This is a genomic window from Arcticibacter sp. (genome assembly GCF_053551015.1).
The window spans coordinates 230,686-288,356 of the sequence record NZ_JBMQOB010000022.1 but is presented as its reverse complement, the minus strand read 5'-3'; the positions used below and the strand labels follow the sequence as shown (position 1 = coordinate 288,356).

48 protein-coding genes (2 of these 48 only partly in view) are annotated in these 57,671 nt (G+C 42.2%); 40 read left to right on the top strand and 8 right to left on the bottom strand.

What is annotated here, in order from left to right; all coding sequences use genetic code 11:
- The 28 genes from ACO1NU_RS16515 to ACO1NU_RS16380 form a co-directional block, all read left to right on the top strand.
- Nucleotides 1-291, top strand: the end of a protein-coding gene (locus ACO1NU_RS16515; protein WP_448819596.1) for an OmpA family protein. It extends 981 nt beyond the left edge of the window; 291 of the gene's 1,272 nt are visible here — the last part of the coding sequence; its start codon lies off the left edge, out of view; the stop codon is at nt 289-291.
- Between the two features lie 103 nt (nt 292-394).
- On the top strand, nt 395-532 hold the full coding sequence (locus ACO1NU_RS16510; RefSeq protein ID WP_448819595.1) for a DUF6728 family protein: 138 nt from the start codon (nt 395-397) through the stop codon (nt 530-532).
- 2 nt (nt 533-534) lie between these two features.
- Nucleotides 535-915, top strand: coding sequence for a RidA family protein (locus ACO1NU_RS16505; RefSeq protein ID WP_448819594.1), 381 nt, complete (start codon nt 535-537; stop codon nt 913-915).
- A gap of 11 nt (nt 916-926) precedes the next feature.
- Nucleotides 927-3,032: an ATP-dependent DNA helicase RecG gene (recG, locus tag ACO1NU_RS16500; protein WP_448819593.1), complete on the top strand. Its 2,106-nt coding sequence runs from the start codon at nt 927-929 to the stop codon at nt 3,030-3,032.
- Between the two features lie 105 nt (nt 3,033-3,137).
- The gene (gene rplM, locus ACO1NU_RS16495; protein ID WP_448819592.1) at nt 3,138-3,581 is read left to right on the top strand and encodes a 50S ribosomal protein L13; all 444 of its coding nucleotides are present in this window, start codon (nt 3,138-3,140) and stop codon (nt 3,579-3,581) included.
- A gap of 12 nt (nt 3,582-3,593) precedes the next feature.
- Complete coding sequence (rpsI, locus tag ACO1NU_RS16490; RefSeq protein ID WP_407429653.1) at nt 3,594-3,980, top strand: 30S ribosomal protein S9; 387 nt, start codon at nt 3,594-3,596, stop codon at nt 3,978-3,980.
- Between the two features lie 18 nt (nt 3,981-3,998).
- Entirely contained in the window at nt 3,999-4,787 is a 789-nt protein-coding gene (gene rpsB / locus ACO1NU_RS16485) for a 30S ribosomal protein S2 (protein WP_448819591.1), read from the top strand.
- A gap of 100 nt (nt 4,788-4,887) precedes the next feature.
- Nucleotides 4,888-5,727 carry a translation elongation factor Ts gene (tsf, locus tag ACO1NU_RS16480; protein WP_448819590.1) on the top strand — a complete coding sequence of 280 codons (840 nt, stop codon included), beginning with the start codon at nt 4,888-4,890 and terminating at the stop codon, nt 5,725-5,727.
- A 146-nt stretch (nt 5,728-5,873) separates the two neighbouring features.
- Nucleotides 5,874-6,581 carry a UMP kinase gene (pyrH, locus tag ACO1NU_RS16475; protein ID WP_448819589.1) on the top strand — a complete coding sequence of 236 codons (708 nt, stop codon included), beginning with the start codon at nt 5,874-5,876 and terminating at the stop codon, nt 6,579-6,581.
- A 20-nt stretch (nt 6,582-6,601) separates the two neighbouring features.
- Nucleotides 6,602-7,165 carry a ribosome recycling factor gene (gene frr / locus ACO1NU_RS16470; RefSeq protein WP_448819588.1) on the top strand — a complete coding sequence of 188 codons (564 nt, stop codon included), beginning with the start codon at nt 6,602-6,604 and terminating at the stop codon, nt 7,163-7,165.
- 99 nt (nt 7,166-7,264) lie between these two features.
- A complete protein-coding gene (locus tag ACO1NU_RS16465; protein WP_448819587.1) occupies nt 7,265-9,013 on the top strand; it encodes an ABC transporter ATP-binding protein in 1,749 nt (582 codons plus the stop codon).
- A 78-nt stretch (nt 9,014-9,091) separates the two neighbouring features.
- Nucleotides 9,092-10,168, top strand: a complete 1,077-nt coding sequence (locus tag ACO1NU_RS16460) for a lipopolysaccharide biosynthesis protein (RefSeq protein ID WP_448819586.1) — start codon at nt 9,092-9,094, stop codon at nt 10,166-10,168.
- A 10-nt stretch (nt 10,169-10,178) separates the two neighbouring features.
- Nucleotides 10,179-10,370 carry an NAD(P)-binding protein gene (locus ACO1NU_RS16455; protein WP_448819585.1) on the top strand — a complete coding sequence of 64 codons (192 nt, stop codon included), beginning with the start codon at nt 10,179-10,181 and terminating at the stop codon, nt 10,368-10,370.
- On the top strand, nt 10,330-11,415 hold the full coding sequence (locus tag ACO1NU_RS16450; protein ID WP_448819584.1) for a hypothetical protein: 1,086 nt from the start codon (nt 10,330-10,332) through the stop codon (nt 11,413-11,415). Before ACO1NU_RS16455 ends, ACO1NU_RS16450 begins: the two co-directional genes overlap by 41 nt.
- A gap of 106 nt (nt 11,416-11,521) precedes the next feature.
- On the top strand, nt 11,522-14,044 hold the full coding sequence (locus ACO1NU_RS16445) for an SLBB domain-containing protein (protein ID WP_448819706.1): 2,523 nt from the start codon (nt 11,522-11,524) through the stop codon (nt 14,042-14,044).
- 9 nt (nt 14,045-14,053) lie between these two features.
- Nucleotides 14,054-15,130, top strand: coding sequence for a Wzz/FepE/Etk N-terminal domain-containing protein (locus ACO1NU_RS16440; protein ID WP_448819583.1), 1,077 nt, complete (start codon nt 14,054-14,056; stop codon nt 15,128-15,130).
- A 223-nt stretch (nt 15,131-15,353) separates the two neighbouring features.
- The gene (locus ACO1NU_RS16435; protein WP_448819582.1) at nt 15,354-16,082 is read left to right on the top strand and encodes a glycosyltransferase family 2 protein; all 729 of its coding nucleotides are present in this window, start codon (nt 15,354-15,356) and stop codon (nt 16,080-16,082) included.
- Nucleotides 16,075-17,409 carry a hypothetical protein gene (locus ACO1NU_RS16430; protein WP_448819581.1) on the top strand — a complete coding sequence of 445 codons (1,335 nt, stop codon included), beginning with the start codon at nt 16,075-16,077 and terminating at the stop codon, nt 17,407-17,409. The genes ACO1NU_RS16435 and ACO1NU_RS16430 overlap by 8 nt, the downstream gene beginning before the upstream one ends.
- A complete protein-coding gene (locus ACO1NU_RS16425) occupies nt 17,382-18,293 on the top strand; it encodes a glycosyltransferase family 2 protein (protein ID WP_448819580.1) in 912 nt (303 codons plus the stop codon). Before ACO1NU_RS16430 ends, ACO1NU_RS16425 begins: the two co-directional genes overlap by 28 nt.
- A gap of 3 nt (nt 18,294-18,296) precedes the next feature.
- Nucleotides 18,297-19,391, top strand: coding sequence for a glycosyltransferase family 4 protein (locus tag ACO1NU_RS16420; protein WP_448819579.1), 1,095 nt, complete (start codon nt 18,297-18,299; stop codon nt 19,389-19,391).
- On the top strand, nt 19,388-20,137 hold the full coding sequence (locus tag ACO1NU_RS16415; RefSeq protein WP_448819578.1) for a glycosyltransferase family 2 protein: 750 nt from the start codon (nt 19,388-19,390) through the stop codon (nt 20,135-20,137). Before ACO1NU_RS16420 ends, ACO1NU_RS16415 begins: the two co-directional genes overlap by 4 nt.
- A gap of 86 nt (nt 20,138-20,223) precedes the next feature.
- On the top strand, nt 20,224-21,246 hold the full coding sequence (locus ACO1NU_RS16410; protein WP_448819577.1) for an NAD-dependent epimerase/dehydratase family protein: 1,023 nt from the start codon (nt 20,224-20,226) through the stop codon (nt 21,244-21,246).
- A gap of 193 nt (nt 21,247-21,439) precedes the next feature.
- Nucleotides 21,440-22,078, top strand: coding sequence for an acetyltransferase (locus ACO1NU_RS16405; protein WP_448819576.1), 639 nt, complete (start codon nt 21,440-21,442; stop codon nt 22,076-22,078).
- Nucleotides 22,079-22,104: 26 nt separating this feature from the next.
- On the top strand, nt 22,105-23,571 hold the full coding sequence (locus ACO1NU_RS16400; protein WP_448819575.1) for a lipopolysaccharide biosynthesis protein: 1,467 nt from the start codon (nt 22,105-22,107) through the stop codon (nt 23,569-23,571).
- A 70-nt stretch (nt 23,572-23,641) separates the two neighbouring features.
- Entirely contained in the window at nt 23,642-24,736 is a 1,095-nt protein-coding gene (locus tag ACO1NU_RS16395) for a DegT/DnrJ/EryC1/StrS family aminotransferase (RefSeq protein WP_448819574.1), read from the top strand.
- A gap of 3 nt (nt 24,737-24,739) precedes the next feature.
- A complete protein-coding gene (locus ACO1NU_RS16390) occupies nt 24,740-25,939 on the top strand; it encodes a glycosyltransferase family 4 protein (protein WP_448819573.1) in 1,200 nt (399 codons plus the stop codon).
- 474 nt (nt 25,940-26,413) lie between these two features.
- Complete coding sequence (locus ACO1NU_RS16385) at nt 26,414-27,595, top strand: MraY family glycosyltransferase (RefSeq protein WP_448819572.1); 1,182 nt, start codon at nt 26,414-26,416, stop codon at nt 27,593-27,595.
- 11 nt (nt 27,596-27,606) lie between these two features.
- Nucleotides 27,607-29,166, top strand: coding sequence for a hypothetical protein (locus ACO1NU_RS16380; protein WP_448819571.1), 1,560 nt, complete (start codon nt 27,607-27,609; stop codon nt 29,164-29,166).
- A gap of 20 nt (nt 29,167-29,186) precedes the next feature.
- Here the strand turns inward: ACO1NU_RS16380 and ACO1NU_RS16375 are convergent, their stop codons facing one another.
- The 5 genes from ACO1NU_RS16375 to ACO1NU_RS16355 all read right to left on the bottom strand — a co-directional run bounded on the left by ACO1NU_RS16375 (nt 29,187) and on the right by ACO1NU_RS16355 (nt 36,004).
- Nucleotides 29,187-30,041, bottom strand: coding sequence for an N-acetylglucosamine kinase (locus tag ACO1NU_RS16375; RefSeq protein WP_448819570.1), 855 nt, complete (start codon nt 30,039-30,041; stop codon nt 29,187-29,189).
- A gap of 3 nt (nt 30,042-30,044) precedes the next feature.
- Nucleotides 30,045-30,434 (bottom strand): response regulator, encoded by a 390-nt coding sequence (locus tag ACO1NU_RS16370; protein WP_448819569.1) that lies wholly within the window; start codon nt 30,432-30,434, stop codon nt 30,045-30,047.
- Between the two features lie 65 nt (nt 30,435-30,499).
- Nucleotides 30,500-31,804, bottom strand: a complete 1,305-nt coding sequence (locus ACO1NU_RS16365) for a TolC family protein (RefSeq protein ID WP_448819568.1) — start codon at nt 31,802-31,804, stop codon at nt 30,500-30,502.
- Nucleotides 31,805-31,812: 8 nt separating this feature from the next.
- Complete coding sequence (locus ACO1NU_RS16360; RefSeq protein ID WP_448819567.1) at nt 31,813-34,920, bottom strand: efflux RND transporter permease subunit; 3,108 nt, start codon at nt 34,918-34,920, stop codon at nt 31,813-31,815.
- 13 nt (nt 34,921-34,933) lie between these two features.
- Nucleotides 34,934-36,004, bottom strand: coding sequence for an efflux RND transporter periplasmic adaptor subunit (locus ACO1NU_RS16355; protein ID WP_448819566.1), 1,071 nt, complete (start codon nt 36,002-36,004; stop codon nt 34,934-34,936).
- Nucleotides 36,005-36,218: 214 nt separating this feature from the next.
- Between ACO1NU_RS16355 and ACO1NU_RS16350 the strand changes: the two genes are divergently transcribed.
- The 10 genes from ACO1NU_RS16350 (at nt 36,219) to ACO1NU_RS16305 (ending at nt 53,324) form a co-directional block, all read left to right on the top strand.
- Nucleotides 36,219-37,979, top strand: coding sequence for a M61 family metallopeptidase (locus tag ACO1NU_RS16350; protein ID WP_448819565.1), 1,761 nt, complete (start codon nt 36,219-36,221; stop codon nt 37,977-37,979).
- 14 nt (nt 37,980-37,993) lie between these two features.
- A complete protein-coding gene (locus ACO1NU_RS16345) occupies nt 37,994-39,379 on the top strand; it encodes a LutB/LldF family L-lactate oxidation iron-sulfur protein (RefSeq protein WP_448819564.1) in 1,386 nt (461 codons plus the stop codon).
- A 68-nt stretch (nt 39,380-39,447) separates the two neighbouring features.
- Nucleotides 39,448-41,730: an NADP-dependent malic enzyme gene (locus ACO1NU_RS16340; protein ID WP_448819563.1), complete on the top strand. Its 2,283-nt coding sequence runs from the start codon at nt 39,448-39,450 to the stop codon at nt 41,728-41,730.
- An 8-nt stretch (nt 41,731-41,738) separates the two neighbouring features.
- Nucleotides 41,739-42,323, top strand: coding sequence for a Holliday junction branch migration protein RuvA (gene ruvA / locus ACO1NU_RS16335; protein WP_448819562.1), 585 nt, complete (start codon nt 41,739-41,741; stop codon nt 42,321-42,323).
- 22 nt (nt 42,324-42,345) lie between these two features.
- The gene (sov, locus tag ACO1NU_RS16330) at nt 42,346-49,365 is read left to right on the top strand and encodes a T9SS outer membrane translocon Sov/SprA (RefSeq protein ID WP_448819561.1); all 7,020 of its coding nucleotides are present in this window, start codon (nt 42,346-42,348) and stop codon (nt 49,363-49,365) included.
- 46 nt (nt 49,366-49,411) lie between these two features.
- A complete protein-coding gene (gcvH, locus tag ACO1NU_RS16325) occupies nt 49,412-49,792 on the top strand; it encodes a glycine cleavage system protein GcvH (protein WP_448819560.1) in 381 nt (126 codons plus the stop codon).
- A gap of 74 nt (nt 49,793-49,866) precedes the next feature.
- Nucleotides 49,867-50,190, top strand: coding sequence for a VanZ family protein (locus ACO1NU_RS16320; protein WP_448819559.1), 324 nt, complete (start codon nt 49,867-49,869; stop codon nt 50,188-50,190).
- A 175-nt stretch (nt 50,191-50,365) separates the two neighbouring features.
- Nucleotides 50,366-50,587, top strand: coding sequence for a FeoA family protein (locus tag ACO1NU_RS16315; RefSeq protein WP_448819558.1), 222 nt, complete (start codon nt 50,366-50,368; stop codon nt 50,585-50,587).
- A 12-nt stretch (nt 50,588-50,599) separates the two neighbouring features.
- Nucleotides 50,600-52,702 (top strand): ferrous iron transport protein B, encoded by a 2,103-nt coding sequence (gene feoB / locus ACO1NU_RS16310; RefSeq protein WP_448819557.1) that lies wholly within the window; start codon nt 50,600-50,602, stop codon nt 52,700-52,702.
- 4 nt (nt 52,703-52,706) lie between these two features.
- Entirely contained in the window at nt 52,707-53,324 is a 618-nt protein-coding gene (locus ACO1NU_RS16305) for a SprT-like domain-containing protein (RefSeq protein ID WP_448819556.1), read from the top strand.
- On the opposite strand, the gene ACO1NU_RS16300 is transcribed toward ACO1NU_RS16305, so the two are convergent.
- Nucleotides 53,325-54,074 carry a hypothetical protein gene (locus tag ACO1NU_RS16300; protein ID WP_448819555.1) on the bottom strand — a complete coding sequence of 250 codons (750 nt, stop codon included), beginning with the start codon at nt 54,072-54,074 and terminating at the stop codon, nt 53,325-53,327. It abuts the gene before it with no gap.
- A gap of 198 nt (nt 54,075-54,272) precedes the next feature.
- Here ACO1NU_RS16300 and ACO1NU_RS16295 point away from each other — a divergent pair, with 198 nt between their 5' ends.
- Together ACO1NU_RS16295 and ACO1NU_RS16290 are read left to right on the top strand one after the other, a co-directional pair.
- Complete coding sequence (locus tag ACO1NU_RS16295) at nt 54,273-55,067, top strand: DUF4198 domain-containing protein (RefSeq protein WP_448819554.1); 795 nt, start codon at nt 54,273-54,275, stop codon at nt 55,065-55,067.
- A gap of 2 nt (nt 55,068-55,069) precedes the next feature.
- A complete protein-coding gene (locus ACO1NU_RS16290; RefSeq protein ID WP_448819553.1) occupies nt 55,070-55,600 on the top strand; it encodes an OmpA family protein in 531 nt (176 codons plus the stop codon).
- Between the two features lie 7 nt (nt 55,601-55,607).
- On the opposite strand, the gene ACO1NU_RS16285 is transcribed toward ACO1NU_RS16290, so the two are convergent.
- Both ACO1NU_RS16285 and gatA read right to left on the bottom strand, forming a co-directional pair.
- Entirely contained in the window at nt 55,608-56,792 is a 1,185-nt protein-coding gene (locus ACO1NU_RS16285) for a transglycosylase SLT domain-containing protein (protein ID WP_448819552.1), read from the bottom strand.
- Between the two features lie 30 nt (nt 56,793-56,822).
- Nucleotides 56,823-57,671, bottom strand: the 3' portion of a protein-coding gene (gene gatA, locus ACO1NU_RS16280; RefSeq protein ID WP_448819551.1) for an Asp-tRNA(Asn)/Glu-tRNA(Gln) amidotransferase subunit GatA. The gene runs 585 nt beyond the window's last position; the window shows 849 of its 1,434 coding nt (coding positions 586-1,434); its start codon lies beyond the right edge, outside the window — the gene reads right to left on this strand; its stop codon occupies nt 56,823-56,825.

Sequence of the window (57,671 nt, the reverse complement as noted above, 5' to 3'; positions counted from 1 at the left end):
AGCTCAGTATTGAAGACTTCTTCTTACCCTACTTTAGATAAAGTTTCTTCTGACCTGAGAGCTAACTCTTCTAGCGTATTAACTTTAGAAGGCCACGCTTCAGCTGAAGGTTCTGATTCTTACAACATGAGCTTATCAAGAGACAGAGCTAACTCAGTAAAAACTTACTTAGTAAACTCTGGAGTTGATGCGAACCGTTTAACTGTTAAGGCTTACGGTGAAAGCCGTCCAGTTGCTTCAAACACAACTGAAGAAGGTCGCATGCAGAACCGTCGTGTTGAGATTAAATAATCTTAGATAATATAGTAATAAGCATATTATCGAAAGAGGGTCCCCACAAGGACCCTCTTTTTTTATGCAGTCATTTCGCCCATAATTTTTGTAAATTCGCGATATGTATTTTTTCAGGAAAGACAACCCCGAGCGGCCCAAAAGCTTTAACTTGAAGGTCATGCATTTTATAAATGCCCTGGCAGTTCTACTGTTTGTCCTGGGAATCCTCTACAAAATTATTGACTGGTATTTTCTATAGATATGAAGCAGATTATCCATACAGACAAAGCGCCAGCTCCTATTGGTCCATATAATCAGGCGGTGCTGGCAAACGGAATGTTATATGTATCCGGTCAGATTGCTATAAATCCGGCTACGAACGAGCTCGTCTTGTCTTCTATTGAAGAAGAAACAACACAGGTAATGTCGAACCTGACGGCGGTGTTGGATGAAGCTGGCTTCCAGTTTGGGGATATTGTTAAAACGACTATTTTTCTTTCCGATATGTCTTTGTTTCCCCTTGTTAATGATATATATGGATCTTATTTCACAGATAATTTCCCTGCTAGAGAAACTGTAGCTGTTGCAGGCCTGCCAAAAGGTGTCAATGTTGAGATCTCCATCATCGCTACTAAAGCCTAATTGAATGCCCTGTGGCAGAAATTAGTTTAATTACTCCGATTGAATATCTGAAAGGTGTAGGTCAGCATAAAGCTGAGTTGCTAAAGAAGGAGCTATCGGTTTTCAGCTTTCAGGATCTTCTTCTGTATTATCCATTTCGTTACATCGACCGAACGCGGTTTTACAAGATCCGTGAGCTTAATGGAAGTCTGCCCCTTATTCAAATTATTGGCCGGGTTGTATCCAAAGAGATTGTTGGAGAAAAGCAAGCGCGACGTCTGGTTATACAGGTAAAGGACGATACTGGTATAATGGAGCTGGTCTGGTTTCGCGGACTCAAGTGGATCGACCGAACCTTGCATCCGGGTCTTGCTGTTATTGTGTTTGGTAAACCTACTGAGTTTAACGGCAGGATATCGATTTCACATCCTGAAGTCGAGATTTATAATCCAGCTGCGAAAAAGATCGGGAATCTCAGCTTGCAGCCGGTCTATAATTCTACCGAGAAACTCAAGCAAAATCAGCTGGACAGTAAAGGGATTCAGCGCCTTCTGGAAAATTTAACAGAGCTATCTTCTTCATTGATCAGGGAAACAATGCCTGGCTATATTCTGGAGAAGTATCATTTGGTAACCCGCTTGGAGGCTCTGCAGGCCGTACATTTTCCCGCGGATCAGGCGGCTCTTGATGCAGCCATCAGGCGACTTAAGTTTGAGGAGTTGTTCTTTATACAGCTGAAACTGCTTAGGAATAAGCTGCTACGAACGGAGAAGTTTAAAGGCTGCGTTTTTGAAAGGGTGGGCGAGAAGTTTAATGAGTTCTATTCTTCAAAATTGCCTTTCGATCTCACTAATGCCCAAAAGCGTGTGCTGAAAGAAATCCGTATGGATACGCAGCGTGGGGTGCAAATGAATCGTTTGCTACAGGGGGATGTAGGAAGTGGCAAGACCGTAGTGGCATTGATGACGATGTTGCTTGCTGTGGATAATGGCTATCAGGCCTGTATTATGGCACCTACAGAAATCCTGGCACGTCAACATTACCTGTCGATTCAGCAGTTGGTAGGTCCCGCTTTTATTCAGGTGGAGATTCTGACCGGCTCGACTAAAAAGAAGGACCGGAAGCGGATCCATGAAGCCTTGTTGGACGGCAGTTTGCATATTCTGATCGGCACACACGCGCTGCTTGAAGATCCCGTTCAATTTCAAAACCTCGGTCTGGCGATCATTGATGAACAGCATCGTTTTGGGGTTGAGCAAAGAGCGAAGCTTTGGCGGAAGAATAGTATTCCACCGCATATGCTCGTCATGACGGCTACTCCTATTCCGAGAACACTGGCCATGACTTTATACGGGGATCTGGATGTTTCGGTAATTGATGAGCTACCGGCGGGAAGAAAGCCGATTAAGACCATTCACCTGTATGAGAATCAGCGCTTGCGGATGTTTGGATTTATGCGTCAGGAGATTGCCAAAGGGCGGCAGGTGTATGTGGTTTATCCTTTGATCAAAGAGAGTGAGAAGCTGGATCTGCTGCATTTAGAAGCAGGTATTGAGGCTATTTCGCGTGCATTCCCCTTACCTGAATTCAGGATCAGTATTGTGCATGGTCAAATGAGTGCAGCCGATAAGGAGTTCGAAATGCAGCGGTTTGTAAAACATGAGACACAAATTATGGTGGCGACCACCGTGATAGAGGTAGGAGTGAATGTTCCCAACGCGAGTGTGATGATAATTGAGAATTCCGAACGTTTCGGCTTGTCGCAGTTGCATCAGCTTAGGGGACGCGTTGGTCGGGGGGCAGAGCAGTCGTACTGCATCCTGATGAGTACGAACAAGCTGAGTGCAGATGGAAAGATCAGGCTGGAAACGATGGTGCGAACCAATGACGGCTTTGAGATTTCAGAAACTGACCTAAAGCTACGAGGCCCCGGCAATATAGAAGGAACGCAGCAGAGCGGTGTTTTGGATCTGAAGCTCGCAGACCTGGCGCAGGATCAGCATATTTTACAGGTGGCGAGAAACGAAGTCATTGCGGTATTTGAAGCAGATCCGGCACTTGAGAAGGATGAAAATCAACTTTTGCGGGAGTATTTCAACGTGAGGCAACCTGGCATTCACTGGAATAAAATTTCATAGCGGGAATAAATATTACCAACCCTTTGATAATTAAACATTTTACTCTATCTTTGCAGACCCTTTTCAAGGGTATAGTAATTGTTTAATTAATTTAAAATCAAGCAAGTGAATACGTTAAGTTACAAAACTGTCTCTGCCAACAAAAAAACCGTTAACAAAGAATGGGTAGTTGTTGACGCACAAGGCGAGATTTTGGGGCGCTTGTCTACTAAGATCGCGATGATGATCCGTGGTAAGCACAAGCCTACTTTTACCCCAAACGTAGACTGCGGTGATAATGTAATCGTTATCAATGCAGACAAGGTGAAATTGACTGGAAACAAACTAAGTGACAAGACTTATGTTCGTTACACTGGTTATCCAGGTGGTCAGCGTTTTATTTCTCCTAAGGAGTTATTAGCCAAGCATCCAAATCGCATCATTGAGAAAGCGGTTCGTGGTATGTTGCCTAAGAATCGTTTGGGTCGTGCATTATTCGGCAATCTGTATGTTTACGCAGGTGGAGAGCATCCTCATGCTGCACAGAATCCAAAAGAAATCAAACTTTAATCAGAGAAAGAAATGTCGACTACAAACACTTCAGGAAGAAGAAAAACTGCAGTTGCCCGCATTTATTTAAACGATGGCAGTGGCAATATCACCGTTAACAGCAAAGATTACAAAGAGTACTTCCCTACTTTACCATTACAATACATCGTTAATCAGTCTTTAGAAGTTTCTGGTTCTGCCGGAAAGTTCGATATCACTGTAAACGTAGCAGGTGGTGGTGTTAAAGGACAAGCGGAAGCCGTTCGTTTAGCAATCGCTAAAGCTATTGTTGAGTTAGATCCGGAAGCTAAATCAGGATTGAGAGCAAAAGGTCTTATGACCCGTGATGACAGAATGGTTGAACGTAAAAAACCAGGACGTAAGAAAGCTCGTAAAAAATTCCAATTCAGTAAACGTTAATTTCAGGAGGATCAAACAATGGCAAGAACAACATATCAGGACTTACTGGATGCAGGTGTACACTTTGGCCACCTTACCCGCAAATGGGATCCGAAAATGGCTCAGTACATTTTCATGGAGCGCAATGGCATCCACATTATCGACTTAAACAAGACTTTAATAAAAGTTGAGGAAGCAGCATCGGCAATCAAACAGATCGTTAAATCTGGCCGTAAGGTGCTTTTCGTAGCAACTAAAAAACAAGCGAAGGATATCGTAGCTGAGCAGGCAAAATCAGTTAACATGCCTTATATCACTGAACGTTGGTTAGGTGGTATGTTAACCAACTTCGCTACAGTACGTAAGTCGATCAAGAAGATGTCTAACATCGACAAGATGACTAAGGATGGTACTTATGATGTATTATCTAAGAAAGAGAAATTAATGATCCAGCGTGAGCGTATCAAGTTAGAGACCCTTTTAGGAGGTATCGCTGACCTGAACCGTCTTCCTGCAGCATTGTTCTTAATCGACGTAAAGAAAGAGCACATCGCGGTAACAGAAGCGTTGAAGTTAAACATCCCGACTTTCGCGATGGTGGATACTAACTCTGATCCTTCTAACATCGACTTCCCTATTCCTGCGAATGATGATGCAACTAAATCTATCACCCTGATCACTGATATCATTATCAAAGCGATCCAGGAAGGTTTAGATGAGCGCAAGCGTGAGAAAGAAGACGAAGCTGAGAAAGAAGCAGCATCTGCAAAAGCAAAGATCGACAACGGTCAGGCTGAAGTAGCTGCGGACGAAGCAAAAGGAGAGTAATCTTCGCTCAGTATAGAGCAAATAAAACTATATAAAGGTCGGAATTCGGTTATGAAGCCGGCCTTTGTTCATTTAACTTAGTATTTAAAAAAGAATAAAAATGTCAACTGTGCAAATATCCGCTTCAGACGTAAACAAACTGCGCCAGCAAACAGGTGCAGGTATGATGGATTGTAAGAAAGCATTAACAGAATCTAACGGTGATTTTGAGGCTGCAATCGACTACCTTCGTAAAAAAGGTGCTAAAGTTGCTGCTAGCCGTCAGGACCGTGAGTCTAACGAAGGCGTAGTAATTGCTAAAACAACTGCTGACGGAAAACGCGGTATTATTGTTGAGGTAAACTGCGAAACTGACTTCGTAGCGAAGAATGCTGATTTTATCGCATTTGCTAATGGTGTCGCTGATGTAGCTATCGCTAATAACGTTACTTCTCTTGAAGAACTAGTTGCTTTAGACCTTAACGGTACTAAGATCTCTGACCAGGTAATTGACCAGACAGGTAAAATCGGTGAGAAGATCGGTGTGAACAAATTCGAAACTGTTACTGGTGAGAAAGTTGTTGCCTACATCCACGGAAACTATCGCTTAGGTGTATTGGTTGCTTTGAGCGCTGATGCTGAAGGTGTTGATGAGGCTGGTAAAGACGTTTCTATGCAGATTGCTGCGATGAACCCTGTTGCTATCGATAAGGATGATGTTGATTCACGTACTATTGAGCGTGAGCTTGAGATCGCTAAGGAGCAGATCCGTGCAGAAGGAAAGCCAGAAGCAATGGTTGAAAAGATCGCTGCTGGTAAACTGAACAAGTTCTACAAAGATTCTACTTTATTGAACCAGGAGTTTGTAAAGGATTCTTCAAAATCTGTAGCTCAGTTCCTTGATACAGTTTCTAAAGGATTAACTGTAAACGCATTCAAACGTGTTCAATTAGGAGCATAATTGATGCTGATAATATTTCAGGGCTAAGGTCCTGACGGAAAGGGGTTCTCTTACATCTGTAGGAGAACCCCTTTTTTATTTCTGACATAAATTGTTACCTTTGCCCGGCTTCATTTGGCTGTAATTCTATAAACACCTTCTAAAACATGAAATATAAGCGTATCCTCCTGAAACTTAGTGGAGAGTCTCTAATGGGCGATAAACAGTACGGAATTGACAGCGATCGGGTACTTCAGTATGCAAAAGACATTAAAGCAGTATTTGATACAGGCGTTGAAGTCGCCATCGTAATTGGTGGAGGAAACATCTTCCGTGGTCTGAGTGCTGAGCAATCAGGCATGGATCGTGTACAGGCTGATTATATGGGAATGCTTGCTACTGTGATCAACAGCATGGCGCTGCAGGATGCTCTTGAGAAGCTGAGCGTGAAAACCAGGCTGATGACTGCCATTAAAATGGAGCAGATCTGTGAGCCTTTCATCCGTCGCCGCGCGGTGAGGCACCTTGAAAAAAGACGTATCGTAATTTTTGGTGCGGGTACAGGTAATCCCTATTTCACTACCGATACATGCGCTTCTCTCCGGGCGATTGAGGTTCAGGCAGATGTGGTATTGAAAGGAACCCGGGTTGATGGTATTTATACCGCGGATCCGGAGAAGGACGCTAATGCAACCCGTTACGATGAGATCACATTCCAGGAGGTATATGATAAAGGGCTTAATGTTATGGATATGACAGCTTTTACGCTTTGTCAGGAAAATAAACTGCCGATCATCGTGTTTGATATGAACAAGCCGGGTAACTTTATGCGTCTTGCGCAGGGTGAAAACATTGGTACATTGGTTAAAGGATAATAGATTTTAATAAAGTTTTTATGAACGATCTTATAAAACAGCAGTTAGCTGATGCTAAATCAACAATGGATAAGTCTGTTGAGCATGCTGATGCGGAATTATTGAAGATTCGCGCAGGAAAGGCTATGCCCTCCATGCTTGACTCGGTAATGGTTGAATATTATGGAACACCTACTCCATTGAGTCAGGTGGCCAGTATCAATACACCTGATGCGCGTACGCTAGTTGTGCAGCCGTGGGAGAAGCCTTTGTTAGTGAAGATTGAAAAGGCCATTATTGATTCTAACGTTGGTTTAAACCCGCAGAATGATGGTATGGTGATCCGGATGAACGTTCCTCCATTGACCGAAGAGCGTCGTAAGGACCTCGTGAAAAAGGTTAAGGAAGAAGCTGAACGTGGCCGTATCGCGATCCGTAACATCCGTAAGGATATCAACGGAAAGATCCAACGTCTGAAGTCTGACGGTGTTTCTGAAGATGAGATCAAAACAGGTGAAGGAGAAGTACAGAAGCTGACAGATGCTTACATTGTGAAGATTGACAAGATGGCTGAAGTCAAAGAAAAAGATATCATGACGGTATAATAAGTCCGTCTAAAGTAAATTAAAAAGGGAATGGTGGCGATCACTATTCCCTTTCTTATTTTTGTGCGTTGCCACATCTATCTTTTATCCATATCCTTCATGAGAATTCTGTTTCAGTACCTAAAGAACTATAAAAGCCTTATCGCATTGGCCTTGCTGCTGGCTGCTATTAATCAGATATTTTCATTTTTAGATCCCTGGATCTTCAGGAAGATCATTGATAAATATGTGACCCACTACGCGGATTATACGACTGAGGAGTTCTTTAAAGGAGCCGGAATGCTGGTTCTTGCTGCGATGGGTGTGGCCATGGTATCGCGCATAGCCAAGAATTTTCAGGATTATTACGTGAATGTAATTACGCAGCGGTTGGGGGCCCGGATTTATTCAGACGGGCTGGCTCATTCTTTAGAATTACCTTATCAGGTCTTCGAGGATCAGCGGAGTGGAGAGACTTTAGGGATACTTCAGAAGGTTCGATTAGATACGGAGAAGCTTATTGTTGCGACGATCAATATTGTATTTACGAGTATCATCGGGATCACTTTCGTGTTCTTCTACGCGATCAATATTCACTGGCTAATCGCTGTTTTTTATATTTCAGTTATTCCGGTATTAGGCACGGTGAGTTCTATACTGAGTAAGCGAATTAAAGTAGTGCAGAAGAGTATTGTTGCAGAAACGACTGCTCTGGCGGGATCTACTACTGAATCCTTAAGAAATATTGAGCTGGTAAAGAGTCTCGGATTGTCTTCCCAGGAGATCAAGCGACTTAATATGACTACGGAGAAGATCCTGGTGCTGGAGCTAAAGAAGGTGAAGTACGTGCGGAGCCTGAGCTTTATTCAGGGAACATTGGTGAATTTGCTTAGAAACGGTGTGCTTTTCCTGATGATGTACCTGATCTATGATAACCAGATATCGGTTGGGGAATTTTTCTCTTTGTTCTTGTATTCGTTCTTCATTTTTGGCCCCTTGCAGGAACTCGGAAATATCATCAATACGTACAGGGAGACGGAGGTGTCGCTTGCCAACTTTAAGGCGATTATGAGTACTCCGAAGGAAGTGAAGCCGGTGAATCCAGTCAGACTACACAGATTAGAGTCGCTGCAGTTTCAAAATGTCACATTTAAGCACCAATCTGCGAGCACAAGTGCTTTGAATAATATCAATTTTAGTACTTTCAAGGGGCAGACGATTGCCTTTGTGGGACCATCCGGATCTGGGAAGACTACCTTGGTCAAGTTGCTGGTCGGTTTGTATACACCTAAAGAAGGACAGGTACTGTATAATAACGTCCCTTCTTCAGATATCGATCTGGATCAGCTTCGTGAGCGGATAGGCTTCGTGACGCAGGATACGCAGCTGTTTTCGGGCACTATCCGGGAGAACCTGCAGTTCGTGCGGCCCGGAGCGACCGACGAGGAATGTTTGGAAGTGATGCGAAAGGCCTCTTGTATGACCTTGCTGGCCCGTGCCGACAAAGGTTTGGATTCGGTGATTGGTGAAGGTGGAGTGAAAGTTTCCGGAGGTGAAAAACAAAGGTTATCGATCGCACGTTCTTTATTGCGTCAGCCTGATATTCTGGTATTTGACGAAGCTACATCTGCCCTGGATTCGATTACTGAAGAAGAGATCACGAAGACGATACGCGACGTTTCGGTAATGGATGACCGGATTACCATCTTAATTGCGCACCGCCTTTCAACCATTATGCATGCAGACCGCATCTTTGTCCTTGAGAAGGGACATATTATCGAGTCTGGTAAGCATGATGAACTATTGGCTGAGAAAGGACTCTACTATGCGATGTGGAGACAGCAGATAGGGGAGAGAGTTGGTGTCTAGTAAAGTTTATTGCTGGCTCAAACCGAGCCATTTCATCTTGTACGTTGCACTTGTGTTGGATATACTAACTATTCACGTTTGGAGACACTGCCAGATAAACCCGGAAGGGAAGTCCGCACTAATGAGATTTCCCTCAAAGAGTTTATACTCAAGCTACAAGAGTGGCTTAGGTATATTGCTTCCAAATGGAGGCTTATCTTGCTCGCCGGTATTATCGGCGGCTTAGCTGGCTATTGTTATGCAGTCATCCGGAAAACCAATTATATAGCCACATCTACCTTTGTATTAGACGAACAAGGTAGCCGAGGCGGACTGAGTCAATATGCCGGCCTTGCTTCTATGATGGGCGTGGACCTTGGTGGAGGAGGTGGTGGAATATTTCAGGGCGATAACATCATTGAACTGTATAGGTCGGGGAGCATACTGAAAGCGACTTTGCTCAGTTCTGATGAATTCGATGGTAAGAAGCAGTTGCTGCTGGAACGGTATATCGAATTCAATAAGTTGAAAGAGCGCTGGGCCAAAAAACCGGAGCTACAGAATCTATCCTTTCGATCGGAGCCTTTTAACCGCCTTCAGGATAGTGTTCTGAACGATATTATAGAGGATATTAACGAAAACTATCTTTTTGTAGGTAAGCCCGACAAAAAGCTCAGCGTTTTGAAAGTTGAGGTGAAAGCGAGAGACGAGCTCTTCGCCAAGTCGTTCAACGATCTTATTGTCAAAAATGTCAGCGACTACTATATACAGACGAGAACGAAGCGGTCGCTCGAAAACGTATCGATACTGCAGCACCAGGCCGATTCCATCCGGGCAGCGCTCAGCAGAGACATCAGCAGCGTTGCGCTATCCATAGATGCTAACCCCAATATCAATCCTGCAAGACAGGTCTTAAGAGTTCCTTCGCAACGCCGTCAGGTGGATGCGGAAGCGAACAAGGCTATACTGGCTGAACTTGTGAAGAACCTGGAGATCTCCAAGGTAAATCTTAGAAAGGAAACCCCCTTGATACAGGTGATTGACAGTCCCGTATTGCCCCTGAAAAAAGACAAGCCAGGAAAGGCGAAATCCATAGTTGGCGGAGCTATTTTGTTCATGTTTCTCTTGAGTGTGACACTCATTTTGCGCAGAGTTTACTTTTTTATTATGAAATAAAGCAATAGATATGAAGATCGCTGTTCTGGGTGCAGGCATTTCAGGGTTGAGCATTTCGAGATTGCTCAACGACCAGCATGAGGTGCATGTTTTAGAGAAAAAGGCACATGCAGGAGGCATCGCGCGAACGAGGACGGTTGATCTGGTATCCTATCATTTGGATGTTAGCTGGGTATCTTGTGGATTGCGGACTGGTGATTAATATTATCACTGTTGATGGAGAATATCAGGGAGGTGGCGGCGATGTTCGTCCTGCAGGAAACGTCTATCGCATAAAGACCTTTTACAACGGAAAAAGTAAAGCGCTAAGACTCTTGTCAAATCTATATGAAGGCCTCCGTATGGTTTGGAAGTCCAATGGCCTGTCACCAGACGTTACGATTTGCATGACGGACCCGCCGCTGCTGAATATGTGGGCGGCGCTATTTTTTCGGAAGCGGAAATGGGTCTTGTGGGCAATGGATCTTTATCCGGAAGCGTTTGTTGCCGCCAGGCTTGTAAGCAAGAAGAATGTACTCTACAAACTAATCGACAGGATCGTGCTATCCAATAAACCGTCGCATCTTATCGCTCTGGGCCCTCATCAGAAGGATTATTTGGCGAAGAAATTTGGAAGAGGGCTTTCGTCATCGATCCTGCCCTGCGGTGTATATGATGCCGGAGGACAGAATCATGTAGATGTGCCTTTCTGGGCTCAAGAGAGAGATAAGATATACTTAGGTTACTGTGGTAATTTAGGAGAAGCGCATTCTCCTGAATTTTTAGAGGCAGTGATTGATTGTCTGGATGCGGAGAAGTTTAAGTTGATCCTTGCTCTTTATGGTGCCGGAGGAGCTAAGCTAGCTACTTACGCCAAGGGGAAGCCTGGAGTTGAAATTGTTAATTCGGTAAGACGAGGGGAATTAAAGTATATTGATGTTCATCTTGCTTCTTTAAAAGATGAATGGGTGAGTGTATGTGTGCCATCGAAGACGGTTAGTTCAGTGTGTTCACATGCGACCTTTGTCTATTGTGGGTCGGCAGAGTCAGATAATTGGGAATTGCTGAAGAGAGCAGGATGGCTGGTACCGGCGGCTGAGGACGTGGGCAGCCTTGTTAGAAAGCTGCTTGCCTCGATTTCCAGGCAAGAAATTGAGATGAAGAGAGGCACCGCAGCAGTTCTGGCCGCAAAGTTGCTTCACGAAAAACATGCCTCGTTCGGGGCCTTGTACGATAGGATTGTAGAAATGGTTCCGCAAAAAGTATGAAATCTTTCGTTCGGAAATTATTTTTTAGTTCACATTGATAAGGAAATATTACCTTTACGCAATTTTCCAACAAGTTGTTGTAGGACTATCTATTAAAGAAACAGTGTTGAACGTGAAACCTATTTACCTATTTCTACTTATCCTGATCATAAGCTTCGCCGTTCCGGCAGTAGCTCAAAATAATCAAAATTTTAGTGATATCCGGGTTGATGAGTTGACTGATGCTCAGATTCAGCAATTTGTTAACCAGGTGGAATCAAGTGGGCTTTCTGAGGCTCAGCTAGAGCAGGTAGCTCAGGCGAGGGGGATGAGTGCTTCAGAAATTCAGAAGTTGAGGCAAAGGGTTGATAAATTGAGGGCATCGTCACAACAGAAAGGGCTGAATGTGCCCTCAAAAAAGGACTCGGGCAGAGATTCGCAAAAAAGTAAGTCGCTTCAGTCGGGTAGAAATTACGGTTACGATGTAGAAGACTATGATGAGTCTAATAGCAAGGTAATAGACTCACTCTCATATGCCGAAAAGGCACTCACGGAGTTAAAGTCGAAGATATTTGGTTCGGATCTTTTTAGTAATAAAAACCTGACTTTTGAACCAAATCTCCGGTTAGCTACTCCGAGAAACTACCAGATTGGTCCAGATGACGAGCTATTAATTGACATCTACGGATATTCAGAGGCAAGTTATCAGTTGAAGGTTTCTCCTGAAGGTACGATCAATGTCCCTTATGTTGGAGTTGTTTCCGTAGGAGGAATGAGTATCGAGCAGGCAACAGCTAGACTTAAATCCAGAATGTCCACTATCTATTCAGGACTAAGAACTGGCAATACCTCCTTAAGTATTGCCATTGGGAATATACGTAGTATAAAGGTAATTCTTACCGGAGAAGTAGTAAAGCCAGGAACCTACACTTTGCCCTCTCTCGCAACGGTTTTCAATGCCCTATATTCATCTGGAGGGCCTACGGAAAACGGCTCACTCAGAAAAATTGAGCTTATCAGAGGCGGACGAAAACTCGCCACACTTGACATCTATGATTTTCTTTTAAACGGGCAGTTCAAAAGTAACATCCGGCTGCAAGATCAGGATGTGATACGTGTTCCTACATATCAGACCAGAGTAGAAGTTGTTGGAGAGGTGAAGCGCCCAGGAATCTTCGAAATGTTACCTGGAGAGGATTTGGCTGATCTGATTAGATTTACTGGTGATTTCACTGAAAGAGCTTATAGAGCACGAGTTAAGGTGCTTAAGAACACAGAGAAGGAAAGGCGCATTGCAGATATAACATCCGATCGATTTGCATCATATGAACCATCAAGTGGAGATAAATATTTTGTGGATAAGATTCTCGATCGATTTGAAAATAGGGTAACCATTGAGGGAGCCGTATTTAGACCAGGGCAGTTTGAACTTGAAAGTGGATTGACGGTTGGTCAGCTTATACGGCGGGCTGAAGGTTTACGAGAGGACGCATTCAGGAGTCGTGCGTATATTACACGATTAAAAAGCGATCTTCAAACTGAGCTAGTATCATTTGACGTTTCGCGGGTGCTTTCAGGAGAAGCTCCAGATATCCCAATGAAACGGGAAGATGTGGTTGTGATTAGTTCCATTTTCGACTTGAAGGAAGAGTATAACGTACGTGTAGATGGAGAAGTGCAGCGCCCTGGCCAATTTAATTTCGCTGAAGGAATGACTTTGGAGGATGCGATTTTGCAAGCGGGTGGATTAAAGGAAGGAGCAACCTCAAAGCGGATTGAGATATCAAGAAGGATAAAGAACAGTGACGTGTTATCAGAATCGGCAACTACCGCTCAGGTATTTCAGGTGGATGTAAACCAAGATCTTAAGTCGGCAACTGCAAGCTTCGTGCTACAACCGTTTGATATTGTAATTGTGAGGCCCTCGGCTGGATATACCATACAACAACAAGTCAAAGTACAGGGAGAAGTTTTATATCCAGGAATTTATACTTTGGTTAGGAAGAATGAACGGATCTCCGATTTGTTGAAACGAACAGGTGGTTTTACTGCTTATGCATATACAGAAGGCGCTTCTTTACAGAGGACTGGCGCAGTAGCAAAGGATACCAGTGACTTCGAAAAGAGAGTTGAGCTAGAAAGGCTTAAGCAGTTTCAAAGGCTTCAGAAAAAGACGAGTGATACCCTTTCTGCAGACATAAACAATGAAGAAACATTAAGGAACGACTACGTTGGAATAGATCTGACACGGATTCTGAAGAAGCCAGGTGGTAAAGAGGATCTTTTTCTTCAAGAAGGGGATATATTAAGTATACCAAGAGAGTTGCAGACTGTGAGGGTGAGCGGAGAAGTCCTATCGCCTGTTACTGTTGTGTACTCAAAAGGAAAGAGCTTCAAAAATTACATATCAAATGCTGGTGGCTTTGCAGAGAGGGCCAAAAGAAAGCGAGCATATATAATATATGCAAACGGCGCTGTAGAAAGTACTGGAAACTTTTTGTTCTTCAGAAACTATCCGAATGTAAAGCCTGGTGCCGAGATATTTGTTCCTAAGAAACCTGAAGGAAGAAAGATGTCTGCTGGAGAAGTTGTAGGAATAACAAGTGGCTTAGCGTCATTGGCGGCGATAATTGTAGCATTGTTTAGATAATAGAATAGTTTGAAAAATATAACGTCGGAAACAAAACCCAACATCCCCGAGGTCGAAATAACTTTAAGAGATCTTTTTAAAAAAGCGAGAGATATTTGCAAATATTTGTTCTCACGATGGAAAGTTATAATACTGGTAGGCTCTGTCGGAATGCTTATCGGTATAGGTTACTCTTACTTTGATAAGGCTATGTATTCTGCTGAATCAACCTTTGTTCTGGAAGATCAGGGGGGCTCAAGTTTGGGCCAATACGCTGGAATTGCGTCAATGGTAGGGTTAAATATTGGGTCGGGTGGTGGAGATGGAATCTTTAAAGGTGATAATATTATTCAGCTTTATAAATCTCGGCGAATGATAGAAAAAACACTACTAACACCTGCAGATTTTGGCTCACAAAGCGAACTGTTAATAAATCGATATATTGACATTAAGCAGATTAAAAAAAAGCTCAAAGACCAATCGTTGAAGATTCTTGATTTTCGAAAAGGGGTACAGCTTACCACAGCGCATGATAGCTTAATAACTGTCATAATTAAAGATATAAGTGAAAATAGTCTAACTGTGTCAAAGCCAGATAAAAAGCTGAGCATCATTAGGGTAGCAGTAACATTCGAAGATGAGTTGTTTGCTAAGGAGTTTGCTAATTGTCTTATAAAGAATGTAAATGACTTTTATGTACAAACAAAAATCCGGAAATCTTCTGAGAATGTATCTGTACTTCAAAGGCAAGCTGATAGCATGAAGAATGTACTAAATCGGTCGATCTATGGGGCAGCGTCTTCGGTCGATGCAAATCCAAATGCAAATTTGGCATTGCAAGTATTAAAAGCCCCCTCCCAAAGGGGGCAAATTGACATTCAAGCCAATACTGCTATATACTCTGAGATTATAAAAAATCTCGAGCTCGCTAAAATATCGTTAAGGATGGAGACGCCTTTAATTCAGATGATTGATGAGCCAGTTCTACCTTTAGCCAGAAATAAGGTAGGTTTTGTGAAAGGCGCAGTATTCGGCACTGTAATATCTACTTTGTTGGCTTTTGCATATCTATTGCTAGCTCGCGTTATAAAGTCACTCGAAGGCTAAATTTATCGGATGAGGACGGCAGCCTCTGAGTAAGTACATAGAAATACGAAGACTGATTCGTGTTGAACCCTAAGTGTCATGCAACAATCAGAACAAAGTGTAATAGGTGAGTTAAAAAAGGTGTGAAAGTTGGAATTTAATATATGCGATACTTTATGAACTCCTGGATTTTTGAAATGAAGGAGCAGCACTTCATAGTGCCATAATGTGGCTGTAAAAAGATATGAGAAATAAACCCCTAATCAGCGTTATAACTGTCGTTTTCAATGGCGCCTGTACACTTGAAGCAACAATTCAGAGCGTTTTAAGACAAACATACAAAAACTTCGAGTACATTATCATTGATGGAGGTAGTGACGATGGTACATTGGACGTCATAAAGCGGTATGAGATGCAAATCAGCTACTTTGAAAGTGAAAAAGACCAGGGAATATATGACGCCATGAATAAAGGGGCGAGACATGCGACGGGAGATTACGTTTATTTCATAGGTTGTGATGATGTTCTTGCTGACTCAAACGTGCTGAGGAACTTCGTGGACACAGTGGGTTTAGCAACCAAGAAACACGTGATTTACTATGGAAATGTACTATACAAGAAGGAAAAAAAAGTTTACGATGGGTATTTTTCGGACGTAAAGTTCAGCTTGAGGAATATTTGTCACCAAGCAGTCTTTTATCCTAAGGAGATTTTTTATATATATAAATATGAGTTGAAGTATAAGTATTTATCTGACTATGTTTTGAATTTAAATATCAAAGCGGATAATGTATTTACCTTCCACTATATTCCTTTATTAGTCTGTATTTATAATGACGACGGTCAGTCGGCAAATTCACAAGATCTTAACTTTGAGATGGATAAGCTTAGAATCATCAAAAGAACTTTTCCGTGGCCTATTTATTTCTATGTTTCAATAAGAAGATTTTTAAAGAGGCTTGTAAATGGATAATTATGAATTCGGCGCACTTGTTGAAGGGAATTTTCTCCTATATCTTGCTTTAATAGGTATTGTTGGAATAGTTTATTTTCTGCTTTATCGGAAAGTCATTGTAGGTATTCTAGATCCATACTTCATCTATGTCGTCTCTACCGTGTTTGCAGTCGCTGATGTTTTCTTGCTTTATTTTGTGAATGGCATAACGTTGTATTATTTTACACATTTTCTCTTAACGCAAGCTGCATTTTTGGTAGGCTTTTTTATGCTCAAAGTGTTCAGAAATAAAGTTATTACATCTGCTTCAGAAAATGCTCATAAATATGATGATCGTACTATAAGAAACATACTTATTTTGGTTCAAACGATTGTTTTTCTTTTATTCTTCATTATTCAAGTATATGTTTATTTGGTTAATGGAATACCGTTGTTTTACGAGTCGAGGCTAGATTTTTATTCAGGTGGTGGAGGCTTCGGCTTCATGGCGAGGGTTTTGATGGTTTTATCTCTATTCTTCTGCTACTTGTTTTTACTAAACACGTTTCGTTATGCCAAGACGTTGACATTTCTCTGGCGGTTATTCTTTGGAGGCATGTTTCTCTTTTATTTAAGTACATTGATTCTTTCAGGGGGAAAAAGTTCTATACTCGTTCCTTTAAGTGTATTTTTTGCTTTCTTGTATACTTCAGGAAGAAGGAGCTTAATAACGAACATAACTAATCGATATTTCTGGTGGTTTGTTTTAGGGCTACTTGCACTCGTGAGTATCATTATTTTGGTTCAGTCTACGGAAGAGGAAGCAGTCTTTCCTATATTGGCAATATTCTACCGTTTTATTGTCTCGGGAGATGTTTATTGGTACACCTACCCGAACGACGTAATTAGAACTTATAACATAACAGCCAATGGATTTGCGTGGTTATTCAACGATATTCTCGGTTTATTCCGGTTTATGTCATGGAAGGACTTTGGTGAGCATCCAGGTGTGTATTTTTATAGTTATCACCATTTTACAGAAGTGACAAAAGGTCCAAATATGAGACACAATGTTTTTGGTCTTCTTTTCTTTGGATACTTCGGTGGAATTGTATACTCTTTTATTTTGGGTTTGTTACAATCTTTCGTCAGGTTTTTTCTGAGTAGCGTGAGAAGTAACAATGTAATTCTCAATTTCATCATTGTGTATTTATTTGTTCAATCACCTGCGATCGAACCCGATGTTACGTTGTTTTTGTTTTCTGTAAATAACCTCTTGCTTATACTTCCGGTACTTATAGTATTCTTGTTTTTGTCTGTAGCTATATATAACTTAAAATGGTCGGTGAAGTCAATCTTTCAATAATTATTCCTTTTTTTAATGGTGAGGCTTTTGTTGGTAGATTATTGCTGTCAATCTTAGATAGCTATGTGTCAAATCACTCGAAGTTATCTGTGGAAGTCATAGTAATCATAGATTCAATGGAAACAGAATTAGATGTATTAGAGGGTAATTTGCCGAGTCTGGCTCCTTTTATATCTATGAAATTGATAAAAAATGCAGGAAACATGGGTGTCGCTGAGACTAGAAATAATGGTCTTGAGTTAAGTGCGGGAGGTTCTGTGTTGTTTATCGATCAGGATGATAGTTTACATCCTGATTTTTTTTCCAACATAGACTTCGATTTATTGCATTCGTACGATTTCATTCTGTTAAATGGCTTTTATTGTTATCAAGGAGGATACAGAGTTCGCATGTACTATCTACCGCCAGCAATAAATATAAAGAATTTGATCTTAGATGATTTTATTCGATCGCCTGGTCAGGTTATATTGAGGAGGAGCTTTGTGTCTCGCACAAGATTCCCTTCGCCCAAACAATATTTCGGATCTGACGATAAGTACTTTTATATTCTTCTATTTCTCTCTAGTAAGCCGCGGATTAAATATGTGAGTTCTCCGCTTTATCTTGCATCTATGCATTCCGAAAATTTCAGTCATGACGAGACCCAGTCTGTTTGTAGCAGTTTGGAACTGCTGAAAGTAGTTAGAAAAGAGCCGTTGCCATCAATTATCGAGGGATATATGGAACGAAGTGAGCTATTGCTAAGATATCGTTTAAGAAGTCTAAAAGGAATTGATTGTTTAAGAGGCGCTAAAGAATATATTTTGTATAAAGGGAAGATAAATAAGGTGATTAGGTATGTAGACAGATTAGCTGGTCATATATCTAAAAGATTTAAACAGTAATGTATGAATACAGAATCAAATCTGAAGAGGAAATATGTTTTTTTAATCTACTCACTTGAAAAGGCTGGTGGGAGCGAACGCGTGTTATCTGTTTTAATTAACCAATTTTCTAAAACGGATACAATGGACATAACTGTTATCACACTTTTTGGCCGCAAAACGTTTTTTGCTTTTCCCTCTGGAATACAGGTAATTGATATTGAGAGTACTACTAGTAGTCGTTTGATTGCTGTTAGACTTTTTCACACTATCAAAATTATCAACAATTTGAGACCAGATATTATAACTGGAATCTCCATTAACAGATTAAATATTTTTCTCGCCTTGGGATCTTTTTTTTTCCAGGGATCTCCAAAGCTAGTCGCAAGTGAGCATATTGCTTTCGAAAATTCGACGGTCTTTATAAAATGTTTAAAAAAGGTTTTGTACAGTAAATTTTCTCGAATAGTAGTTCTTACAGATGAGGATAGAAGATTGCTCATTAAAAAGGGCTTTCGAAATGTTGTAACTGTAGTTAATCCCTGTAGCTTTGATATTGTTAGCACGAAGCCTGTACTCGGAAGAAATAAAAAAGTAATAGCTCTTGGAAGATTAAGCTACCAAAAAGGTTTTGATATCTTGCTTAAGATATGGAGCAAGGTTCACGCAAAGTATCCTGATTGGAAAATGGAGATATATGGAGAGGGGGGTGAGTATCAAAATCTGATGTTTTTAATAAGTGAATTAGGCATAAGTTCGGAGAGCTTGAGAATCCAACCTTTCTCCCCAAATGTAAAACAGTTACTTGAAGAATCTCAAATTTACGCAATGACGTCAAGATTTGAGGGATTGCCGATGGTTCTAATAGAGGCATTAACTGCTGGTTGTTGTATTGTGAGCTTTGACTGCAAGACTGGGCCGAGGGAAATACTCGATGAAAAAAGCACGGGTGTTTTGGTGGAAGATGGGAATGTTGAAGAATTTATACGAGCTCTAGAAGGCTTAATGTCCGATCCGGACAGGCGAGAACTTATATCAAATAGTGCGTTGCTTGCGAGCACAAAGTACAACAGGAGAAAGGTAGCCGGCAGTTGGTTATCTCTGTATGATGAATTATGATGAAGGTTTCTATTATAATGCCTTGCTACAATGGGGAGAAGTATATTGTAGACTCAATTAAGTCGGTTATCAGCCAAACCTATCAGAAGTGGGAGTTAATCATAGTGGATGATTGTAGCACTGATAATACTCTAGCAGTTATACAGCCATTCCTTTCTGATGAACGAGTAGTGCTTCTTAAGCAGCTTGAGAATTGTGGCCCTGTGAAAGCTCGAAATAAGGCAATTGGCTATGCCTCCGGGAATATAATCAGCTTTTTAGATAGCGATGATCTTTGGCTCAGTGGAAAACTGGAGCATCAGGTATCATATTTTCAGGCGAATAGGTCCCAGGCAATAGTATTTACTGATTACATAATAATAGATTCAGAGGGAAACAAAAAGCAGATAGTAACTGCACCCAAGATCGTCTGTTATGACAAGCTACTGAGAAGTAATTATATCGGTTGTCTTACCTGTAGCTACAGTGCTGACTTGTTGGGTAAACGATACTTCTCAGAAGTTGGACATGAAGACTATGTTTTGTGGCTCTCGATTTTAAAGGAGGGGTATTCTGCAATTAACATTGGTTTGCCTCTGGCTTTATATAGGAGGCATGAAGGCTCACTCTCATCGAACAAGTTTATAGCAGCTAGCTGGCAGTGGAAAATTTATAGAGATATTTTACAGTTGGGGTATAGTAGAAGTATGTTCTATTTTTTGAACTACCTTTACAGAGCTTTGAAAAAGCACTTATATAACTTATAAACATTTAAATACATTCGCTAGCTAACTAATTTAGTCAGTTTACAATTGAATCAAAACTGAGTATCTAATAATAACTATTCAAGTGATTGGCATTTAATACAATTAACATACTAATGAATATATGTTTGATCGGAGGTTCCGGCTTCGTTGGAACCCGTTTAATAGAACTTCTCAGGCTGAGGCACAATGTGCTTAACATTGACAAGAAGCAAAGCAGTTTTTTCCCTGAAGTCACCAAGATACTGGATATGCGCAATACTGAAGAGCTCGTACGAATGTTGAAGGGGCAGGACTTGGTAATTCTCTTGGCGGCTGAGCATCGAGATGATGTTTCGCCTGTTTCTTTGTATTATGACGTAAATGTGGAAGGAACTAAGTCGGTTCTATTGGCTATGGATCTAAATGGTGTCAAGAGTATAATCTTCACAAGTTCTGTTGCTGTTTATGGTCTAAACAAGGATAATCCCACCGAAGATTTTCCGGTCGATCCATTTAACCATTATGGTAAAAGTAAATGGCTCGCGGAAGAGACATTACGGGAATGGTATAAGAAGGATGCCGATAACAAGTCGTTAACAATAATCCGGCCCACCGTAATCTTTGGAGAACGAAATCGAGGGAATGTTTATAATCTTTTAAGACAAATTTCCAGCGGCAGATTCTTAATGGTTGGAAAAGGAAACAATAAAAAGTCAATGGCTTATGTAGGTAATGTTGTATCATTCATAGAATATTGTACAGAGAATAGTAGGAGTGGATACGATGTATTCAACTATATAGATAAGCCTGACTTCAGTATGAATCAGCTGGTCTCTCATGTTGGCAAAGTGCTTGATAAACATATTCCCTCGGTCCACGTTCCGTACGTCGCCGGATTGCTGGCAGGATATGGATTTGACGTACTTTCTAAGATAACAAAGAAGAAGCTTCCGGTGAGTTCTGTTCGAATAAGGAAATTCTGTGCTACTACGCAGTTTGCCTCCGATAAAATCCTCGCAAGCGGTTTTGAAGCACCGTTTTCTCTGGCAGAGGGATTAGAAAATACATTGTTATTTGAGTTTGTAAAGCCCCGATCTCAAAAAGACGATATCCTTTTTTATAGTGAATAACTTTGATTGAGCATTGAATATTACTGCTAGGCGGTCTAGTTATTGAGACGGGGTTATCATAGCATTTCAACGACTAGAGGATTGGAGTATAAAATATATATTTGTTGAAATCTTATTAGATGAAGAATGAAAGATGAGTTTAGAAGTTGGATAATGCGATGTTTACCCATTAACTTTTAATAATATATCAAATATGGCGGATAGGAAACTTGTGTTAGTTGGCGGGGGAGGGCATTGTATCTCTTGCATAGACGTAATTGAACTTGAAAGCAGATACGAAATTATTGGAATTCTTGACCCAAGGCTGTCCATTCAAGATACAATTCTCGGGTATCCAGTTCTAGGAGATGATTCTCGGATTCGTTTTTTGGCAAAAGAGGATGTATATTTTTTAATTACAGTTGGGCAGATAGACAATCCACATTTGAAAAAGAAATTATTCCAGAGTCTTCTTGATAATAGAGTGAACATCGCGACGGTTATATCTCCTCGTGCTTACATCGGTAAAGACTGTAGAATCGGCAATGGTAGCATTATTATGCATGACGCGATAATAGGTAGTAAGTCCTCTATCGGTCAGAATTGCATAGTGAATACAAAAGCGATATTAGAACACGAGTCTTTTGTTGGGAACACGACGCATATTTCTACAGGTGCGATCATTAATGGTGCGACGCGGGTAGGAGACAATTGTTTCGTTGGGAGCAATGCAACTGTAGGGCATCATCTAACTATAACCGATAATGTCGTAATCGGCGCTAATTCACTCGTCATTAAGTCCATATATGAGCCTGGTGTCTACATATCAAATAATCTAAGGAAGCTGCGTTAGTTTAAAAGGTCGGCATATAGAACAAAGTGGCTAGGGAGAATTTAAAAAGTAGGACGATTAATGGCATGACTTGGAGCTTGCTAGATAGTTTCGCAGGTTCTGGAATATCGTTTTTAATCGGAATTTTATTAGCAAGACTGTTATCACCTAAGGAATATGGGATAATGGCAATGATTGCCGTCTTCATGGCAGTCTCAACTGCGGTGGTTGATAGTGGGTTTTCCAATGCTTTGATTCGTAAAACTGACGCTGATGATGTAGATTACTCAACCTCATTTTACTTCAATATCTGCGTATCGTTTAGTATTTATATAATTCTCTTTTTGGCTGCGCCTCACATAAGCTTGTTTTTTTCGCAACCTTTATTGACGTCTCTTGCTCGAATCCTTGGTTTAGGACTTATCATTGATTCTTTCTCATCGGTTCAGAAGACCCTCTTTGTAAAAAAAGTCGATTTCGAGAAGCAAACCAAAATCTCCTTGGTTACAGCCATCTTAAGTGGTTGTATCGGAGTAATACTTGCATTAAATGAATTTGGTATTTGGAGCTTAGTGTATATGCAAATAACACGACAGGCCCTTAGTCTCCTGCTTTATTGGGTAACGAGCGATTGGCGTCCTAGCTGGATATTTTCATTGGAAAGATTCAAGAACCTTTTTGGCTTCGGATCAAAAATACTCTTATCCAGCCTGATAGAAACTGTATACAAAAACATTTATTACATTATTATCGGTCGTTTTTACTCATCTTATGCTCTGGGTCAGTATACCCGCGCTGAGCAGTTTTCAACTATTTTCTCGAGCAATTTAACCAATGCTATTCAAAGAGTGAGCTATCCAGTCCTGAGCTCTATCCAAGATGATGCCGAAAGGTTAAAGGAGGCTTATCGGAAAATTATTAAATCTACTATGCTTGTTACTTTCGCTTGTATGATGACTCTTGCGGCTTTATCTAAGCCGTTGTTATTCATATTGATTGGAGAAAAATGGAGCGAGGCCGCCTCTTACTTGCAAATAATCTGTATTTCTGAAGCATTATACCCATTACACGCACTTAACCTCAATATGCTGCAAGTAAAAGGACGTTCATCGTTGATACTTAAACTTGAGATTATTAAAAAGATGGTTGCTGTCGTGCCAATAGCTTTAGGGATATTCGGTGGAATTAAAATGATGTTAGTTGGTTCTGTTTTTTTTTCCATCGCCGCATTTGTCATTAACAGCTATTACTCAAGAAAGCTATTAAACTATTCTACAAAAGATCAGGTAATCGATATATTGCCCTCACTACTGGTGTCTTGCACGGTTTCCATGATATTAGTCGGAGTAAGTTTTATGAAGATGAATTTATACGTAACTCTTTCATTTCAGGTGATTGTGGGGGCAATTTTATATATAATAATTTACGAGCAACTTAAGCTAGATGAGTATAGATACATAAAAGAGTTAGTATTAAAAAGCTATGGCAAGCGGAAATTTACTATTAATAGTTAATACCTTTACGCTTGTTTGAGAATTAGTCTCTTCGAAGAAGTTTTATAACCATAAAAATAAGCATATCCAAATGGACATAAAAATACCAGTTTATCAACCTAGTTTGGACGATTCTGAAAAGAAAAACGTCATTGAATGTTTAGATTCTACATGGATCTCCTCGAAAGGGAGATTTATCAACGAATTTGAGCAAGAGTTCTCGAAATATACGAGCGTTCGCCATTCAGTAACAGTAAGTAATGGTACGGTCGCCTTACACTTAGCGATGCTCGCTTTGGGAATTGGTGACGGCGATGAGGTTCTCGTTCCTACCTTGACCTACATAGCTTCTGTTAATGCGATAAAGTACACCAATGCAACACCTGTCTTTGTGGATTCTGAAAGAGAAACTTGGCAAATGTCTCCCGAAGACGTTGAGCGAAAAATCACATCCCGAACGAAGGCTATTATGGCAGTACATCTTTACGGGAACTCCTGTGATATGGAAAAAATCTGCTTAATTGCTAAAAAATATAATTTATTTTTGATTGAAGACTGTGCGGAAGCTTTGGGAACCAAATTCAAAGGCCACCATGTCGGGAGTTTTGGGGATATATCTACTTTTAGTTTTTTTGGAAATAAAACGATTACAACAGGAGAAGGAGGTATGGTGGTCACAAATGACGAAACACTTTACCAGCGGTGCTTACATTTTCGTGGTCAGGGATTGGCTGCTCATCGTCAATATTGGCATGATGTAGTAGGATACAATTACCGTATGACCAACATTTGTGCTGCAATAGGAGTTGCCCAACTCTCAAAGATTGAACGTTTTTTAAAGCTTAAACATCAAATAGCTTTATCTTACAAGAATGGATTGAATGGACTACCGGTCGAATTCCATGCACCGGCACCAGATGTCTACCATTCTTATTGGATGTGTTCGATTTTAGTTGAATATCCATCTCAGAGAGATGAACTTCGTGCTTTTCTAGCTGAAAAAGGAATCGAAACCCGACCGTTATTTTATCCAGTGCACACAATGCCGATGTATAGTGACAAATATCAGAAACATCCCGTCGCTGAGTATATAGGTTGGCGAGGCATTAATTTACCTAGCTATCCAGGTTTGACCGGTAGCGAACTTGAGTTCATTATTGAATCTATTAGGGGATATTACAAGTAAGATATGGACACTGTTGTAGCTATTTCAACCAAGGGCTTTGGGAATTGGAATGGTGGTTTTGAGTTTCTTAAATTCCATGTCGATAGCCTGATTAATTCAGATTCCCAGATTAAGGTCGCATTCGTCACACCCATAGAAAGATTCTATAGATTGAAAAGAATTCTAAAGATAATTTTACCTTACAAGTCGCAAGACCTAAAAGGTAAAATTTTGAAGTTAGCTCAATCAGAAAAAATTTTAACGTACTATTACCGGGATGATGACGAATCTCTTGACCGGGTGCTTCAGGAAATAAATGCCAGTGTTTTGTATTTGACCTCGTTCCCGTACAAAGTCTCTATACCTGTTATAGGGTATATTCCTGATCTTCAGCATGTTCATCTGCCTGAGTTCTTCGAAAGAAAGGAAATCGAATTTCGGAACAGTCTATTTAAGAGGTTGTTGGCAAATAGCGAGCTAGTTATTGTCAATTCAAAAGACACGAAACGTGATTTAATACAGTATTTTGGTGTCTCTCATGAAAAGGTCGAAGCGGTTCCTTTCCTTCCAACGCAGTACTCAGATACACCTGTACTGAAAGACCATATTGTTAATAAATATTCGATAGAGCAGTCACATTTCTTCCACATTCCGAACCAACTATGGGTTCATAAAGATCACATTACTGCCATCCGAGCGTTGTCGCTACTAAAAGCTACTCATCCCGACGTTGCAATTGTTTGTACCGGAAATACTTCAGATTTTAGAAGTCCGAACCACATTAACGTTGTAAAAGAGACTATTAGACAGTTAGCGCTTGATGATAGTATATATATACTAGGATTTATTGACAAGGAAGACATGTTTAGCATTATGTCAAGTTCTCTTGCTGTAATTCAGCCCACCCTTTTTGAAGGTGGTCCTGGCGGGGGAGCAGCCTATGAAGCAGTCGCTAATGGCATTCCTGTGATTCTGTCTAACATCCCTATCAATCGGGAGGTAATAGGCGAAAATGTTAAATATTTTATGGCTGGAGACTCATACGATCTAGCCAAGAAGATGATTGAAATCATTGAAGAATGCCCTGCGCGGCCCAATAGGCAAGTTTTAGAACGAAATGCAACTCACAATAAAACGCAAATTAGAGGAATTTTATTTAGTTATATAACACGGGTCCTGAGCCATTCTCAAGGTGCGTTCAAGACAAACTCTAATTCCGAGTGAAGTCAAGACTCTAGCTAGCTTTTTTGAAATGGAATAGATCATTTTGCCTTGCAGGACGCATCAGGAGATTTGCTCGGAATTAGTAGAAAACTTTAGTTTCTCGCACGTAAGTGTGATTTAATACTAAAGTCCATCCAAAATCAATATGACCAATACCATAGAATTATAAGCATTGAAGGCTAGGTATGATGAGGGTGATTGTCTGGATTTGTTTAGGGTGACTCATTGCAGAAGTTTGCCAGCTGGAAGAGGAGTTGTAATATTTGATAGAATAGATTTTTAAGGTGAGATTATCTATATTTTCAATCAAGTTCTGGCATTTTTAAATTACTATATTTGAACCGTACTATTCAATTAACCCTTATCAAGTGTATCACTAGTCTAAAAAATTACGTATCTCTTAAACAAATCTAATTTACCCGGGTTTACCTTGATGGGTACCTTCGTTTCAGCTCTTATATTCTTAGAATTCCTATGAAAACACATTTCCTACTCTATATCACAAGCCTATTAACTGTTTCCCTATCAATCTCACCGTTAATAACGATTGCGATACGCAAACGTCTTTTTGATGCTCCGTCTGAAGACAGGAAAATACACAAGAGGATTGTTCCGAACCTCGGAGGCTTGGCGATCTTTTCGGGATTTCTATTTTCATTGGCAATTTTCGTTGACTTATCTACTTTGAGAGTTGCTAACTATCTCTTGAGTGCAGGTATCGTTATTTTCATGATAGGCATTAAAGATGATATCATCGGAGTAGACCCTATGAAAAAATTCATCGCGCAGTTCATCGCCGCTTTTATAGTAACGATCATGGCAGATATTAGGATAATCGATTTAGGCGGCTTCATGGGCGTCTATGAACTAAGTTATCCACTCAGTATAGGCCTAAGCGTATTAACTATAGTGGGGGTGGTTAATGCGTATAATCTGATAGACGGGATTGATGCCCTGTCCGGCAGCTTGGGTTTAGTTTTCTCACTTGTGTATGCCTATCTTTTTTTTGCAGCAGGTGAGCCTGGATGGGCGTATGTTTGCTTGGCGTTAGCAGGTGCGCTGACTGGATTTCTTATTCATAATATTTCTCCGGCCAGGATTTTTATGGGAGATTGTGGTTCTCTCATGGTCGGATTTTTAGCTGCTGTGTTGAGCATTCAATTCATAAATACCTCATCGTCGAAGATCATCGATCTGGGTTTTACATCAGTAACGTCTGCTCCGGCATTGGCCATGGCTATCGTTATTCTACCACTATTCGATACGCTCAGAGTATTTACAATTCGCATCGTTAATAATCAATCACCGTTTAAAGCAGATAGAAATCATCTACATCATCGAATGCTTGCTTTGGGTTTGAATCACATGCAGGCTACAGGAGTCCTCGCCTTGGTTGCTGCCATCTTTATCGCTACTGCGCTTATATTCCAGAATGTCGGTAGCAATCAATTGGTGGGTATTCTCATTTGTATGATCATTCTTCTGAATACTGCCCTTTCTATTTATCTATTTAGCAGAAAAGTTAGCCTCAGGGAAGAGCTATCGGACGAGCAGCCACAGCTTGACGAGTCTGTTAAGATACCTATCATCGCTGAAATCAATGAAGGTAGCAAGACTTTTGCAGAAAAGATACTTGATAAAGTTTCAAAGAACTGATGCGTATACTGATGATCAGGTTCATTTCAGTTCTTGTACTTAGCTTGATTGTGCAAGCAGGCTTTGCACAATCTACACTCCTCCCTCTCTCAAACTCTAATCCTGAAGCGGATATTTACCGTTTGAACGATAAATCTGTTCATACTGCCATTCAGCCAACAGTTCTGCATGGATCGAGGGTTGATTCTCTTATACTCAAACAAGTTCCGACAAGTGCGTGGCAAGAGAAAAATTGGTTTTATCGGAAGATTTTCAGTGAGCATCTTGTTGAAGTGAAAACGGATGAGTTTGAGGTGAACTTTGACTTCTTACCGGATATGTGGGTCGGAAAGCAAGGCGGTCGTACTATCTGGAACAATACTCGTGAGCTTGAGGTAGGTGGTCGTGTGGGAACAAAGTTCTCCTTTAACGCGACGATCAGTGAGAATCAGGGGGTATATCCCGGGTACTATGATGCTTACGTGAGAAGAACCAAAGTTGTTCCTGGTCAAGGCCATGCGAAGTTATATGGAGACGATGGTTTCGACTACTCTAATTCCACCGCTAATCTTTCTTATACGCCTTCAAAGTATGTCAACATTCAGTTAGGTTATGGTAAGAATTTCGTCGGGAATGGCTATCGTTCCATGCTTTTATCTGACTATGCGTTCAACTACCCTTATCTGAAGTTAACCGGAACGCTGGGGCGGGTGCAGTATACAGCTATGTGGGCTCAGTTTGAAGATTTGTATGATATTCCTTTTGATGATGAAACTCCTTATGATAAGAAATATGGTGTGTTTCACTATCTTGACTGGAACGTCAATGACCGTTTGAGCCTGGGATTGTTTGAGAACGTGATGTGGGCGCCACGCGGTGCTGAGTTGAGCTATGCTGTCCCTTTGTTGTTCCTGATGCCTGCACAGTATAATAATGGCTCTCCAGATAAGCTTTTACTTGGTTTGAATGGTAGCTATAAGCTGAGCAAGAATTACGTTGCTTATGGCCAGATAGCAATAAATGAATTCACTTTAAAGGAAGTGTTCGCCGGCGACGGGTATTGGGCGAATAAGCATGGAGCGCAGCTAGGAGTGCGCGCATTTGACTTGTTTAAGGTTCCTAATCTAAATGCTACAGTCGAATACAACGCTGCCCGGCCCTATACTTATTCTGCCAGTCAACGGATAAAGAACTACGGTCACTTTAATGAGCCGTTGGCACATCCTTTTGGTGCAAACTTCAGAGAGTATCTTGCCATCTTCAATTATCGCTACAATCGCTGGCAGGCAAAGCTGCAGACGAATATTTCGACCTATGGGCTGGACCTTGACGGATTGAATTACGGAAAGAATATTTATCTGGACTACACGACACGCATAGATGATTATGGCGTTGAGATAGGCCATGGATTGAAGACTGATTTCTTTTACGCTAATACACAACTGGCATACTTACTTAACCCGAAGAATAATCTTCGGTTGGAGCTTGGTTATAGTTACAGGAACGAAAGTAATGCTCTATTCAAGGATAAGCAGCAGTTTGTAACCTTTGGGTTGAAGGCATCATTCCGCAATAAGTATCAGGATTTTTAAGGCATGCATCTTTTGTGGCGCTAGGCTTTCACGCTTTCTGCCTGAATATATTTGAGAAGCTCTCCAATGGGTCTTTCCAGAATCTTTCCCATTTGTACATGATGCTTTTTGCATACTACTTCTAGTACATCTCTGAAATGCCAGGCAATCGAACCTACAAAGTGGCAGGGGTATTTCCGGTAATCAGGATAGGGAACAATGTGGGTAATGACAAACTTTTCCAATCCTTTTAAAAGAAGGTCCTCAACGAATTCATCGGAACGGTATTTATCCATGAAAGGTGTAAAAGAGGAGAGATATATATTGGGTAGGGGACGTTGATACACATTCTTGATTACAACCTCTTTGTCCACCTGGTATTGCTCCTTGAACGCTTTTCTAAGCCCTCTCGGCATGGTTTCATACAGGAAGGAGGTAATCAGTTCTTTTCCGAAGTAAGCCCCGGAACCTTCATTTCCTAAGACGAATCCAAGGCTGTGTACTCCGTAGTGAACGCTTTCTCCATCGAAGAAAGCAATGTTAGAACCTGAGCCTAACACGCAAGTAAAACCCTTGCTATTGCCACAGGTTGCATAAGCAGAGCCGATTGCGTCGTTCTCTACATTTATAAAAGCATTTTTGAAGACAGTGGACAAGCCGTTAGAAACCATCTCACGTTTGTCGGGATTTGAGCATCCTTCACCGAAAAAGTAGACTTCGGTGATCTGATCTGCATATTTCTTTACGACAGACTCATTGGCTATAAGTCTGCTAATCTCTTTATCGCTGTTGAAGTACGGGTTTATACCTTTGGTGCCGAACTCGATCGTGTTCTTGCCATCTATTGAGAGTATCCAATCGGTTTTTGAAGATCCGCTATCAGCAACTAATATCATGTCTTATATCTCTTCCAATGCCCGAGCTGTAAGTGGCTTACCTATAAAATTGGTTACAAGATTGTTTTCTTTTACTTTTTTTAGGTCGCTTGGGTCTAGAGACGAAGATAACATATATATCTTTAAGTTGGAAGGCAGCAAGTGCTTTATGGGCTCCAGCTTATTCATGAACTCGAAGCCGTTCATGGCCGGCATGCGGATGTCTAGAAATATAATGTCGGGTAATGTACCCTCTTTAGCGGCCTTTTCCAGGTATGTGATGGCTTCGAAAGGGCTATTGATAACCCTAACCTCATCGGCGAAATGAATGCTTTCTATGATCTTAGAATTGATGAGATTATCCACATAACTGTCATCAATGAGCAATACGGATTTGTACTTTGAGTTATCCATGGCGGTCTTCCTGAAATGGTCTAATCGTTTTACGGAATTTCTCTGCAAATGTTTCAAAAAAAATGTCAAAATGTAAGATTTCCAGCGAGTTCCTTCAACGCGATCTCTGCTTGCTTCGCCTGATACTCAGAATCTGTGTATCTTACTGAGGCTTCCAAATAGTTGCGTTGGGCTTCTCTGAACTCGACCGGTGTGACGCTTCCAAGTCGAAACTTGGCTAGCGTGATATCCATATTTTGCTTAGCGACGTTCTGATTGCTTTTTTCCAGTTCTATCAGCTTGAGATTTGTTAAATAGGTCTGGTAGGCAGAGGATAACTGGGCTGTAATGTTTTGTTTCAGTCGCTGGTAGTCCAGTTGCGCGTTGTCAATCTGGATCTCTGCATTTCTCTCGTTTCTTTTTTGCAGAAATCCGTTGAAAATGTTAACGGAGGCCGTTAATCCATATGTGAATCCCTGACCCCTTGCATCCCTGGCGAAGCCTAGCTCCGAGTGTGATCTGGTAAAGTTATAACCGGTATTGACACCTATTGAGGGATATCGGTTTGCTTTTACCTGCTTCAGATTAAGTCTCGCTATCCTTTCGTTAATAAAAGCCGTCTGAATAACCGGATTCTGCTGTGAGCTCAGGTTCAAGAGCTGATCAAATTGCAGCGAAGGATCTGTAGTAATGGAATCTTGTATCACGAACTCTGTATTGACATCACGAGCCAGCAGTTCGTTCAGCACAATCTTCCTGGAGCGTACCAGATCACGCTGACGAAGTAAGTAAGTAGTATCTGCATTCAGGTCGACGGTGGCGTTAAGAACTTCAAGTTTAGCAGCCTTTCCGATGTGATAGCGGTTCTGCGCAGTATTAAGCCTGAGCCTTGAAATAGCAACAGCGGTATCAGTGGCGTCGGCTTCCTTTTGAAGACGGATCAGGTAATAATAGTTGTTGATTACATCTGATACTGTGTTCAGGATGGTTGCCTTCATGTTCGTTTCTCCAAGTTTTTGAAGTTCCTTTAACCGATCATAATTTGCAAACATAGCGAAGCCATCAAAGATGGTCCAGTCAAGACCTATTCCGTAGTTCAGGTTCGAGTTCCTGGCATCTTTGACTTCCCGAACGGAACCGTCCGCTTGCGTTTGGCGGGTCTCTTGTATAGAACGGTTGTTTGTCAGGTTTGCACCGACAGCTGGTAATATACCGGCATTGGCGAGGCTCACATTATTTTTGTCAATAGCTGACTGGTTCCTGGAAATACGAATGTTATAGTTGTTCTCAAGCGATATGCGAATCGCGTCTTCGAGGGTTAATACTTCTTGTGCCCTGCTTATTCCGATTGTAGACAGCAGGCTTAAGATTAAAACAATTTTAATTTTCATTAGTGCTCTTAGTTAAGCTCAACGGCTTCTTTCTTTTCGAAGGCTTCGATTTCTTCCAGTTGTTTGTTGGATCTTCTGTCTCGTGACCACATCGCGTAAATGGCTGGAATGACAAAGAGTGTCAGGACCAATGAAAAGATGGTGCCTCCCACAATTACGATACCCATTCCCATTCGGCTTTGTGCTGCTGCTCCCAAAGCCATTGCGATAGGCAAGGCACCTAGTGCGATAGCGAGACTGGTCATCAGGATAGGGCGTAGCCTCGACTCGGATGCTTCGAGAATGGCATCAATTTTTGATCTTCCCTCCTGCCGGAGGTGATTGGCAAATTCGACGATCAGAATCCCATTCTTCGTGACAAGTCCTATCAACATGATCGTTCCGATCTGGCTGAAGATGTTCCAGGTCTGGCCACACAACCACAGGGATAAAAGGGCGCCTGCTACGGCCATCGGTACCGTTAATATGATAATGAGGGGATCGACGAAACTTTCAAACTGTGCAGCAAGGATGAGATAGATCAATAGCAGCGCCAGGCCAAAGGCAAAGACTGTATTTGATCCACTTTCTACAAAGTCGCGAGATTCGCCTCCAAGGTCAGTGGAGAAGCTGTCATCAAGGATCTTTTCCTTAATTCTATCCATTGCTTCAATACCATCTCCGATGCTCTTTCCGGGGGCAAGTCCCGCAGATATGGTTGCTGATAGGTATCTGTTGTGGTGGTACAATTGCGGGGGACTGCTTAGTTCTTTAAGGGTGACCAGGTTGTCCATCTGAATGAGCTGGCCGGTATTGCTTTTTACATAAATAGATGTAAGATCAATAGGAGCTTCGCGATCTGTCTTTTCAAACTGACCGATCACCTGGTACTGTCTTCCATTCATCAGGAAATAAGCGAAACGTTGCCCGCTGAGCGATAGTTGAAGGGTCTGAGCAACATCCAGTACAGAAACACCTAAGCTTTGCGCTTTCTCCCGGTCTATTGTAATGCTGATCTCGGGTTTGTTAAATTTCAAGTTCACATCACTGGTTGTGAATGTAGGGTCCTGAGACACCAGGTCCATAAACTGAGGGACTTTCTCTTCTAACTGCTCGAAGTTTGGAGCCTGTATGATATATTGGATGGGGAGCCCACCTCGTTTATTCACAGAAATAGTGGGTTGCTCGGTCACCATGGTTTTACCTTCACTGAAGCCTTTAGTCAGCTGAGTGAGTTTCTGTGCTATTTCGGCCTGACTGCGTTCTCTCTCGTCCGGCTGCACGAGGTTGATGATCATTCGTCCACTATTAATTGACGATGATCCGAATCCCGGAGAGGTCATCACGAGGTTGACCTTCTTTTCGGGAATAGAATCGTTCACTAGTTGGGTCAATTCTTTCATGTAGCGATCCATATAGTCGAACGATGCTCCTTCGGGAGCACTTACTACTGTTCTTAAATAACTCCTATCATCATAAGGTGCAGTTTCTTTTTGAATGATGGAATAAAACAAAGCGATCAGACCGATACATCCTAAAAGAATGGGATAGCTTAGCCACTTTTTCTTCATGAAGGATGTAAGGGCATTTGCATATCCGGTGTTCATCTTCACGAAGTAGGGTTCCGTCAATTCATAAAAGCGTGATTTTCTCTGCTTGCCGCCTTTCATGAGATAAGCGTTCAACATAGGGGTAAGCGTAAGGGACACAAATGCAGATATCAATACCGCGGCTCCGATGACTACACCGAATTCGCGGAACAGGCGTCCGACGAACCCCTCCATGAAAATCACGGGCAAGAATACTGCAGCCAAGGTTATGGAAATGGATACTACTGCCATGAAGATCTCATTCGAACCTTTGATAGCGGCTTCGATAGGCGACATGCCCTCCTCAACCTTTTTGAAGATATTTTCTGTTACTACAATCCCGTCGTCAACCACGAGCCCTGTAGCCAGAACGATGGCCAGCAAGGTGAGCACATTCACAGAGAAGCCCATGAGGTACATGATGAAGAAGGTAGCTATCAATGATACCGGGATATCTATAAGAGGGCGTATTGCGATACTCCAGTCCCTAAAGAAAAGATAGATGATCAGAATGACGAGAACAAGGGCGATAAGAATGGTTTCAGCGACCTCAACGACTGATTTTTTAATAAAGAGGGTATTATCTACCGCTATATCAAGCTTGATGTCTTCGGGTAATTCATTTTTCAGTTGCTCAAACCTGTCGTAAAATGCTTTGGCAATTTCCAGGTAGTTGGTTCCGGGTTGAGGTATTACGGCAAGTCCTACCATAGGTTCGCCCGATTGGGTCATCTCTGTTTCGGGGTTTTCGGGACCGAGAACAGCACTTCCAATATCGCTTAGTCGAATGATCTTATCGCCGTTCGTCTTGATAATAAGTCTGTTGAATTGCTCTTCGTTCGACAGGTTACCGAGGGTTTTTACCCCGATTTCTGTATTGTTGCCGGTAAGCTTACCTGATGGAAGTTCTACGTTTTCACGGGACAATGCTGTTCGTACATCTGCTACAGTCAGCCCAAATGAGGCAAGTTTCATGGGATCTATCCACAAACGCATCGCGTATCGCTTCTGTCCCCAAATCTGCACACTACTAACGCCGGGTATCGTTTGTATCCGCTGTGAGATGACGTTTTCTGCATAGTCACTCAAGGCCAGCTGATCTCGCTTATTACTTTGAGCAGTCATCGTAATGATCGGTTCTGAATCGGCATCAGCTTTTGACACTACAGGAGGTGCATCAATGTCTTGAGGCAAGCTTCGGGAGGCTTGAGAAACTTTATCTCTTACATCATTGGCTGCCTCTTCGAGGTTTTTGTCCAGGTTAAATTCAATGGAAATATTACTTGAGCCCTGATTGCTTGAGGAGGTAATGGTGCGGATACCGTCAATGGAGTTGATGGCCTTCTCAATTGGCTCGGTAATCTGGGATTCAATAATGTCCGGATTTGCTCCCGAATAGCTTGTTCTTACTGATATAATAGCCGGGTCAATGGAGGGAAATTCCCGGATTCCGAGGAAGGTGTATCCGATGACTCCGAATAGAATCAGCACCAGGTTGATTACTATTGTAAATACCGGTCGTTTAATGCTGGTTGTTGATAAACTCATCCTTCTATCCTAATTACTTCTTTGCTACTCTCACTTTTACAGGACTGCCTTCTTTTAAGGTCATAATGCCGGTAGTCAACACTGTGTCGCCTACCTTTAAACCGGAGGTGACGACAACCTCTTTCTCCGTTCTTGAAGATGTTTCGATCATAACCTCCTTCGCCTTTCCACCCGAGGAGACAAAAACTTTTTTTCCGTTTTGAACCGGGATAACCGCTTCGCTGGGAACAAGCATGGCATCATCAACGGTATTCATTGGCAGGGTGATATTTGCAAACGATCCGGGAATAAGTGATCCATCTTCATTCGCAGCCTTGGCTCTTAGTTGCAATGTCCGGGTTGCAGCCTCCACCTGAGGTTCAATAGCATAAACTGTCGCCGAGTACTTTTTATTGCTGCCAGAAAGGGTGAATGTGATCCGGGAGTTGTTTCGTACCTGATTGGAATACTTCTCTGGTATTGAAAATGTGATCTTTACCGGATTGGTGTTCACCAATGTTGCCACAACTGTTGTTGGGGTGACATACTCTCCTTCTGAGATAGATCTCAGACCTATCGTGCCGCTAAAAGGTGCGCTGACTGTTGTCTTTCTCAGCTGTGCCCTGATTAACTGCGTTTGAGCTTTCAAGGACCGGAGATCGGCTAATGCGATGTCAAACTCCTCCTGACTGATTGCCTCTTTTGCGAGAAGCTGCCGTGCCCGGTTTTCTGTTCCTGAAGCCAGGTTTTCACGGGTAAGTGCCTGGGATAGTTGAGCGCGAAGTTCAGAATCATCAATTTTTAATAGTGCCTGTCCTTTTTTTACCGTACCTCCTTCACGGAAGGAAATGGACCTTACAACACCCGATACTTCACTTCTTATGTCGACTTTCTCATTGGCATCAATAGAGCCTGTAACGGAGAGGGAGCTTGAAAACCCCTGTGGGTTTATCACAATTCCGTTAACAGTTGCTGGTTTTTGCATGCCACCCGCCCCCTTCCCGGGCGCTTGGGCTTTGCTTTCTTTATTTGTGGATATCCGGTATATGACCAGCGCGACAAGCCCTCCGATCAGCAGAGCATAGAAAAGGTATTTTAGTTTCATATATTAATTTACACAGTAGGAGAGGGGAGAGCAATAATACTGCCTTCGTTTAGTAAAAACCAAATTACATTAAAATACGTGAAAAAGTGGCTCTTTTTAGGGTGTATCAAGTATTTTACTCTTTGTTAGGCTGATAATGATATGGTCTAAATCACTACTTTTGTGTCTGAATATGAATAAGCTGTTCTTTTACCCCGTCATTGTACTTTTTTGTATGGTATTTTCTGTTGATAGTGCTGATGCTCAGACGGAAATCTCGTTTGAAGTGTCGTTTTCGGAGCCTCAGGCTCATTACGCTGATGTAAAGATGAATATCTCAGGCATTAAGACTGATTCCATCGATATAAAAATGCCTGTTTGGGCTCCTGGCTCCTACCTGGTGAGAGAGTTTTCAAAAAATGTTGAGCAGTTTTCAGTATCAGCAGGTCAGCAAACTGTTCCCTTCAGAAAAGTAAATAAAAATACATGGCGGATCTCTACTGCCAGTAGCAAGAAGATTGAAGTTTCTTACAAAGTCTACGCGTTTGAAGTGTCGGTTCGTACGAGCTTTGTAGATGATTCGCACGCATTTCTTTCTCCCACCGGGACATTTATGTATGTTGAAGGACTATTGCAACGGCCTGCAACGGTAGTGATCCGGCCGTACGAAGGATGGAAAAAGGTTTCGACAGGACTAGAATTGGTAAAAGGTAAGCCGTTCACCTATTATGCGTCTGACTTTGATGTGCTGTTTGACTCCCCGATAGAGGTCGGTAATCAGGATATCTTTGAGTTTACGGCTGCAGGTGTGAAGCATGAAGTGGCGATGTATGGGGGCGGAAATTATGATAAAGCGAAGTTGTCTGCCGATATGACTAAGATCATCGAAGCGGAGACAGCTATTTTTAAGCATATGCCAAACAAGAGATATGTTTTTATTGTACATAACTTTCAGTCGGGCGGCGGCGGTCTCGAACATCTTAATTCCACAGTTTTGGGCGCATCGCGGGATGCATATGCTACAGATAAAGGCTATAAGGATTTCATGAGCCTCGTTGCACATGAGTATTTCCATTTGTGGAATGTGAAGAGACTACGCCCGCAGGCCTTAGGACCGTTTGATTACAGCAATGAGAATTACACAACTGATCTCTGGATATCCGAGGGGTTTACGGCATATTACGATAATTTGATGTTGAGACGTACGCAACTGTACACTCCGGAGAACTACCTGAACGTGCTGTGCGCCGATATTGAAACTGTGACAAATCAACCTGGTGCGGGGGTGCAACCTGTAGCTGAATCCAGCTTTGATGCCTGGATCAAGTACTACCGCCCTAACGAGAATTCAAAGAACACGGGGATTTCTTACTATAACAAAGGTGCGGTCTTAGGAATGGTTCTGGATTTGGAGATTATTAACGCAACGAAGGGTGCAAAAGGCTTGGACGATGTGTTGAAGGCCATGTATGACGAGTACTACCTGAAACAGAAGCGTGGGTTCAGCAGTGAAGAATTCAAAGCTATGGCTGAAAAGATCGGCGGAATATCTTTGGACAACTTTTACCGCGATTATGTTCATAAAGCATTACCTATCAACTTCAATCTTCACCTGGACCATGCAGGTTTAGCCCTTATAGATGATAACGCGGGATCAGTTAAGCCATCATTAGGATTAGTAGCCGCTATTAAGGAAGGGCGACTTACAGTAAGTAGCGTTGTTAGGGGAGGTACTGCCTGGAATGATGGAATTAGTGTGAACGATGAAATTATAGCAGTGAACGGAAACCGGATCGTAGATGCTGTTGCTCTTGATAAGTTAATCAGCAGTAAGCAGGTCGGCGAAAAGGTTACGATTCTATTATCCCGGGACGGCCTTGTGCGCACGCTTGCGGTAGCATTGAAAAAAGAAAATAAGGCAAAGTTCCGTATCGAAGCTTCAAAAGACGCATCTGCACAACAATTTGCAGTCCGGAAAAAATGGCTTAATTTGTAATACAAATATCACTTATGACAAAACTTGCGGAGCAATTTCAAATTACCTCAGAAGAGAAAGCATTTGATTTGGACCACCGAAGGGTTATTAATTTTAACATCGGGAGGTACACAACAGCTGTTAACCGGGGTTTGTCACGGCTCGCAAATTTAGAGCAGTCTAAGAAGAAGGCCCATGTGATTAAGTGGAAGGTGATGGAGAACCTGGATAAGTTTCTTCCTGAATTTGAAGCGAATTTCCTGAAGCGCGGAGGAAAAGTCATTTGGGCAAACGATGCAGAAGAAGCTCAGGCAGAGATTTTGCAGATTATCAAAAAGGCGAATGCCCGCACGGTGATCAAATCAAAATCGATGACCACGGAGGAAATCCACCTGAATGAATTTCTGGAGCGGAACAATATTGAGTCTGTTGAAAGCGATCTGGGTGAATATATTGTCCAGCTCCTAGGTCAAAAACCTTACCATATTGTTACTCCCGCGATGCATCTGAGCAAGGAAGACATTGCAAAGCTTTTTCATGAGCGTTTTGGAACTCCTGTAGATGCTACTCCGGAACAGCTGACCGCCAAAGCGAGAGAACTTCTTCGTGAAAAGTACACTACAGCCGACGTCGGTATAACAGGTGCAAATTTCCTCATCGCTGACACCGGGAGTGTGGCTGTTACAGAGAATGAAGGTAATGCCCGGCTCACCACTACTTTTCCGCGTATTCATATCGCGATAGTCGGAATAGAAAAAATGATTCCGTCAATAAGTGACCTTGATCTGTACTGGCCATTGCTATCAACCCACGGGACGGGTCAAAACCTTACTGTTTATAACAGCATTTTCAGCGGTCCGAGGCAGGAAGGTGAAACCGATGGTCCCGAGGAGATGTATGTGGTTCTGCTGGATAACGGACGTACAAATCTTTTAGCTCAGAAGGACCAACGCCAGGGCCTATATTGCATCCGTTGTGGCGCTTGTCTGAATGCCTGTCCGATTTATAAAAACGTTGGAGGACACACTTACGAAACCACCTATAGTGGTCCTATAGGTTCGGTTATTACTCCGCATCTGGATGGAATGGAAGACTTTAAACACCTGAGCTATGCATCTAGCCTATGCGGAAAGTGTACAGAAGTTTGTCCGGTCAAAATAGATATACATAAGATGTTGTTGCTTAATCGCAGGGACTCAGTGGTGCAGGGCATGGCCCCGAAAGTCGAGGAAATGGGATGGAAGGGATGGCGTGCATCTATGCTGAAGCGGGGTTGGGTCGATCTGTTGGGCGGCAAATTCAAGAATTATATACTGAAAACTTTCTTCAAGAAAAGCTGGGGAGAGCACCGGGAGTTACCCCGTGTTGCGCAGAAATCTTTTAGCAAGCAATGGAAAGAAGGTAAACGAAGTGCTGATTAATATAAAAAATCACATTTTCACTTTCTTGTCTACAAAGAGTTGTAGTTTTGCCGCACTAAATGGGCCAAATGGATAAATTAAATAGACAAAAGGACGCGTTAGATTATCACTCACAAGGCCGTCCTGGTAAGATTCAGGTTGTACCAACAAAACCTACCAATTCCCAAAGAGACTTAACTTTAGCTTACTCTCCCGGGGTTGCAGAACCTTGCTTGAAGATAGCCGAAAATACAGATGATGTTTATAAGTACACTGCAAAGGGAAATCTTGTCGCAGTTATAAGTAATGGAACAGCAGTTCTAGGGCTTGGGAACATCGGACCTGAAGCGGGAAAACCTGTAATGGAAGGTAAAGGTCTTCTTTTTAAGATATTTGCTGATATCGACGTATTCGATCTGGAATTGAATACGACCAATATAGATGAATTTGTTAATACTGTTAAGGCTTTAGAGCCAACGTTCGGAGGTATAAATCTCGAAGACATCAAAGCCCCCGAATGTTTCGAGATAGAACGCAGGCTGAAGGAAGAGATGAACATTCCTGTGATGCATGATGACCAGCATGGCACAGCTATTATTTCCGCTGCAGCTTTACTGAACGCCTGTGAGTTACAGGGTAAAGATATTGAAACTATCCGCATTGTTGTAAATGGTGCAGGAGCAGCCGCAATATCATGTTCAAGGCTATATGTTAGTCTTGGTGCGAAAAAAGAGAATATTGTCATGGTTGACCGCTCTGGTGTGATACGTTCAGACAGGGCGAAACTTGATCCTCTAAAAGCAGAGTTTGCTACAGATCGGGATTTGCACTCACTTGAAGAGGCAATGGTGGACGCAGACGTCTTCATAGGGCTCTCTGCTGCTGATTCACTTTCTGCTGAGGCACTTTTAACGATGGCTGAAAATCCGATCGTTTTCGCAATGGCCAATCCCAATCCTGAGATATCTTATGAACTTGCAACGGAGACGAGAAAAGATATCATTATGGCTACCGGCAGATCCGATTATCCTAATCAGGTAAACAACGTTCTTGGATTTCCATATATTTTCAGAGGGGCAATGGATGTGCGGGCCACTACCATTAATGAGGCCATGAAGATTGCGGCTGTCAGAGCTATCGCAGATATGGCGAAGAAGCCTGTTCCGGAAGCAGTAACCCTGGCATATAACCTGCACAATATCCGGTACGGAAAAGACTATATCATTCCGAAACCTATGGATCCACGGTTGATCACGGTTGTTTCATCAGCAGTTGCGCAGGCGGCAATCGAATCAGGAGTGGCACGTACGGTGATTACCGACTGGGATGCATATAAAGAAGAGTTAAGTAGAAGATTAGGAGCAGAAGATGCGATTTTAAGAGCACTTAGCAGTCGGGCGAAGTCTGCTCCGAAGCGTGTCGTATTTGCAGAAGCCGATCACTATAAGATATTGAAAGCGGCACAGATTGTGAAGGAAGAAGGAATAGCGATTCCTATTTTGCTTGGCAATCGGGAATCAATTCTTGGAACCATAAAAGAGCATGATCTTGATCTAAACGGCGTATCTATTATCGACCCGTTTGAGGATGAAGAGCGGTTGGAACAGTATGCACAATATCTTTATTCGAAGAGACAGCGCAGAGGTATCAGCTTGTTTCAGGCAAGAAAGCTTATGCGCGATCGCAATTATTTTGGCGCAAGCATGGTTGAGTTCGGAGAAGCTGACGCACTGATCTCAGGGTTAACGAAAGACTACGGGTCTACGCTGAAGCCTGCTTTACAAGTGATCGGGCCAGATCCTAAGATCAACAGGGTTGCGGGTATGTATATGATGCTTACAAAAAAAGGTCCGATTTTCTTTGGTGATACAACGGTGAACAAAGATCCGTCGGCAGAGGAGCTGGTGAGTATAAGTCTCCTTCTGGACAAGTCGGTACGTAAGTTCAATGTTACTCCAAGAATCGCACTTTTGTCTTACTCCAATTTCGGATCGAACGAGGGAGAAATTCCCAACAAGACCCGTGAGGCAGCGCGAATCCTTCATGAAAGCTATCCGGAGATAATCGTAGACGGAGAAATGCAGGGAAATTTTGCTGTTAATAGTACATTATTAAAGGAGAATTTCCCCTTCAGTAAGCTGGTAGACTCACCAGCTAACACATTGGTGTTCCCGAACCTTGAATCGGGGAATATTGCCTATAAACTACTTCAGGAACTTGGTGAGGCAGAAGCAGTAGGGCCGATTTTACTTGGATTGAACAAGCCTGTTCATGTCTTGCAAATGGGTAGCTCGGTAAGAGAAATTGTCAACATGGCAACGATCGCAGTCGTAGATGTCCAGGAGAAGCTTGAAGAAGCGTCAAATAGCTAGTATCGAATATGTTCGCTTATATTGATGGTAAACTTGTTTTTAAATGTGCCACCTATGTGATTATTGAGGCGGGAGGGGTAGGCTACCACATCAATATATCGATCAATACATATTCAAAGCTGCCAGAGGGGGAGCGCTGTAAGCTTTTCGTCTGGCAGCATATTAAAGAGGATGCGCACACGCTTTATGGCTTTATTGATGAAAGCGAAAAACGTTTGTTTCTGCATTTGATATCTGTTTCCGGGATTGGACCGGGCACGGGGAGAATGATTCTGTCGTCTATTACCCCTGATGAGATCCAACAGGCAATTGTGAAAGGTGATGTGCCTCTAATTCAAAGAATCAAGGGCATTGGTCCAAAGTCGGCGCAAAGGATGATCCTCGAGCTTCAAGACAAGCTCAAAAAAGAAGGGGTCGACACTCTTACCTCCGTTCCACAATATAACACAACTAAAGATGAGGCTCTTTCAGCCTTAGTCATGCTTGGATTTGTTAAAAATGCTGCGGAGAAGGCGATCGATAATGTTATAAAGCGAGAGCCTGCTAACCTTTCTATAGAGCAGCTAATTAAGCTCGCACTAAAGAGCTTGTAATAACAAAATAAAAGCTAATGGTTTGAAACCGACCTCTGTTTTGTTTCTGTTGCGATGCCTATTCCTGTTATTGCTTGCTTTGCCGGTGTATGTTAGGGGACAGAGGCCTCAGCGCGATAGTCTTAAAATACCCTTTCCATTTAAAGATTCATTTTTTTCTGACCATAAAAAGTCACCTTCTTTATTCCTGCCGAATCCGAATAACATAGAACAATCAGTTGTCTTTGATCCTGCCACGCGTAGGTATGTTATTCAGGAAAGAATTGGAGAGCAGTTATACCGGGCTCCAAGATATCTGACCATTGAAGAATATCAGAAGTATGTCGACCAGCAGATCAGAAGTGATCTGAAGCGCACCATCTCTACTTCGAGGGATAGTGTCAGGCGGTCAAGCCCGCTCATTCCAGCTTTAAATATTCAGAATCCTGTATTTGAACGAATCTTTGGGGGATCAACAATAAGTATCAGACCTCAGGGTACGGCGGATGTTACTCTCGGAGGAAGGATTAATCGTAACGAGAACCCGATTTTAACAGAGAGGCAGAGGAAGCAATTTAGTCTTGACTTTGACCAACGCATTCAGATGAACGTAGTAGGTCAGGTGGGAAGCAGGTTACGTATAGCAACGAACTATAACTCAGAAGCACAATTCGATTTTGAGAACCAAATAAAAATTGACAAGGCGGGAAATGCTGACGATATTTTGCAGCGGCTCGAAATCGGGAATGTCAGCTTGCCTCTTAATTCAACTTTAATCACAGGAAGTCAGGCCCTGTTTGGTGTGAAAGCTCAACTTCAGTTCGGGCGATTAAATGTAACGAGTGTTATTTCGCAGCAAAAGTCACAGCAGCGGGAGATTACCGTAGCTAACGGGGCGCAACAGAACGAGTTTCGCATAAGCGCCGACAACTATGAGGCAAATAAACATTACTTTCTTGCCCATTATTTTCGAGAAGAATACAACAAGGCACTCGAAAGAATCCCGCTGATCAAGAGCAATATAAATATTACCAAAATTGAAGTTTGGATAACCAACCGCGCTAATAGTTCTGCAGATTCCCGGGATGTACTGGCATTAATGGATCTTGGGGAAAACACTCCTTACCAACGTCAACTTTTTCAGGGTGGCGCAGGCTATTCACGTTATCCTGCAGGTACGAATGACCCGGGGTTTCCTCAGCAATCCAATGATTTGCTGGAAAAATTGCCGGAAGGTGCCACATTAAGTAACTCTAATTTTGTCTATAACTATTTCCAGGGATATGGTGGCACGGATAATTATTCCAAACTTTCGTATGCACGTAAACTTACCGATCAGGAATATGTCCTAAATCCTCGCCTGGGATATATCTCGCTTAATTTTGCTCTTAATGCTGATGAAGTGTTAGCTGTAGCTTATCGTTATACTATTAACGGGACGGAATATCAGGTAGGACAATTTGCCACCGATGTGCCGGTGAACCCTGATGCCCCGCGGGCTTTACTCACCAAGTTACTGAAGAACGAGAATCTGAAGACGAGCCTCCCAACCTGGGACCTCATGATGAAGAATATATACGCTCTCGGCGCTTATCAGATTGGAAGAGAAAATTTCAAATTGAATATTTTCCGTCTCGATGAAAGTACTGGTGTGGAAAAGCCGCAAATTGCAGAAGGACAGAATACCACAGGTAAGTTGTGGCTCAATCTTACCAACCTGGATAATCTTGATCAAATTAACAATTCAGGACCTGATGGTGTATTTGATTTTGTAGAGGGTATAACCATCGATCCTCAGTACGGAAGAATAACCTTTCCGCTAATTGAACCCTTTGGGCGTGATTTGGCCGCTCGATTTACCTCATCTGAGCAGGGCTTGGTAAACAAGTATGTATTTCAGGCACTTTATGATTCTACCCGTACTAATGCACAACAACTCTTTCAAAAAAATAACCGCTACATCATTAAAGGAACTTACCAATCAGATGTCAGTGCTGAGTTCCAGTTGAACGCCACCAATGTTCCCGAAGGTTCTGTTCAGGTTATTTCAGGTACCTTACCGCTTGTAGAGGGAACGGATTATACAGTTGATTACACCATCGGTAGAGTTCGTATACTTAATGAGGCCATGTTGCGATCCGGACAGCCGATTCGTATTAAGCTGGAAAGCAATGAGCTTTTTGGACTTCAACAGCGATCCTTGTTCGGATCAAGGTTAGATTACGCACTTAATGACAAATTGCACCTGGGTGGTACATTTATGAGCCTTTCGGAAAAACCTTTGTCAGCAAAGGTCAATATCGGAGATGAACCTATCTCCAATTCTATCTGGGGAATTGATGCCAATTACAGCTCAGATTCTCGCTTCTTAACACATTTGATTAACAAGATCCCATTTATACGTACCAAAGAACCATCCCGGATTACTTTATCCGGCGAGTACGCCAACCTTATTCCCGGACATTCGAAGGCACTGGACTTTGCGGGAAGCAGAGGGGTCAGTTATCTGGATGATTTTGAGGGAACAAGATCAGTTATTGATTTAAAGAGTGCAGTTGGCTGGCAGATATCCAGTACACCTAAGTTCTTTCCTGAATCGGAGTTAAACGATGACCTGGCTTATGGATTTAACAGAGCCAGACTCGCATTTTATAACATTGACCCTGTTTTTTACAGGAGGGGAAGTTCACTTGCTTCTTCCGGGCTTCCAGGCGGGCTTGACGAGTTGTCTAATCACTATGTAAGACAGGTTTTTGAGCAGGAAGTTTTTCCTCTCAAGCAGTCCGTCACAGGCATACCATTAACGTTACCCACACTTGATCTTGCATTTTATCCGAAGCAACGGGGGCCTTATAACTTTACGATCAACGATGTGAACCCTGACGGTACCTTGTCAAATCCTGAAAAAAGATGGGGAGGGCTATTCAGGAAACTTGAATCGACAGACTTCGAGGCCCAGAACGTTGAGTACGTAGAGATCTGGATGATGGATCCGTTTATATATAAGCCAGGCTCCAAGGGTGGCGATATGTACATTAATTTGGGAAATATATCAGAGGATATCTTGAAAGACGGTAGAAAATCCCTGGAGAATGGCTTGCCTGCAGATGGATCTGATACCCAAACTGAGTTGACCAAATGGGGCAGGGTGCCAAAACTACAGCCCGTCAATCAAGCTTTTGAAAATAGTGCTGCAGCACGAAATGCACAGGACGTTGGTCTTGACGGCCTTAATGATGATGCAGAAAATCGGCACTTCTCTGATTTTATCAATCAAATCGTACCCCGCTTGCAAGGGAGTGCAGCAACAGAGCTTAAACAAGATCCGTCATCAGATAATTTCAGGTACTACAGAGACGCTGAGCTGGATAACGAGAATGCAGGGATATTGAAGCGCTACGAGCGATACAACAATACTCAGGGAAATTCCAGAACTGCCGATCAGTCTTTATCTGAAACCGGTTTGAACAATGCAGCGTCTACATCTTTGCCGGATGGTGAAGACATAAATCGGGACAATAATATGTCGCTTACTGATGAATACTTCCAATATAAGGTGTCTATAAGGCCCGAGGATATGGTTGTAGGCCAGAACTTCATTACTGATAAGGTGACGTCAAGCGTTAAAGCTGCTAATGGCAGTACGCAACAAGTATCCTGGTATCAGTTTAGAATCCCGATAAGTCAGTACCAACAGCGGGTTGGTGGAATCGAGGATTTCCGGTCAATCAGATTTATGAGAATGTTTCTAACCAACTTCCCGGATTCGGCGGTGCTCAGAATGGCCAAGTTGCAGTTGGTAAGGGGTGAATGGAGAAAATACAACTCCGAAGGAAATCCGGCGAAGGTGTTGACTGATCCTGCCCTGGGAACCAATCCTGGTTTGGACAATTCCGTTGTAGAGGTGAGTACAATTAACATAGAGGAGAATGGAAAGCGTACTCCGATTCCGTATGTTATTCCACCTGGAATTACCCGGGAAAGAGACTTGAGTAGCTATAGGGGAGATGCAGAGCAGAATGAGCAGTCCTTAGCTCTTCAGGTATCTCAGCTGAGAGATGGGTACGCCAGGGCAGCTTTTAAGACTGCTTATACCGACTTTAGATCATACGGGAAGATTGAAATGTTCATACATGCTGAGGGAGATCAACTTCGTAATAAGGAGCTCTCGGCCATAATCAGGATAGGGAGTGACAATCAGGACAACTACTATGAATATGAGATTCCTTTGGATGTCACTTCTCCCGGTTCGAATGATGCTTATGCTATCTGGCCGGAAAGCAACAAGTTAAGTCTTGAATTTAAAAGACTTCAGGAAGCGAAGGTTGCACGGAACAGAGCTATTATAGAAGGTGCTCCATGGCCAATCAACATACCTTTTGAATTTCCTGATGGGGAACGTACGATCCGGGTGGTAGGACAACCAGATCTAAGCAAAGTACGCGTATATATGCTCGGAGTGAAAAATCCACTTAGAAGCGCAGGAGGTCGTACGGGAGACGACGGGCTGGACAAATCCGGCCAGGTTTGGTTCAACGAATTACGTCTGTCGGAGTTTGATGAGCGGGGAGGCTGGGCTGCTACAGCACGATTAAATGCAAAATTGGCCGATTTTGCAGATGTGACTGTATCCGGAAGTAAGAGCACTGTCGGCTTTGGCTCTATCGACAGACGTACGAGTGAGAGAAATCGGTCTGATGACAGATTCTTTGATCTTGCATCCTCGCTGGAGCTAGGAAAGTTCTTTCCACAACGGTCCGGAATGCAAATTCCAGTATTCCTGAATTGGTCTTCACAGCGCAGTATCCCTCAATTCGATCCAGGTTATCAGGATGTGGAATTACAGACCATGTTAAGGGGGCTATCGGACAAACAAAGAGATTCCATTCATCGTATCGTAGATGACTACACACGGCGGCGGAGTATCAACTTCAATAATGTGAGAAAAGTCAGAATGGATCCATCAGATAAAGTGCGACTTTGGGATATTGAAAACTGGGCCGCTTCCTATGCCTATAACGAGTATGATCATCGCGACTTTATTAACGAAAGATCAATTCAAAAGACATATCGGGCCAGTCTTGCTTACAGTTACAGCAGTAAACCTCAGCCAATAGTGCCTTTTGAGAAAATCATAAAGACAAATACACTTGCGTTGTTAAGAGACATTAATTTCAATCTGCTGCCTTCTGTTCTAAATTTTAGAATTGACGTAGATAGGTTATACGCGGAAAATAGTTTGAGGGACAATGACCCGGCGAACGTATTGCCTCTGAGTACATTCAACAAGAATTTCCGCATGAGCAGACTATATGGCATTAGCTGGAATCTTACCAGATCTCTGCAACTCGATTTTAATGCAACAAACTATTCAATTATTGATGAACCTCAGGGTCGTATAAATGGTATGGCACGAGATACTATTTGGGAAAATCTCAAACGATTGGGGCGGACTACAGATTACGATCACAACTTGAACATTACTTATAATCTCCCATTAAGCAAAGTAGCGGCGTTGAACTGGACGAGTGCGGCAATAAGGTATGGTACAAGCTTCAATTGGACAACTGAGTCTGCAAATACACTGCGTGATCCTTCAATCACACTTGGCAACACCATTCAGAATTCAAGAATTATACAGGTAAACCCTACTCTTAACATGGTTAGGCTTTACAACAAGTTTGGTGCGTTAAGGCAAAAAGGTAAGGAATCTTTCTCATTTTCAAACGTCCTCAAAGAGCTAATAACCGGGGTTAAGAATGTAACAGGTGCGTACACACTTACCCAGGGAACATTCTTGCCTGGATATACACCGGGAACAAACGTATTCGGATATGACCTGGATGAAAATGCTCCTGGTTGGGCGTTCCTTTTCGGAAGTCAGAGAGACATTCGCCCGAAGGCTGTAGCTAACGGTTGGATCAGTAGAGATACACTTCTTAATCAGCTATACGTAACCAGTAAGAAGGAAGACATTAGTATAAGGGCCACCATTGAACCACTGAAGGATCTTAGAGTAGAACTTACTACTACCAAGAATTCAAGCTTTAACTTCTCTACTAACTTCAAATATAATTCGCTAGTTGATGATTTTGAAAGTCAAGCCCCTATCACTACTGGCGATTACAGCATCTCTTATACAGCGCTCAGAACGAGCTTCTCATCGATTGATAATGCTGACATGTTCAGGCAGTTTGAAAAGAACAGGAAAATTATTTCATCCAGATTGGGCGCGCTAAATCCTAATTCAGTTGGCTCGACGAACGGGTATAGTAACGGTTATGACAAGAATTCTCAGGATGTCGTTGTCGCATCGTTTATTGCAGCGTATACTGGTAAAAGCGCAGAGGCAGTGAGTCTAACCAGTTTACCGAAAATTCCAATACCTAACTGGCGGGTAACCTATAACGGATTAACCAAGTATGAAATGTTTAGCAATTTCGCGTCGTTCAACTTGAATCACAGCTATCGTTCAACTTACAGTATAAACGGCTTTTCCTCCCTTGCCCGGTATAAAGAGGAGAATGGTTTTGTCAGTGTGAAAGACGGCCAGGGCAATTATTTGCCAATTTATCAGTTTTCTCAAGTTATGTTGTTTGAGCAATTCGTTCCTTTGATCGGCGTGGATTTCCGGCTAAAGAACAATCTGTCAGCCAATTTTGAATTCAGAAAATCCAGAGGATTAAGCTTAAGTCTTACCAACAGTCAACTCGCGCAACAGCAGGATAATGGAATCATCTTTGGATTTGGATATAGATCATCAGATTTCCGGTTTCCTTTTGGACTTTTAAGTGGAAGAAAAACTAAAAACGATGTAAACTTCAAGCTTGACTTCGCCCTTAACGATAGGAAAACAGTTGTCTACAGGGCTGATGTGGAAGAATCCGAGGTCTTTTCCGGCGCCAAAAATATTGCATTGAGACCGTCGATCGATTATTTTCTGAATCAGAGGCTGAACATTCGATTGTTCTATGATGGCAGTGTTTCAAAACCTTATACGTCTCAAACTTTCAATACCGCCTTCAGCAATTTTGGAATAAATCTCAGGTTTACCGTCCAGTGATAATTGGAATGTAATTTCATTCAGCTATTTTTGAAAAAAAAACAACATGAATTTCCCTTCAGAATTAAAGTACACAAAGGATCATGAGTGGATCATGGTAAATGGTAATGAGGCTGTCATCGGCATTACTGAATTCGCGCAGCGTGAATTAGGGGACATCGTTTACATTGATATCAATACCATTGGTGCCGAAGTAGCAAAAGACGAAGTGTTTGGAACTGTTGAGGCTGTAAAGACCGTTTCTGACCTGTTTATGCCTGTTACAGGTACAGTGTTGGAGCTCAACGAAAAACTGGATTCCGCACCTGAACTAGTAAACCAAGATCCTTACGGAGATGGATGGATGGTTAAAATTGCAATCAACTCGCCCGAGGAATTAAATAGTCTTCTATCGGCTGATGAATACAAAGACCAGATAGGCCTATAATGATTCAAAATCTAAGATATCAGTATCTGTCTATTATTTGGCTGATACTGGTATTAATCCTCTGCAATATGCATATGAGTAGTATCACTGACAATGAAGCTTCATTCTTTGAGGGCTTCGACAAGTTGGTGCATACCGGACTATTTTTTGTTCTCACATCCCTTATTCTAAGAGGCAAGCTAAAACAGCAGAAGGCTCAGACACTCAGATTATCTACTGTAGTGAAGATCGTTCTGTTTTCTGTTTTCTTTGGCGCATTTATCGAATTGCTACAATGGAAAGTGTTTACATACAGATCTGGAGATTGGTGGGACCTCTTTTGTGATGCGCTGGGCGTTTCGATGTCGGTATTTAGTTACTTCTGTCTAAACTGGGATAGATATGGTAAAGCCTTTTAACCTCATAATCGCAATTTTCCTCTCTTTGTTCCTTCTTTCGTCCTGCGGAATCTTCCACAAAGGGTGTAAGTGTCCGACTTTTAATAAGTCGAAATAGCTTTTTTACAATAAAAGGTGATGCGCGTGACATGCGCTATTTGGATTTATTTCAAATAAGCCCTATTTTTGAAGAGATATGAAGCTATCACAGTTACAACCGGGGCAATCAGGTGTCGTTAAAGAGTTTACAGATCTTGAAATGTCTGTGAAATTGATGGAAATGGGATGCTTACCAGGCGAGTTGATTCTCGTGGATCGCTTTGCACCTCTCGGAGATCCTATGGCAATTACCGTATCCGGCTATCAGCTGAGCCTGCGTATGCAGGAAGCTTCAACAATAATATTGGATCAGATATAAGTGAAAAGCGAATTGAAGGTAGCTCTAGTTGGTAATCCAAATACAGGTAAATCTACTCTATTTAATGTCTTAACGGGCCTCAATCAAAAAGTCGGCAATTTTCCTGGAGTTACTGTCGATAAAAAAACAGGTGTTTGCAAACTTCCTGATAATAGAGTTGCCCAAATTATTGACCTTCCGGGAACTTATAGCCTTTATCCGAAAAGCAAAGACGAAACGATTGTTTTCGAAGTTCTGGCGGATAAGCAGAATAGTTCCTTTCCCGACGTAGTAGTAGTTGTCGTTGATGGAACCAATCTTAAACGGAATCTGTTACTTTACACGCAGGTTGCCGATCTGAAGATACCTGTCATTATCGCTTTAAATATGATGGATCTGGCGACAAAGGAAGGGATAGATATCGATGTTGATGCTATGTCGGAAAGGCTTGGTGTCCAGATTATCCCAATCAGCGCAAGACAAGGTACAAATATCAATAAGTTGAAGGAGGCGATTGCTTTTACATCTCCTCAGCCACTGCAAAAGGATACCATCAACGTTTCTGAGCTGGCACCCGGTCTGATTGAGAAAATCAGGGAAGAATTGCTGGTGGATTCACCCTATGTCGCTCTTCAGATGGCGCATCAGCATGAAAACCTCCGTTTTCTTGCCGAGGATAAAAGCAATAGGATTGAAGACTTGGAAAAAGAGTTTTCATTCCATTCTGACACTTCGAAAGCGACAGAAACAATCGCACGATACAATTTTATTAATAAGGTTCTTGCAGATACCGTCACATCTGCGCCCAAGGCCGACAAGAAGTCTGCGAGCCATAGAATAGACCACATACTCACGCACAAAGTTTGGGGGTTCCTTATTTTTTTCCTTATTCTTTTCGTGATCTTTCAAGCCATATTTGCCTGGTCAGAGGTTCCAATGGCTCTCATAGAAGGTGCTTTCGTATGGTTAACAGGGCTTATACATGAACACCTCCCTGCGGGAGTCCTGACCGACCTGCTTAGCGATGGTATTATCGCAGGCTTGAGTGGTGTCCTGGTATTTATCCCTCAAATTGCCATTCTGTTTGCCTTTATATCCATACTTGAAGATACAGGATATATGGCGAGAGTTACCTTTATGATGGATAAGGTGATGCGTAAAGTAGGCTTGAATGGAAAGTCTGTAGTCCCAATGATAGGGAGTCTTGCATGTGCGGTGCCGTCTATTATGAGCACCCGAAATATTGAAAGCTGGAAAGACCGTATGATCACTATAATGGTTGTTCCGCTAATCAGTTGTTCTGCCCGACTGCCGGTTTATACCGTGTTGATTTCTCTGGTGGTTCCAGATACTATGGTTGCAGGATTCCTAAATATGCAGGGCATTGCGCTAATGGGAATGTACTTAATCAGCGTCGTTGCTGCTATTCTCGCGGCCCTCGCTTTCAAGTATATTTTAAAAGCTAAAGAGAAAGGCTATTTCATCATGGAACTGCCTGTATATAGGATGCCTCGCTGGGACAATGTTCTATTGACGATGTATGAAAAGGTAAAGACCTTTGTTCTTGAAGCAGGTAAGGTCATAATTGCCATTTCTATCGTATTGTGGGCGCTTTCCAACTACGGTCCTCCCGGAAAACGTGCTGAGGTGGAGAGAAAGTACCAGTCCCAGGAAGTTGTGGGTCAGTACTCTCCTGAAGAGCTGGAACTGCATAAATCTTCAGAGCTTCTCGAATCTTCTTATGCTGGAGTGGTTGGCAAGTTCATAGAGCCCGCTATTGTACCCTTAGGTTATGACTGGAAGATCGGTATTGCACTAATCACATCTTTTGCCGCGAGAGAGGTTTTTGTGGGTACGATGGCAACGATTTACAGCGTTAGCGATGATGAAGCTCATATATCGTCAGTAACAGATAAAATGCGAAATGCTATAAATCCTAATACAGGCTTGCCTGTATTTACATTCGCATCATCTTTTTCTCTCATGATTTTTTACGCTTTTGCGATGCAGTGCATCAGTACAATCGCCATTGTATATCGGGAGACGAAGTCATGGAAGTGGCCTGCTATTCAGTTTACCTATATGACCCTGTTGGCTTATTTCGCCAGTTTACTCGTTTATAACGTTTTAAAATAACGGCGTGAACAGAACGCATACATTGTCCAAGTACCTTCCAGAGCAAGCAGTTCCGCTCATTGACAGGTGGATAGACTACTATAGGTGTGATTTTAAAGTTGCGCGAAAGCGCGCTACGAAGCTGGGGGATTATAGAGCCCGACATAAAGGATTCAATCATAGAATATCGGTGAACGGCGATTTGAACCCTTATGGTTTTTTAATTACTACTGTTCATGAATTCGCACACCTGCTGACCTGGAACGAGCATAAGGGTAAGGTTAAGCCACATGGTCAGGAGTGGAAGATGAACTTTAGAAAAATGATGGAACCGTTTCTCGAAATGAAGATTTTTCCAGATGATCTCGAAGTGGAAATCAGCAATTATCTTCGCAATCCAGCAGCATCCAGCTGTACGGATGTAAACCTTTTTAGGGCGATACAAGCTTATAATATAAAAGAACCTAATACTGCGGAAACACTGCTGATTGAGAATATACCCACTGAAACCTTATTTACCATCCGAGGTGGCAGAAAGTTCAAGAAACTTGAAAAGCTGCGTAAACGCTATAAGTGTGTAGAGCTCACCACAGGACGTCTTTACCTGTTTCATCCGATGGCGGAGATCTTTGTAGCCGGTTGATCATTTTTTAATCTTTCCCTTTAGATAATAAGCTTCCCCATCTTTAACTTTCCATTCTATATCAAGAGATGATCGTTTGTATTTTTCAGTGTTTGAAACCAGCTCACGTATAAGGTCATCCTCAATATCCACCCTGATTTCGGATCTGTAAGATTGGGGTTCATCCCTGCTTAAGATGATATATCTTGCTTTTGGATACTCCGTTATTCCCTCAAATGTCAGATCAAATTCGCCTTTTCTGGCGATGGCGTTTTCCAGAGAAGCAAGCACTTCATTAACCTTACGCTTAGTGCCTTCCACTTTCGCATATTTTGCGGCGTTGAACTCGGCTGCATTGTCTGCCTGCCTGGCTTCAGCATGAAATAGCACGTTGCTTCTGTAATATTTTCTGACAGATCTGTAACGCGGGGTTTTAAAAGAGCTGAAAATAACTTCTTTAAACAGCAGTAGCTGTGTGTCATTGACATAGTAACTCCTTTCGAGGGAACCAGCTTCTCCCTCGTCACTACGTTCTACGTAAAGAACAGGCTTGCCGTTGCTGGAGTACTTCGTTACATAGAAGGAGTACGCTTCCTTTTTAAAAATCAGACTTTCTCTTTTTTCGTATTCCGAAAGATTAAGATCTATTGAATCTGCATAGTTGTTAATGCTGTTCTCATCGACGAACTCGCGATTTCCAGATCCCATAGTTGCCTGCGGGTGCTTGTTTTTTACATCTCCATTATTGCAGGAGATAATTGTCCCTGCCACAATGATACAAAGCAGGGTGATAAGATATCTACTATTTCGATGAAGACATATATGCATATGTAGTTTAACAAACATTCCGGTAAAGCGTTTAAAATATTCCCGTTTAAGCGATTGTACGCAAATGTTTGTTCATATTAGGGATTCAATAGTTTCAAGCCACCTCAAAAACTTGTAAGTTTGAACTTTAAAAAATAGTAAATGAAGCGAATCTATATCACAATCCTTGTTGCTCTGTTGTTCGGGGCTGCCCAGGCTCAGGAGTACTACCTTCGACCTCAGACATTTGCTTTGAAGGGGAAAGAAAAACTTGATATCGAGGTATACAGGGGAAATAAGTTTGATAGCACAGAAGATCGTAAGGTAGAAAATGCACGAATTAAGAGCGCGAACTATTACCAGGGGTCAAAACCAGAGAGCCTCATTGATAGTGCAGGTGTGGTGAAGTCATCCCTGTCTGTTCCTTATAAAAGTTCTGGATTGTACTTAACTTCAGTCGAACTATTTAATAGCGTTGAACAAAAGTCCAGAACATCACTAAACAACCAGTTTTCTGAAGAGGGTTTTGCAGAGGTTGCAGATAAAGCTGGAATGAAGCAGCTGTTCTCTGTGAATAATCATTATTCACTCAAGACGCTGACGTTAGCAGAAAAAGCCTCGGGCAACGCCTATGAAGCCAAGACAGACAGTGAATTTGAAATAGTTCTTCTTCAGAACCCTTACAAGATGAAATACGGTGAGGATATTATCGTTCAGGTACTGTCGAAGGGTGAGCCTGTAAAGAAGGCTTATGTCTCAGTCACAACAAAGGCGCTTACCGGGAGCCTATTTGCATCTTCTCAGGTGACAGATGATGATGGGAAGGCATACATAAAGCTTAACCGCGCAGGTGAGTGGTTGATAAAGGCGATAAACATTGTGCCGGCAGAAAAGTCAGCCGATTTCGATAGATGGTTCTCATCTTATAGCTTTAGCTTCTTAAATAATAATAAATAGATATGGTTAGAAAGACTCTCATGATGGCAGCAGTAGCTGCCGTAGGAGCCTTAGGTTCTTGTAAAAGTAAAAAGGCAATCGTTTCAACTCCAACGAGTAGCCAGACGCAAACAACAGATGACACTGAATACGATGCATACCGGAATAAACTTCCAGGAACGCAGGTGGATAGAGTACAAAGCGGCGTTAAAGTCACATTTGCATCAGAAATTCTTTTCCCAACGAACTCCTCCTACCTTACCGAGCCAGCTAAAGAAAAGCTCAAAAAATTAGTTGAAGTCATAAAAGAAAAAGGATCAGCAAAACTGTTGATAGAAGGGCATACTGATAAAACAGGTACTCCTGAATATAATAAATGGCTGTCTGAAAAGAGGGCGGTATCGGTTAAGGCCTACGCAGTGAGCATGGGCTTGTCTGAAGAATCTGTTTCTACTACCGGCTTAGGTGATACGAAGCCAGTAGCGGTAAATAGCACGCCTGAAGGTCGGGCGAAGAACAGACGCGTTGAAATAACTATTTCTCAGGCGAAATAGCAGAAGACTAACCGCCAATGATCTTCAAGATCATTCCCGTTCTTATAGAAGAAGAGTTTTCTAGTTTGTTAATGACTTTAATCTCTTCTTCTGTAGCTCCTTTAAACTGCTCCGCAATTGATGAAAGTGTGTCTCCAGGCTGAACCCGGTACTTGATCACCTGATCTTTGACCTGAGTATATCCTGTGCGCCTGATACTACCACCTGCATTCTTATAAAAGAGCGCATTGGCAGCCTGCAGCCTGGAATTGGAAACAGGAACTCCTTTAATAACGTCATTTACCAGTTCCATATATGGGCTTCTGTTAGCTGGTAAAATTAAGGTCCTGGGACTTCCACTGGCTCCTGGTATTGAACCTTGCAGATATGCTGGGTTTAGACGTGCAATCTCTTGCGGACTGATGTTACTTACTGCAGCAATTGAGCTGAAGGATACGGTTGTATCTACCACAATGTTCCGTGTTTCGATAGGTAAATCAGTTCCTGATGGTACAATATTATACTTCCAGTACTGATTCATCATATACGCCGTGGCAATAAAGGCCGGAACATAGTTTTGAGTTTCCACAGGAAGATATGGTCTTATCGACCAATAATCCGTCTTGCCACCCGCTTTTTCCATAGCCCACCTGATATTATTTCGTCCGCAGTTGTAAGATGCAATGGCAAGCAGCCAGTCATCGTACATATAATATGATTCGAGGAGGTGTGATGCTGCCGCATTGGCCGCAAGATATGGATCCTTACGCTCGTCTACACGATCGTTGATCTCCAGTCCGTAAAGTTTTCCCACTTCATTCAGGAATTGCCAGGGACCTGTAGCTCCCATGTGCGACACTGCCTGCGGGTTCAGTGAAGACTCAATTACGGATATATATTTTAATTCTTGCGGAACGTTTCGATTCTCAAAAACCTTCTCGTATATCGGGAAATAATACTTAGAGAGGCCAAGCATCTGGGAAAATCGACCTTGCTGATTCTTTATATAAGTTTCAATGAACCGCTGTACAGTTTCATTATAAGTTAGCGGAACTCTGTTTTGAATAGATTCCAGGGCCCGCTTATAGACAAGGGAGTCATCAGACACATTCATTTGGATAAAATCAACTGAAGTGTACTTTGGACTACTTAGAGCACGATCAACACCAGCCAGCAACATCAACGCTATAAACACATTTCTTCTCTTCATCATTCTCTTTTATAGGCGTGAACCTGGGCAAGGTTAATTGGCCAGGTTCATATCCATAACGTATTTGGAAAAGGCTAAAAGCTCCGTTTCACCAAAGCGTTTGCCTATTAATTGCATACCCAAAGGAAGTCCTTCTGAGTTATTTCTTACAGGTAGGGATATAGCCGGGATGCCCGCCAGCGAGGCCTGCACCGTAAAAATATCAGCTAAATACATCACTACAGGATCGTCAGTTTTTTCTCCCAAACCAAATGCCGGACCGGGAGACGTTGGCAATAATATGAAGTCGTGGTCACGAAGTATCTCCTCCGTCTTCTCTCTGATCAGACGCCTTACACGTTGTGCTTTTCCGTAAAAAGAGGCATAATGACCTGCACTCAATACAAAAGTACCTAACATTATTCTTCGTTTTACTTCGGTTCCGAATCCTTCAGACCGCGACTTTTTATAAGTCGACTCAAGGTCAACTGCATTAGGGCTTCGGAAACCGTAATGAACACCGTCATAGCGTGCCAGATTGGAAGAAGACTCTGCAGTAGTCAATATATAATATGTTGGAACTACGTAGTCGAGATAAGGGAAAGATATAGGCTCCACAGCGTGACCTTCGTCTTGAAGTTTCTTAATCATGGCCTCAGTTAATGCCTTGACCTCAGGATCCAAGCCTTCAGAATGTAATGTCTCGGGGAGGTAGGCGATCCTCTTCTTACCTGTAAAAGATAGTTGCTGACTGTACTTCGGCACCGGCAGGGTAGACGATGTGCTATCAAAGTTATCATGTCCCGCGATAATCTCCAGTATCAAAGCGGCGTCTTCTACCGAATGCGTCAACGGACCTACCTGGTCAAAAGATGATGCATATGCTACAATCCCATGCCTCGA

What these genes read in the sequence shown, in the direction of transcription:
- ACO1NU_RS16465 (WP_448819587.1), top strand. Translation starts at nt 7,265, where the DNA reads ATGAGAATTCTGTTTCAGTACCTAAAGAACTATAAAAGCCTTATCGCA.
- ACO1NU_RS16290 (WP_448819553.1), top strand. Translation starts at nt 55,070, where the DNA reads ATGGTTAGAAAGACTCTCATGATGGCAGCAGTAGCTGCCGTAGGAGCC.
- tsf (WP_448819590.1), top strand. Translation starts at nt 4,888, where the DNA reads ATGTCAACTGTGCAAATATCCGCTTCAGACGTAAACAAACTGCGCCAG.
- ACO1NU_RS16350 (WP_448819565.1), top strand. Translation starts at nt 36,219, where the DNA reads ATGGTATTTTCTGTTGATAGTGCTGATGCTCAGACGGAAATCTCGTTT.
- ACO1NU_RS16390 (WP_448819573.1), top strand. Translation starts at nt 24,740, where the DNA reads ATGGACACTGTTGTAGCTATTTCAACCAAGGGCTTTGGGAATTGGAAT.
- pyrH (WP_448819589.1), top strand. Translation starts at nt 5,874, where the DNA reads ATGAAATATAAGCGTATCCTCCTGAAACTTAGTGGAGAGTCTCTAATG.
- gcvH (WP_448819560.1), top strand. Translation starts at nt 49,412, where the DNA reads ATGAATTTCCCTTCAGAATTAAAGTACACAAAGGATCATGAGTGGATC.
- ACO1NU_RS16385 (WP_448819572.1), top strand. Translation starts at nt 26,414, where the DNA reads ATGAAAACACATTTCCTACTCTATATCACAAGCCTATTAACTGTTTCC.
- ACO1NU_RS16315 (WP_448819558.1), top strand. Translation starts at nt 50,366, where the DNA reads ATGAAGCTATCACAGTTACAACCGGGGCAATCAGGTGTCGTTAAAGAG.
- ACO1NU_RS16425 (WP_448819580.1), top strand. Translation starts at nt 17,382, where the DNA reads ATGGTCGGTGAAGTCAATCTTTCAATAATTATTCCTTTTTTTAATGGT.
- ACO1NU_RS16360 (WP_448819567.1), bottom strand. Translation starts at nt 34,920, where the DNA reads ATGAGTTTATCAACAACCAGCATTAAACGACCGGTATTTACAATAGTA.
- ACO1NU_RS16405 (WP_448819576.1), top strand. Translation starts at nt 21,440, where the DNA reads ATGGCGGATAGGAAACTTGTGTTAGTTGGCGGGGGAGGGCATTGTATC.
- ACO1NU_RS16365 (WP_448819568.1), bottom strand. Translation starts at nt 31,804, where the DNA reads ATGAAAATTAAAATTGTTTTAATCTTAAGCCTGCTGTCTACAATCGGA.
- rpsI (WP_407429653.1), top strand. Translation starts at nt 3,594, where the DNA reads ATGTCGACTACAAACACTTCAGGAAGAAGAAAAACTGCAGTTGCCCGC.
- ACO1NU_RS16355 (WP_448819566.1), bottom strand. Translation starts at nt 36,004, where the DNA reads ATGAAACTAAAATACCTTTTCTATGCTCTGCTGATCGGAGGGCTTGTC.
- ACO1NU_RS16395 (WP_448819574.1), top strand. Translation starts at nt 23,642, where the DNA reads ATGGACATAAAAATACCAGTTTATCAACCTAGTTTGGACGATTCTGAA.
- ruvA (WP_448819562.1), top strand. Translation starts at nt 41,739, where the DNA reads ATGTTCGCTTATATTGATGGTAAACTTGTTTTTAAATGTGCCACCTAT.
- ACO1NU_RS16415 (WP_448819578.1), top strand. Translation starts at nt 19,388, where the DNA reads ATGATGAAGGTTTCTATTATAATGCCTTGCTACAATGGGGAGAAGTAT.
- ACO1NU_RS16455 (WP_448819585.1), top strand. Translation starts at nt 10,179, where the DNA reads ATGAAGATCGCTGTTCTGGGTGCAGGCATTTCAGGGTTGAGCATTTCG.
- ACO1NU_RS16345 (WP_448819564.1), top strand. Translation starts at nt 37,994, where the DNA reads ATGACAAAACTTGCGGAGCAATTTCAAATTACCTCAGAAGAGAAAGCA.
- ACO1NU_RS16430 (WP_448819581.1), top strand. Translation starts at nt 16,075, where the DNA reads ATGGATAATTATGAATTCGGCGCACTTGTTGAAGGGAATTTTCTCCTA.
- ACO1NU_RS16510 (WP_448819595.1), top strand. Translation starts at nt 395, where the DNA reads ATGTATTTTTTCAGGAAAGACAACCCCGAGCGGCCCAAAAGCTTTAAC.
- ACO1NU_RS16380 (WP_448819571.1), top strand. Translation starts at nt 27,607, where the DNA reads ATGATCAGGTTCATTTCAGTTCTTGTACTTAGCTTGATTGTGCAAGCA.
- ACO1NU_RS16295 (WP_448819554.1), top strand. Translation starts at nt 54,273, where the DNA reads ATGAAGCGAATCTATATCACAATCCTTGTTGCTCTGTTGTTCGGGGCT.
- frr (WP_448819588.1), top strand. Translation starts at nt 6,602, where the DNA reads ATGAACGATCTTATAAAACAGCAGTTAGCTGATGCTAAATCAACAATG.
- ACO1NU_RS16450 (WP_448819584.1), top strand. Translation starts at nt 10,330, where the DNA reads ATGTTAGCTGGGTATCTTGTGGATTGCGGACTGGTGATTAATATTATC.
- ACO1NU_RS16285 (WP_448819552.1), bottom strand. Translation starts at nt 56,792, where the DNA reads ATGATGAAGAGAAGAAATGTGTTTATAGCGTTGATGTTGCTGGCTGGT.
- rpsB (WP_448819591.1), top strand. Translation starts at nt 3,999, where the DNA reads ATGGCAAGAACAACATATCAGGACTTACTGGATGCAGGTGTACACTTT.
- ACO1NU_RS16370 (WP_448819569.1), bottom strand. Translation starts at nt 30,434, where the DNA reads ATGGATAACTCAAAGTACAAATCCGTATTGCTCATTGATGACAGTTAT.
- ACO1NU_RS16505 (WP_448819594.1), top strand. Translation starts at nt 535, where the DNA reads ATGAAGCAGATTATCCATACAGACAAAGCGCCAGCTCCTATTGGTCCA.
- ACO1NU_RS16340 (WP_448819563.1), top strand. Translation starts at nt 39,448, where the DNA reads ATGGATAAATTAAATAGACAAAAGGACGCGTTAGATTATCACTCACAA.
- ACO1NU_RS16420 (WP_448819579.1), top strand. Translation starts at nt 18,297, where the DNA reads ATGAATACAGAATCAAATCTGAAGAGGAAATATGTTTTTTTAATCTAC.
- ACO1NU_RS16435 (WP_448819582.1), top strand. Translation starts at nt 15,354, where the DNA reads ATGAGAAATAAACCCCTAATCAGCGTTATAACTGTCGTTTTCAATGGC.
- ACO1NU_RS16375 (WP_448819570.1), bottom strand. Translation starts at nt 30,041, where the DNA reads ATGATATTAGTTGCTGATAGCGGATCTTCAAAAACCGATTGGATACTC.
- ACO1NU_RS16320 (WP_448819559.1), top strand. Translation starts at nt 49,867, where the DNA reads ATGAGTAGTATCACTGACAATGAAGCTTCATTCTTTGAGGGCTTCGAC.